We start from the raw sequence: 45,387 nt of genomic DNA on the forward strand, positions 1-45,387 counted from the left end.
CAAAGAAGAAAGCTAACAGGTTACGGCATAAAACCGCAAGGCAAAGTACAATGGGACTTTACTTATTTGTGGTTGTATGGTGCAGTAGAGCCACTAACAGGAGCCAGTTTTTTTTATGAGTTTACTCATTTAGATTAGCCTGTGCTTTGAGAAATTTTTAGAGCTGTTTGCTAGTGAGTACCCGGAAGATTTACATCTAATTCAAGTAGATAATGGGGGGTTTCATAACTCTTTAAATCTCAGTATACCAGAAAACGTTATTTTACTATTTCAACCCGCCTACAGTCCGGAAGTAAACCCAATAGAAAGACTGTGGGGATATGTAAAAGAACAATTGAAATGGTTGAAATTCGAGCGAATAGAAGAGTTGAGACCAGCGGTGCAAAAAGAGTTAAAAAATTTGACTAAAGAAGTCATTGCTTCTTTGACGGGATGGGAATTTATTTTGGCCGCTATATCTGTAGCAGAACTTTAGGAAATTGGTATAACATCTGATATAGCTGGCGCTAACTTGGGGTTTTTGACCAGGTTTTTCACCGCTAAATTCTCAAGTACAATCGTTTGGTTTTCACGAACTAATTGAGTCGTTAGCTTATGTAAATGGTCTTTTCTGCTATCGGTTATTTGAGCGTGAACCTTAGCTACCTTAATTCTTGCTTTTTCTCGATTTTTTGACCCTTTCTGTTTTAGAGAAATACTTTTTTAGACTTTACGCAATCTTCGGTAATGTTTCTTAAAGTGTTTAGAATTAGCGACTTTATCCCATCGCTAGTAATTATAAAGCTATTAATTCCTAAATCAATTCCTATCACTTGGTCGCTAACAGGTAAGGGTTTAATAGTGGGGTCATCAAATCTAATTGAGAGCTGCCAACGTCATGATAGATGTAATTTAACCGTTACCGTAATAGGTTCACAATATGAGGGTATTTGTCTTGACCATCGAATAGGTAAATGGTCTAAACATTTAGCTAAATAAATTTGTCCGTTTTTAACTTTAAAGGCAGACTTAGTAAATTCTACACTTCCTCCTTGATGTTTTTTCTTAAAGTTAGGATACCGAGCACGACCAGCAAATAAATTAGTAAAAGCAGTTGGTAAATGTCTCAAACCTTGCTGTAAAGGAACACAACTAACTTCATTTAAAAAATCTAACTCTTCTTGTTTTTTCCAAGACGTTAACATTGAGGAAGTTTGACTGTATCCTATTCTTTCTTGCCTTTGGTACCATGCTTGAGTTCTTTCGTGGAGAGCTTTATTGTAAACTAATCTTACACAGCCGGCAGTACGCCGCAATAGCGACTCTTGTTCTGGGGTTGGGTAAAATCGGTAACTGTAAGCTTTTTCCATACCTCACATTTTAGCATATCTAGCCTTTCGAGCTCTCATATGAGGTACTATAGGGCATAGGGCATAGGGCATAGGGCATACCTCACTTTGTTGAGAACCGCTGTATTTTGTGAAAGGTTAAAATTAAATAGTAAAGCCGTCCGCCGAAGAAGGGGTTTCAAACCCAAAATTTTCGATGAGAGAATTCCACCCGCCTGCAACCCGACAACCTTTAGAGATTGCCAGCGGGCGGGTGGATGACGAGGCGAATAAATTCCTTGCTTTCTGTGGATATGTTCGTTATCATAGCTTCCACATATGTGATACAGAAAGGTATCGTGTTGAAAGCAGTCAAAGTCAGAATCTATCCCAACATTGAACAACAAAGTCATTTAGTGCCAGCCTTTGGCTGCGCTCGTTGGGTGTGGAATCAGTCTCTAGCTACCATGTCACAGACTTACAAAGAGACTGGCAAGGGGCTTTCTGCTTTCACCATGAAAAAACTAGATTCCGGTATGGAAGGTTGAGCATGAGTGGTTGAAAGAATGCTATTCACAATGCCTCCAGTCTTCTGTTCTCAACTTATCACAAGCTTTTATCAACTTCTTTGATGGTCGGACTCAATACCCAACCTTCAAAAAGCGTCAAGGCAAGCAGTCTATTCAGTACCCTCAGAACGTCAAAATCTTGAGCGCTTCTGAAATTAAATTTCCGGCACATCTTGGGGCGATGAAAGTAAAAATTCATCGCGACACTATCGGAAAGTTGAGGACTGTCACTTTATCTAAAATGCCTGACGGTCGCTACTATGCTTAACTATTGATTGATGATGGTATCGAACAGCCAGAGTCATGTAATGAGGGCAAAGCCATCGGGATTGACTTAGGTTTGACTGATTTTGCAGTCACATCTGACGGCTCAAAACATCAAAATCCCAGACATCTCAAAAAACACTCTGGCAACCTCAAGCGTAAACAACGTAAGCTATGCCGTAAAAGGGACAAGACTACAAGTAAGCGTCGCTTTCGCTAAACTAGCTGTTGCCAAGGTGCATTCAAGAATCAGAAGAGTACGCGAAGATTTTCTACATAAACTGTCCCGTAAGACGGTCAAGGAAAACCAAGTTATTGTTGTGGAAAATCGGGCAGTAAAGAATATGGTGAAAAATCAAAACCTAGCTACATCAATCAGTGATGCTGGATGGGGGATGTTCTGTACTATGCTCAAATACAAAGCAGAATCAGAAGGGAAAATCTATCTAGAAGTAGGTCGATTTTTCCCATCGACACATTTACATCTGGGCTCAAATACCTTACTGCCAATCGCAAAGATGAATCTATCGGTTCGTGAGTTTGATTGTACGCACTGCGGGCAACGACACATCGCGATGTGAATGCTGGCATCAACATCAGAAATGAAGGATTACGGATTTTGGCGTTGGGCACCAGCGTTACTGCCCTTGGAGGCGATGTAAGACCAAAGCGGTATGGGTGCAAATCTACTACAGTAGAGGCTGTCGCGGTTGAATTGGGAAGCCCATATCAATGGTGACAGCTTGTGATTGATGTTGGGTAGTTCGCGCTAACCGGAACTGGCCGCTGGCCTTCTCGGTTTTCTGGGGCGATCGATGCTCCTCGATCGCCGTTCTTGTGTTAACATAAGTTAACATGAGAGTCAGCTTAATCTGTTAAGTGTTAAATGCCGTGTTCAGCTAGATCTTAAAAGATAAAGCTCAATACAGTTTGACATACCAACCTCGTGTAATGTTTTCATCAAAAGTAAGGTCGGCTCGGCCTACATTGATGTCTGTGGACTAGAACCCGCCGACGGGCTAGAGTAAAGCAAGGAGTAGAGACGCCTGCTGCGTCTCCTTTATGGATGCTTTGTATCTGGGCTGCGGCAACAGCAGCGCATCTCAAGCTATTATTAGCTGGGGTCGCCAGACGGAAACTGCAAATCCAACCCAAACTAACATCCAAAAAGAAAACCTTTCTTACTTAATAAGGTCAACGACCCAGGTCTAAAGACACGCTAGCTTCTAGCCTTTGACTTAAACCACAGTTGACCAGCCGTATACTTTAGAGGTCTACGTTTTTTGAGTTATGACACCAAGCGGAGGCGTGAGCTAATCTCTTGCTCTGTCGTTAACGGTTAAACATCTTTATTTGGGTTAAGGATGTGCCGTTAGCCCAAAAAGCTCACTAAACAAAGGCGCGTGCTAACATTACCTAGAAATAGGTCGGGGACAACCATATTCTCCTACACTTTCATACCAACAAGCTTTATGACAACAACACCCTCGGTCAACATCCAAGAAAAAATTGAAGAAGAACTAGAAAGCGCTCGTGCCGTCTGCGACCTCAAAGGCGCCACTTCCGGGGAATGCGCGGCGGCGTGGGACGCAGTTGAAGAACTGCAAGCAGAAGCTTCCCACCAAAAGCAAGTCAAACCTAAGAATTCTTTTGAACAATATTGCGACGACAATCCTGACGCTGCTGAGTGCCGCATCTACGACGAATAAACGAGCCATTTAGCTCTATGCCGAACCTCCCGCGCCGAAATCTAACTTTTGGCGCGGGAGAATTTTATTTTATGGGTTGAGCCTTTAGGTAAGGGCGAGATTTGCCCTCTATCCCAATACGGTTCAAATCAGCCAGCTTCCCCCTCGCCCCCCTTGGGAGACAAGAATTTGCTCTCTTCTCGCCCTTGGCTCGGGGGCTGCTGCCTCGGGAGTTCCGAGGAATAAACAGTTTTAACCCAAGGGTATTGCCGTCTATCGTTTCTCAAGTACCTTTCAAAGCGCGCCAAGTACCTTAGAAAAGGTAGCAGTAACAAAACCTTAAGACCGTGTTCAGGTTACTGATTTTTTAGCATTTTTGTAGTAGAATTTGTCACAAATAAGTGAGTATATTTTCCCAAAGATGTTCAGTCTTTTATTGGCAGCCACCGGGCCTTGGTTTCAACCGCTAGTCTGGATGGATTACCGGTTGTCTGTGTTATTAACAATTTCGATCCCGCTGGTAGTGCTGATTTGGGCTGTTGTTGCAAAAGCTGAGGCGATCGTCCGTTTGTCGATTATTTATTGGCGAGTGGCGAGTTTGCTGGCAATTACACTTTACCTGATGATGGCTGCGCTGCCAGTGAGCTTTGTGTCGTCGGTGATTGGGAGGGCTTTAATTCCTGCTTGTCTGTGGTTTTGGGAGGATTTAAACGAAGAAATTGCCGATCGACCGCAGTCGCCCCTGAAACTGGCTTTTACAGCTTGGCGGTGGGCGATTACTGTTTACAGCGGTTTGGGCGCTCTAGCTCAACTTCCCTTCTTAAGCTGTGCCTTTAAATCTCAAATTCAGGTAATTGACGAACCTTTTTGCCGCGTTTGGTTAGACCCGCCTTGGCTGTACAAACAAATGTTTCACCCTACGGCAAACCCTCAATTTTTGGGATTGTTAGGTCTGATAGGTTTAGCAATCTATGTAATTTACTTGTCATACTTTGTGCTAATTAGACTGGGAAAACAGGGGAGGTCAGCTACCGGAAATTAAGTGGATCTTAAGTAAGTATTTGCCTCCTAAAGACCCGCAAAAGTATTAAACAAAAAAGTCAAAAATTCCAAATCAAAAAAGCCGGGGCGCATCTACAAAAGAATCAAAGTAACAGCAGGGTGGCTGAGGTCACCCCGCTCAAAAACGGCTACAAGCCCCCGACTCCTGTCGTGGAGATATAAAAATTTTAGATTTTTGTTCAAGCTTCCAGATTCATCTGTGGAGTACATCTAAAATCTAAAATCTAAAATCTAAAATCGACTGACAGTAATGTTATTGGGAAAGACTGTGATGGATAGCAAACAAGCCTACTTACAGTGCTTAGAAAAGCTAATTTGGGCCCTCGATCGCCTGGAAGCAAAAGTCGAACCAAGTGAACTCGCTCGGATTGCCGAACTGATTGTTCAGCCGATGATGGGGCCCTGGCGGTTTTTTCACACTCCCGAACATATTTTTGATGTGGGGGGAAATGAAGACGCGATCGAGGTTTTGGCAGCTTTATTTCACGATACCGTCTACGTGCAAGTCGATCGCAGCATTAACTTTAACGTCAGCTACTACATCACTCCTGTTGCAAAAGAGGTTAACAAACAGCTACAAATTCGGGATAAATCTGAACTGTCTGCGGATGCTACCTTCGAGATGGTAATGCTGGTATTCAATTTTGAACCGGGCGAAGTCCTCAATCCCTTCTCCGGACAAAACGAATTTCTCAGCGCTTTGGTAGCAGCAAAAGCTCTAGAACCATTTCTCAAACGCGAGCAATTGCTTCAAATTGCAGGCTGCATAGAAGCAACAATTCCGTTTCGCACCGCCGAGTCAGGAGTAACGGTAAGCCAGCGCCTTTATGACCGCTTGCAAGCAATAAATAGCCTGTTTAACCTCAGTTTGACTGACGAGCAAATGCGGGAAACGGTGAAAAAATCTGTGCGAATTTCTAACCGGGATGTGAGGAGTTTTGCTCACCCGAGTTCAGCCCATTTTTTGGCAAATACCTGGAATTTACTGCCGGAAACCAATCATAATCTCATCTGCTGCGGTTTTTACACGATTCGCGACTACCGAGTTGCTTTGCTGAAGATGGAAGGTTTTCTGAATTATCTCAAGCCAGAGATGATTTTCCGGCAGTTTGAGGGATATCCAGACGATCGCACGTATCAGCGCTGGGAAACTACGGCTAAGTCCAATCTCGAAATTGCGAAGCTTTATTTGGGGTGCAAACTGCCTGCTCTAGCCCTGCTAGAAGCTCTTTCTTCGGATTTGGGGATTGAGGTTTCTCTGGCGATGATGATGGGAGGAATTCCGGATAAAACTGCTAACTGCGTGCGCCTAGAAAGCTTTTTTCCAGAAATAGAAAAACCTTACCAACCAAAAATTAGTTTAGAAGCGGAAGTATTGAATTTATTAGAAAATGGGCGGGCTAAAAGCACTTCTAATACCGATTTGGAGATTTCGCCACTGACAACGTTTGTGGTAAAAATTGTGGGTTTTGACGAAATGCGCTATCAGTGCGATCGAGCTAAGGAATTTTTTAGACAAAATCTAAACGCCGACGACTTTATTTCCGGCTTTAATCCAATAGTTACAGAAATTGTCATTGATTCAATTCTCAAGTTGTTTGACAGCCGCAAATCTACTATCTGTCGATACTACGATATCACTTCTAAGTTAAAGTCCCAACCCCAGACCAATTTTCCCGATCGCCCTTTTCGCTCAAATGCTTGACTCGCTTTAAATACAGTATTGTTGCCTCCTATTAGAGAAAAGACCGTTACTCAGCTTAGACAAGAGTGAATCGATCCATTACACCGCGGCAAGATTGATTAACTCGCTTTCTCTACGTCAATCCGCCTATCCATCCCGTCACCCTGGGGGGGTGACAACCAGCCCCAAACCCAGAGGTGGTGAGGATTGAGCCAATGTGTGCTAAAAAAAGATAGGCAGCATAATTGTTACACGCTTGCCTATCCAAAAAATAATGATACCAACATTTTACCAGACTCATTTAAAAAAACAACTGACATCAGCTCAGTTTCTTGTAATGACAACTTTGCCCATTGTGATGCAATCAGAAAAACAAGTGAGATTAGAACGACTGGCACGGGTATTTCCTTACCCAATTACAACGGAAAGTCGGCGTAGAAAACTACAAAGATTTCTGGATTTACAAAACTTAACTATCTCATTAATTTGGTTCCCCTTAATTACTTATTGGTTGACCACTTATTGCCGCATTGGTACTCGTTTATCAATTGCAATCGACCGCAGTCAATGGGGGTGCATTAATCTCTTTATGGTTAGCCCGATCAGTCCGCGAAGAGCAATTCCATTATACTGGGGTCTGTTGCCAAAATTAGGAAATAGTAACTTTGAGTCACAAATTACCAATTTAGAGCAAGTTTTACCATTATTTTCAGAATATAAAGTCATCGTTTTAGGAGACCGTGAATTTTGTGATGTTGATTTGGGAAACTGGATTAAGGAAAAGGGTGTGTCTTTTTGCTTAAGACTGAAAAAGAATCTTTGTATCGAAACAGAACATTTAGTTGGGCAACGGTTGGATGAATTAGGAATAGTACCCGGAACTTCTTTGTATGTTCAAGGGAAAAAAGTGAGAAAAACTCTACCTACTACCGGATTTGAGCTTGCTTGTAAGTGGAAAAGGAACTATGGGAAATATCAAGTTAAAGAAGCCTGGTTTATTCTCACGGACTTAGGCTCATTGCGAGAAGCGCTCAATACTTATAAGCAGCGGATGGGCATTGAAGAAATGTTCCGAGACTGTAAAACAGTCGGCTACAATCTTGAAGGAACAAGCCTCAAAGGGAACCGACTTATTAACATGATTTTGCTCATGACACTTGCGTACAGTTCCGCAATATTTCAAGGTAATGAACTGAAGAAAAAGCAGGTACAAGAATATGTATCTCGTCGCACAGAACCAAATAAAAAATATCGCAGACGGAGTACATTTGGTGTTGGATTAGATGGAGAAAAGTGGCTTAATTATCTAGAACAATATTCTTTAGAGGTGGAACAGTTAATGAAGTTAACTCCTTCTAAACGCCGCTTTTATCAACAAGGTATGCGGGCTGCAACCCTTATACAGTCTATCTCGTAGACCTCTTTGTCACCCCCCCAGCACGTCACCAACAGCCCTACAGGTATCGTGTGGGGCTTCCGGCAAAGATGCTAAAACTTGATACAGCAGATTTCAACTGAGTGAAGTAGATTCACCCCACGCGCCCTCTCGGGCACCCTCCCCGAAGTTCGGGGAGGGTGCCAGGGGGGTGTACTGCATTTAGATGCAAAGCGCTGTAAACACAGGTTTTAGCTGCCTTAAATTCGTGACGGCGATCGTGTTCTAAACGCAGTTTAAAATCCGGCTGATTTTCTAACTTCAATTCCCTGACTAACTCTGTTTCGGCAGCCACTCAGTTTTGTAAAAAGCGTTTTTTAGGAGCGTAAAAGCAAAAGTGAAATGCTCCCTCTGTTTCGGGGTCGAGAACTTCATCAATCGAAATCGGCTGCTGTTTGCCTTTGACAATTACTCTGTCTACAAAACGGATTTGATAGCGAGATGTCACTCATCTGCGCTATCCCAGATAAATTTCACTATAAAATGCGACTGTTAAAGCACTCCCCCCCACAGCTACAACTGGGGAATAGCAAGTTAAAACAACTTACCAACCACTAATCCCCACTCAAACCATGCAAACCACAAACGCCCTTCGCCTGTTCATTACCTTCGGGCCGTTATTTTCTCCTACTGAAACGCAACGGTGCGGTTTCCCAAAATGAGGATGTCCGCGACATCCAGCGACTGTTAAATGCCAACGGAGCTTCCCTAAATACTGATGGAGCCTTCGGCGCGAAAACCCAACAAGCAGTCATCAACTTTCAAAAGCAACCACAAATCGTTGCTGATGGCATTGTCGGTTCTAAAACTTGGAATAAATTCGGCGTTCGTACAATTATATGTTAAAGTGTGTGCAATCATATTTAAAAAAAAGTAGGCAGATCGAGTGCGCGCCCTATTTCTCCGTCGAAATTTCCACCCCAGACCATCCATCCGGCGCTCCGTACATTCGATACTTGCGAGAGCGTTTGAAATACAGCATTGCTACCCGATCGTCAGGATTGATTTGTAAAATATTCTGAAATACTTTTTGGGCTGCCACAAATTTTTGCTGGTAGTAAAAATTGAGAGCTTCTTGAAAAACCTCCGCAGTTTGTTGCTTGAGTACAATGCTCTGCTCTGTTTCTGTATCGTAAACTTCAAACACCGACACAGCATTTCTCTTTCCTTTCACGGTTACTCGATCGACAAATCTATAATTATATTTTTTTGGATCGTCGAGGCGCTCAATAATTGCACCGCTAACTATAATTCCCGCCCCGTAAACCTTAGTCAATCCTTCCAAACGAGACGCAAGATTCACAGCATCAGCAATCACCGTACTTTCCATCCGTTCTCGCTCACCAATGGTACCCAACATCAAATTGCCCGCGTGCAAACCAATACCGATCGCGATCGGAAACAAACCATTTTTTTGTCGCTGCTGGTTGTAGATCTTCACTTCTTTTTGCATATCAATTGCTGCTCGCACGCCATCAGATGAAGATCTAGGAAACAGTGCCATGACTGCATCCCCAATATATTTATCAATAAACCCGTTATTTCTTCTGATTGCTGGGCTTATTTTCCCCAAGTAAGTATTAATAAATGCGAAATTTTCAGGCGGGGTCATATTTTCTGAAAGCGCCGTAAACGAGCGAATATCAGCAAACAGCACTGTCATATCTCTTTCCTGATTTTCGCCTAATTTAACTTCAATAATACTCGGCTTTTCCAGCAATGTTAGAAAATCGTGCGGCACAAACCTGGCGTAGGCTGCACTCAGTTTTGCCAGGCGAATTTGCGTGTTAATTCTCGCTAACAATTCCTTTTTTATAAAAGGTTTAGTTACGTAATCATTTGCTTCTAAGTTAAAAGCTTCTACCAAGTCGGTAGTTTGATTTTTTGCCGTCAGCATCAGAATCGGCATTTCTAAAGGCGAGTATTTTTTGCGGACTTCTAGACAGACTTCATAACCAGTCATCTGCGGCATCATTACGTCGAGTAAAATTAAGTCTGGCTTAAATCCTGATTCGATCAGATTTAAAGCTTCTAAGCCGTTGCTCGCTTGAGTGATCTCGTATTTTTCTATAGAAAGACTGTTGATGATGACATGAATATTAATCGGCTCATCATCAACTACCAAAATTTTTAATCTTTCACTTTCTCGACACTCGCTCTTGGCTAATACCTGAGAATGTGTTATAGATGGTTCGGGGGGGAATTCAGGAGTGATTAAAATGCGCTCTCCCTCGGTTAAACGCGGCTGTCTGCTGCTAAATTCCGGCTGAATTTCAGATACGGGCAAAGTAAAGGTGAATTGGGAACCGACGCCTACAGTTGAAGATACCCAAATTTTACCTCCGTGCAATTCCACTAATTGCTGGGCAACAGTTAACCCTAAACCCGTGCCGCCATATTCTCTAGCAGTAGAACCGTCAGCTTGTTCAAAGGATTCAAAAATTCGCTCTAATTTATCTTCGGGGATGCCAATACCGGTGTCAGATACAGTAATGGCTAATTGGGAATTAGGCGGTGATTGTGCGTTGCCCGTTACCAATTCTGCGGAAATTTCAACTGTGCCGCTTTCGGTAAATTTAATCGCATTGCCAATTAAGTTGTAAAGTATTTGCTGCAAGCGATTCTCATCGGCTGCTATTGTCGGCAATTCAGGAGAGACTGAGTTAATCAACTCCAACTTTTTTTTACCTACTAATGGGTGAGACAAAGTGAGAATTACAGAGACTATTTCTCGCATACCGATCGGCTTAATTTGCAGTACAATCGTTTTGTGCTTGAGCTGAGAAAAGTCCAGAATATCGTTAATTAAAGAAGACAATCTTTTTCCAGACGATGAAATCAAAGCTAAGTTAAAAATTGTGGTTTCTGGCAGTTGTCCGGTAGCACCGTCTATTAAAGATTCTGCAATCCCAATAATGCCGTTGAGGGGAGTCCGGAGTTCGTGGGAAGTATTGGCTAAGAAGTCGTCTTTTAGTTTGTCCAGTCGCTGCAATTCGGTATTTTTAGTTTCTAAGGCAGTAAAAGATGCTTGCAGTTGTGCTGCCATGCTGTTAAAAGCAGCGGCAAGTACGCCCAACTCGTCGGAGCGAGAGAGCTTTACAGTTTTGTCAAATTGTCCTTCTGACAAAGCGATTGCTGCATCTTTTAATTTTAAAATAGGTTTTATCATCCACCGAGAAGTGAAAATTCCTAGCACAGTTGCCATGGCTAAAGCTGCCAGACATAGCAACATTGTAGTTCGGTTGCTGGCATGGATTTGTTCCATAAAGTCGGCTTCGGGAACGACGACAACAATCAGCCAATCTAAACCTTTACCGTCTTGGAATGGCAGGATTTTTAAAAATTTATGCTGACCGTTTATCTCAACATTTATTTGCTGCGCTTTTGTAATTTGGTGCAAGTTTTGAAAGTGATTTTCTAAATATTTAGCTGTAGTTTGCGTTACTGCATCGCTGCTTTCTGTAACTTTAAACAGTTCTTTTTTACCGTTTTGGGTGCGGAAAGGTTTTTCGGGTGTGGAAGTTGCCAGCAGCGTGCCATTTCTTTCGATAATAAAAGTTTGACCAGATTTGCCTATTTTGAGGCTGTTTAAAAATTGACCGATACTGTCGAGACGCAAGGCAGCAATTAATACTCCTTCTAGCTGTTTCTGGCTGTTGTAAACTGGTTGCAGCGCGCTGAGGATCAAGGTTGGTTCTAGGAAGGATACATAAACTGAACTCCAAGTTGGTTTGGCTTCTAGAGCGGCATAGGCATAGGAAGGGTGCTGTCGGATGTCGAAGTTTTTGACCAAGGCTGCTACTGTCGTGCGATCGCCCCGATCATCAGTATTGTAAGAATAAAAATCAAAACCTGTAGATGGGCCCGATGCGTTAATCAATAAAGTGCCGTTCGACATCTTTTCGCCGGTGCGATATTCTCCATCTCGATTAGCGATCGACGTAAAATTGATATAAGGATATAATTGCACTTGCCGCCACAGAAACTTTTCCCAAGCTGACAAATCTTTCATGTTCACAAAACCGAGTTTCACTGCATCCAGCTTGCTTTGATTTATTTGGTGCGGAGTTTGCAGATAAGTTCTCAAATTTTGCTCGATGCGATTGCTCACCTCCCCCATCAACTGATCGGCAAGGTCATTCACTGCTCTTTGAGAGTTCCTAAATGATAAATATCCCACAATACCCACCGCTGCAAATACTTGCAAGACAAACGGAACTATGAGTATAGTTTGGAGCGTCGCTTTTCCTGAAAGTTTGGCCACCAAGCGCTTGAGAGAAAGAGTGGACATAACATTAATTTAGCTTGAAAGACACAGTTAATACTCGGAGCGAAGATTTACCGCTGGTAAGCATTCTAAACGATTTTGTACTTAAACAAAACTTACGCAAGAAAAGCCTGATTCTTGGTTTCTTCGTGAATCGCTGTCTAACCTGAGATTTCTCAGATCAACTGAGTTTATTTCTCGCATACCTTTCCGCAGTATATTCGAGTTTGAAGTCAAAAGCAGCGCACTCGACGGCGTATCTTTCAGGAAAACTCCAAATTTTGGGGCCGAATGCTTCAGCCTGAATGTATTATGACTGAGGCCAGGTACAAAAAAACGGATAAACACATAAAAATTTATGCCGTCAGCTTAAGGCTACTATTACTACTTTTCATCTAAATCTTCTATTCCCGACCATCCTTCTGGCACTCCATACATTCGATTCTTCAGAGAGCGCTTGCCGTAAATTTCTGCTAACTTATCTTGAGGATTTCTTTCGACAATCTTATTGAATATTCTTTGCGCTTTGGTAAAGTTCTGCTCAAAATAAAGCTCCAGACCTCGTTGAAATTCAGTAGCAGTTTCCTGTTTTAGTTCAATGCTTTGTTCTGTGTCTGCATCATAAATTTCAAACACTGACAAGGCAGATTTTTTGCCTTTTACTATGACTCGATCTACAAATCGGCACATATATTTTTCTCGCTCACCCAAACGCTCTAAAATTGAGTCACTAACTAGAATTCCCGCGCCGTAAACCTTAGTCAATCCTTCCAAACGAGACGCGAGATTCACCGCATCAGCAATAACTGTACTTTCCATCCGTTCTTGCTCCCCAATCGTACCCAACATTAAAGTACCCGCGTGCAAACCGATGCCGATCGTAATCGGTGGGTAATTATTTAATTGTCGGTGCTGGTTGTAAATAATAACTTGTTTTTGCATTTCCACCGCCGCGCGAACAGCATCATCTGCCGACTCAGGAAATAGTGCCATAATCGCATCGCCAATATATTTATCGATGAAACCTTGGTGAGCGCGAATTACCGGACTCACTCGGCTGAGGTAGCTGTTGATAAAATTAAAATTTTCTTGGGGAGTCATCGCTTCTGAGATAGTCGTAAAGGAGCGAATGTCAGAAAATAAAACTGTCATTTCTTTCTGAATTTGATCGCCTAGTCGGACATCAACAATACTTTCGTGTCCCAAAAATCGCAGAAAGTCGTGGGGGACAAATCTTCCGTAAGCTGCATTAATTTTTGCAAGACGGATGTGAGTTTTGATTCTAGCTAGCAATTCATTTTTGACAAACGGTTTAGTTAAAAAATCATTGGCTCCTGCATTGAAACCTTGCACTAAGTCAGATACTTGATTTTTGGCGGTTAGCATCACAATTGGCACTTCTATAGCCGTGAATTTTTCCCTGATTTTCTCGCAGACTTCGTAACCAGTCATCCGCGGCATCATCAGATCGAGTAAGATTAGATCTGGCTTGTAGCCTGTCTCTAGAAGAGCTAAAGCTTCTCTACCGCTGCTAGCTTTGGCGAGGGCATAGTTTTCGAGAAGTAAATTGTTACCCAATACCTGAATATTCACAGGTTCGTCATCTACAATCAATATTTTAACCCGACTATTTTCTTGGTCTTCTTGATCGTCGAGCAAACTGTTATTATTAAAACTTTGTGCGAACAATGTATTAGTTATTAACTGGCGATCGTTGGTTCTTGAAACTAAAGACTGCCGCACCGTTGCTGACAACTGCTTGCGCTCGACATGCTGATTCTGAGAGATGGGCAAACTAAAGGTAAACTGCGAACCAATACCTACTTTTGAAGATACCTGAATTTCGCCACCGTGCAGCTCGACTAACTTCTTTGTAACTGCCAAACCTAAACCTGTTCCTCCGTATTCTCTAGCAGTAGAACCGTCTGCTTGTTCAAAAGATTTAAAAATTAGTTCTAATTTATCTTCAGCAATGCCAATACCAGTATCCGATACCGTAATTTGCAGTTTTGACCTGAGAATTAAAGATTGAAGCTGGCTTGTTACTGAACTTTCTTTGTCATCAGCCAACTCCGGCGATTCCAAGCTGATCGCATTCGCCGAAATTTCAACTGTGCCGCTTTCGGTAAATTTAATCGCATTTCCTATTAAGTTATAAAGAATTTGTTGCACCCGATTTTCATCGGCATCTACGAGGGGAAGGTCGGAACTGACTGAATTAATCAACTGCAAATTTTTTGTACCAATTAATGGTTGACAAAGAGTCACTACGATATCGACAATTTCTCGGATGCCAACAGGCTTGATTTGTAGTTCAATATTTTGGTGTCTCAGCTTTGAAAAATCGAGAATGTCGTTGATAAGGTTGGACAGTCTTCTGCCGCTAAATGCAATAATTTCCAGATTGGAAATGGTCGGTTCTGGCAATTGTCCTGTAGCACCGTCGATTAAAGATTCAGTTAAACCAATAATGCCGTTGAGCGGGGTGCGGAGTTCGTGAGAAGTGTTGGCTAAAAATTCGTCTTTTAGTTTGTCTAGTCGCTGCAATTGGGCATTTTGATGCTCTAATTGTGTGAAAGATACTTCCAATTGACTGGCCATGCTGTTGAAAGCATTAGCTAATTTTCCGAGTTCGTTAGAGGCCGCAATATTTACCCGAGTTTCAAACATTCCGCTACTCATTTTAGTAGCTGCAGATGTTAGGGATTTTAAAGGATTTGTAATCGATCGAGCAAAAGCCACCCCCAAGCCCGCGGCCACGAGGGCGCTGGCGAGGGTAACTGCACCCATGACGTATATGAGCTTACGCACCGGAGCGTAAGCTTCCGCCGTAGGTAGCTCTACAACCACCATCCACTGAACCCTCCGCACGATCGCACCCGTGCCCATTACTTCTTCCCCGCGCAAGCCTCGATAAACAATCGGAGATTGCATCCCCGAAGCTAAAGCTAATTTGGATAACTCTTGCACAAAGGAGCGCCCTCTCAAATCTTGCAGTAAATACGGATTAATCTTGCTTCCAGTTTCTGAAATCACCACCGAGCGATGGTCGAGAACGTAGCTGTATCCAGTTTTTCCAACTTTCGTGCGGGCGGCAATTTGACTTAAAAAATTGAGACTAACTCTGGCAAATAATACTCCGGCAATTTGATTTTTATTGTTGCGAACAGGCACTGCTAAATTAACAACATTAACCGCTGTTTTCAGGTCTACATCTACTGGACTAACATAATTTTGAGCTTGCCCAAAAGTTTCCCAAAATACAGGTGTTTCTGCCGAAATACCTGCTAAATTTAAGCTAGAGATAGAGAAGGATTCGTAAGGCGACATCGCCTGTACGATTTGACCTTTACTGTTAAAAATGCCGACCACTTCGTAGGCGCTGTTGCTGTTGACCAATCCTTCGAGAATGCTGCGCTGAGTTTCAGCATTAAATTCTGTTAAACCGCGCAATTCTGACAAATAATTGAGTTGGCGCTGCAAGTTATCCAGCTCAGCGCTGATTTGGACAGCAGCAGCTTGCGATCTCTGGTACTGAAGCTGTTTTGTCTGTTCTATTTGTCCCCGAAAGCTGAGGTAAGCTAAGGTACTTCCCGCCATCAACACGCTTGCCACAACAATCGAGACAAAACCGTAACGCAGTTGATTGGCAATTGATGACATTTGATTCTGCCAGTTAACAGTTTTCACTCATTCTATAGGATACACCAAATTGCACATTTTTCATACTTGGGGAATCGCAACCGTTGATTTCTCGTTACATTTGCTTAAGTTCGGGTTTTATAAATCTAATTTTTGTTTCCAGATAACATCTTCAACCCAAATGCGCTCGGGAAGCAGTCCCAACCGAAAGAAAATTTCAGCAATCCGCTGCTGTTCTTCAACTGCCCTGTCTTGAATTGGCAGCAAATCGTAGCGGCGGCTTTTCGTTAACATGATAGCTGTGGTTATTTTCATTCCTGTTCGAGCGCTGATAAATTCCGCTGCTAGCTCGGGATTCTTAGCTATCCAAGTAGCCATCTGTCGCGTTTCTCCCATCACTATTTTAACAATATCGGGGAAGTCGCTAGCAAAAGAGCGACTTGCCAAATAGAAGTTTCTATCATTCATCAGCCCGTCGCTGTTAGCCAAGAAATGAACAGGCATAGTTTCCTGTAACTGAGCTATAAACGGCTGCCAAATCGCCCAAGCATCAACCTCGCCTCTCACAAATGCTTCCTGAGCTTTTGGTGGAGACAAATCGACGAATTGGGCATCTTTTAACTGCAAGCCGGCTTGAGTTAAGGCGCGAATTAACAAATAGTGACCTGCGGTTTTCTGAGTAGCTGCTATTTTCTTGCCTTTGAGATCCGCTAGAGTCCGAATTGGAGAATCTTGAGGAACTATGATGCCCATGCTTCCAGGTAAAGCTGAATCATTAGCAATATAAACAAAAGGTACGCCCTCTGATTGGGCAAAAATTGGCGGCGCAACTCCTGCATAACCCAGATCGATTTTTCCTTTTCCTATTGCTTCTAAAATTGGCGGCCCTGCGGTAAATTCCGTCCATTCTACAGACCACCCCATTTTTGCTAAACGCTTTTCCAAAGAGTTTTTAGCTTTTAGATAAAACAGCGATCCGAAACGCTGATGGCCGATTCTTACGACTCTTGTTAAGTTTGAGGGTGGATTTTGGGTTTTTGCTGTAGAGTTATTTATTAGTTGTGATTGGCAACTTGCCACAGTTAAACTCAAGCAAAAAACCAGCGTGAATAGCAGCGTATATCCCCAAGCAACACGCCGTTTAATAAAATTTTGACTGAAAAACGATAATTGGAACCTAGTCTTGATGTGGCTCATAAAATATCGGACAAGTAGGTTTTGCAGTCAGAAAATCTTCTTGATGTTTTTTACAGGACTTATATTATGTCCGCTTACTTCTTGCTGTTAAAAAAGTCAAATTTAAAATTAATTTTTAGCGGGCTATCCCTGCAATTAGCCGCAAAATTAAGCTATATTATAGCAGATTTCAGGAAAGTGAGATGTGCTATGGCTGACTCTATTGCTCGCCGCTTGGAACAATACACGGTAAAACGATCGCACGAAGTTTTAATCGTCAAAGCCCAAATTGACGGCGAATTCGATGAAATTGCTATTTTTAAAGGCTTTTCTAGCTCCCTGACGCGATCGACCGCCAGCGATCCAGAGGTTCCTGTTTTGCCTCGGTCAGCAAAAATTGTCAGTGTCGATCGGCTTCAGAGTCCCTACAATCCCAATAACCCCCGCTATCTTCAGCAGGGGTTATCTTGGGAAACAATGCAATCTCTATTGTCCGAGGCGGGAGTTTAGCAAAAGAGTAGGGACAGGGCATTTCCCTTCTTCGTGTCAACAATCGTTTAAAACCCTTGATAAATATCGCTTTTACCTGAGTCTAGATCCCCCTCGCATCCCCCTTGTTAAGGGAGACGAAAGAGAAGACTCTTCCCCCTCTTAAGAAGGGGGTTTAGGGGGGAGCGAGACTTGGATACAAACCACAGATACAAAAGCCGTGTTCCTACTCAAAGAGCTAGAGCGTGCCGCCTGCGGCTTGGAAACGAGCTCTCGCGCGTTTGATTGCTTGCTTGGCTTGAATTTGCTCTTGCAAAGTGCCGCTAGTAGCCTTTTCCAAACGAGCTTCTGCTTCGGTGTAAGCAGTACGAGCAGCTTCTTTATCAATGGTTTCGCCTTTTTCAGCGCCGTTGACAAGAATAGTAACTTTGTTTTCTTGGATTTCTGCAAAGCCGCCCATCAGAGCAATAGACACCCATTCCTTGCCGGGACGGACGCGCATCACTCCGGTATCCAAAGCTGTCAACATTGGAGCGTGACCGCTCAAGATACCCAATTGGCCTGTGGTGCTCGGCAGAATGACTTCTTCAGCATTAGAATCCCAAACAGTTTTGTCGGGGGCAACTACGCGCACAGTTAATGTCATAAATTGTCAGTTGTCAGTTGTCAGTTGTCAGTTGTCAGTTGTCAGTTGTCAGTTGTCAGTTGTCAGTTGTCAGTTGCCAGTTGTTACCAATAACCAATAACTAATAACAAATAACTAATAACTACTGACTACTGACTACTGACTAAGGACTAAAATTACTTAGCGTCAGCCTTCATTTTTTCAGCTTTGGCGATCGCCTCGTTGATATCGCCCACCAAATAGAAAGCTTGTTCCGGTAATTCGTCAAGTTCGCCAGCCAAAATCATCTGGAAGCCCTTAATGGTATCTGCCAGCTTGACGTACTTGCCTGGGGAACCGGTGAACACTTCCGCCACAAAGAACGGTTGGGACAAGAACCGTTCAATTTTGCGAGCGCGAGAAACCGTCAAGCGGTCATCTTCCGACAACTCATCCAAGCCCAAAATCGCAATAATGTCTTGCAATTCCTTATAGCGTTGCAGAGTAGACTGCACCTGACGAGCCACACCATAGTGCTCTTCGCCGACAACGCTAACTTGCAACATTGTAGACGTAGAATCCAGCGGGTCAACAGCCGGATAAATCCCCTTCGCAGCCAAACCGCGAGACAACACAGTTGTAGCGTCCAAGTGAGCAAAAGTCGTAGCCGGCGCGGGGTCAGTCAAGTCATCTGCAGGTACGTAGACAGCTTGAACCGAAGTAATCGAACCTTCGGTAGTCGAAGTAATCCGTTCTTGCAAGTCGCCCATATCCGTACCCAGAGTCGGCTGATATCCCACAGCCGAAGGCATCCGACCCAACAGAGCCGATACCTCAGAGCCCGCTTGCACGAACCGGAAGATATTGTCAATGAACAGCAGCACGTCTTGCTTGCTGACATCGCGGAAGTATTCGGCCATCGCCAGAGCCGACAGGCCCACGCGCATCCGAGCACCGGGCGGCTCGTTCATTTGACCGTAAACAAGAGCAATTTTTGACTTGCTGCGGTCTTCTTCGTCAATAACCCCCGACTCGATCATTTCTTTGTAGAGGTCATTACCTTCGCGGGTGCGCTCGCCCACACCACCGAACACGGATACGCCGCCGTGAGCCTTGGCGATGTTGTTCACCAGTTCCATCATAATCACGGTTTTGCCGACGCCTGCGCCGCCGAACAAACCGATTTTGCCGCCGCGACGGTACGGAGCCAGGAGGTCGATCACCTTGATCCCAGTTTCAAACACCGAAGGCTTGGTTTCCAGTTCGGTGAAAGCCGGCGGGTTGCGGTGGATGGGCATACTTTCGGAAGTATTAACCGGGCCGAGGTTGTCTACGGGTTGGCCGATGACGTTAAAAATGCGGCCGAGAGTTGGGGTTCCGACGGGAACTTGGATAGATTCTCCGGTATCTACTACTTCCATGCCGCGCACCAAGCCGTCGGTGGTACTCATGGAAACTGCACGCACTTGGCTGTCTCCGAGCAGTTGTTGAACTTCGCAGGTAACGGCAACGTCTTGACCTGCTTCGTTTTTGCCGGAAATTGTGAGAGCGTTATAGATTTGGGGCAGTTTGCCGCCTGGGAATTTTACGTCTACAACTGGTCCGATGATTTGGGTGATGTAGCCTACGTTCGTTTTTTCTGCGGTGGATACCATGAATAGTGCCTTTGTTAGGATGCTATTTTTCCCGTTATGGAAAAAGTCTTAACATTTAGAAATGCTATTTCTCAGAGTACCACTGAACAGACTCACTATTTAGATTTGTATGGGGCTGGTTAAGAGTCATTTTTCTCGTTGCTGCCCTCGCTTTTTTTTCCTGCGAACTCCTGCCAAAGCCCCGATCCCCAAGATAGTGCCGAACACTGTGACTGGTTCGGGGACTGCTTCGGGGACAGGTCCGGGGGGTAACTCACCAGGCGCGGTGGAGTGGTCGAATTGAATGACGTTTCCTGGGCGGTGGTCCCCGGAGGTTGGTCTGGGCTGAGCCTGTTGGGTCGTTGTTTCGGGGGCTAACTGGGCCGCCAGGGTGAAGTCTTGGAAGTCAACGTCGTTTCCTCCGGCATCGTCGAAGGAGATTTGTATGCCCGCAGCCAGTTGGGTCATTGTGACGGCTGAATATTGCTCTGGGCCATTACCCCCGTTTATGTTTGTAAATGAGTTGTTGGAGCTGTAGTCGAGTATAAAGTTGCCAAACACGGCTTGCTGACAGCCCGCCACCAGACACTCATCTCTCCGAAAGCCGCTGCTGGGGTCCCACCATTCGGGGCTATTCATGAAGGTACTCGACGAGACGTACTGCCCGAATGGTTGGCCGTTGCCGATGTCGCTCCACAGCAGCAGGGCATAAATTTGATCCCTCAAAAATGTGAAGGTTTGGGTGATGGAGCCGTTGTCGGAGGTGACACCCGTGCCGAAGCTTCCCTCCCAGTCATTGGTGCTGCCGTTATCTGAGGGTTGGATCTCGTAAAACAGTCGGGCGATGCTGCTGTAGCCATTGTTGTCTGGGTCAGCTTGGGCTACCCACAAGCTCGACTGGTAACCGCCGTGAGATGTTTGGAAGGTAAAGTTTATATTGGTATCTCGATCGAACTGGATGCCGCTGGTGCCAAACATGAAAGCTCGGACGGGCGTGCAGATGCTGAGCAAGATTGTGGTTGCCAAGCTGGCGACTTTAAAAGAAGTTTTTTTGACTAGCGTTAAGGTAGTCATAACCCTGATTCCTCCAGTATTGTTAGGTAGTAAGGCCCGAAATCCCATGTTGCGGTGACGCGAATAGACGATCGCCTGGGATGCGATATTTAGGACGATCGTCCCACCTACAGAATAGACTCCACACCCATGAATCTACAGACCCAGATCGCTATAAGTGTGTTTTTGAGTAAATGAGTGCTTCTTCCAAAAGTTTTCAGAGACACCAAATTGCCAGAGTTTCATCTGTAACAGGAAGCTTTTCATCCTGCCTAGAATTCTAACCTACTACATTTACTCCATTTCGGTAACGGTTTCAACTTGACTGCAAGACTTGCCAATATTGACTTTTTTCAAAAAAAAATAAAAAATTTAACTCCAGCTTTCTGAAGTTTGGGTAATTATCACCTAAAACTTATAAAGTTTATGATAGAAATTAGGCTGTTGGGCGAGTCGCTCCTCAAAGCGAGCTGCAAGCTGCTCGCGGCCGGTGCAGAAGACAGCAGCGGCAGCGAGTAGGGATTTGAGCGAGTTTTTTTTTCCACTGGAAGCAAGCGGGAAAACAGGCGAGCGATATTTACGTACTTTTTTTGACTAAAATTCCGAGTTTTTAAACCCCTAACCCTCGCGTTCCGCATCATATTTTCGCCAAAAGTCCCGGACGCATAAACCAGGTTTCTTAAGGTAATTGCCTCATGGAAGCAGTGAAAATTTATATAATCCCAAATTCAGACTCAATAGGAGTTCAAAAGTTATGCTCACCATAACCTGTGGCAATCTCAAGAACCAATAATTTACCTTTGACTCCCGCATAACTTCCATTATTGGTCGCGCCAAAGATTGTCATCCCACAATTCCCGATGACGAAAAACACCGCTGGATTTCCCGCTATCACTGCTTGCTAGATAAGCTGCAGAGCCTCTCAATTGAATACAGAGACGGGCAGGAGAGCCCGTCTCACAAAAATTGTAGAAAAATTGACTATCTAATTAGATGCACAGCAGCTTATCAATCCTCCTGATATCCGCATCCGCGATTTCGGCAGCAAAAGTGGCACTTTTGTTAATGGCAAAAAAATCGGTCAGCGAGAAGCCTATCATACTCCCGAATAGGCCGCTCAAATTCAATTACCAGAATACGACTTGCAAGGGGGAGATTAATTTAAGATCGGTGATACTTATTTTCGAGTTGGCATTGCCATTGACCCCGAAATGGTCAAAACTGCCGAATATCAAACACCCCCTGTCATTCCCTCAAATCAAGCGAATCTTTGGAAAATGCTCCAAGCTTTTCTGTTGAAAGCAGTGGCTAATGAAAGCCATATCGGAACTCTCGGCGATGACCTTTTGCTCAAAGAATTGGGTAGGGGGGATTTTAGTTTAGTTTATTTGGCGCGAGACAAGCGGACTAACAAACAAGTTGCGCTGAAAGTTATGCTGCCAAAGGTGGCGACGAAGCAGCGGGCTGTTAATTGGTTTATGCGGGAAGTTGAAAATATGAAATTTTAAAAATATCCCAATGTGGTAGGATTAAAAGAGTTTGGTTATGCTGATGAAACTTTCTTTTTCACGATGGAATACTGCGACGGTGGCAGTGTTGTGGATTTGATGGCAAAACCAGGTGTCAGCACTTTGCGGATTGGTGAGGGTGTGGTTATTATTTTCCAAGTTTTAGATAGTTTGACTTACACTCATAATGCGGAAATTCCCAAGGTCAGATTGGCTGATGGTAGTTTTGCAAAGGGACGGGGTTTGATTCACCGGGATTTGAAATCGGGGAATATTTTTGTGGCGAATGTGGGTGGGAAACAAGTTGCCAAAAGTGGGGATTATAAGTAATAAAAAGCTTTTGACTAAGCGGGTTTAAGCGACTAAATGCTGACGGTAATGCTGTGAGTACGCCGTGTTTTAGGCCGCGACAGCAAGTGATTATAAGTATGCGCAACCGGAGGTTGATGTTTGGGCGGCAGCGGCTTGTTTGTATTTGAGGATAACGGGATATTCCCCGCGCAATTTGCAGGGTCAAGACTCGTTTTTGGCTGTGTTGCAAACTGATGCTGTGCCTGTTTGCGATCGCACTTATGCGATTCCTCAACCGCTAGCCACAGTTATCGCTCGCGCTTTAATTGACCATCCTGAAATTTATTATAAAAGTGTAGCGGAATTTAAACAAGCCCTATTAAATAGTATATCATAATTGATTTCATATTGACACTGTAACTTCTATCTTGCAAGAGGTAGATTGAGATTTACAGTTGGGTGGGGCCGGGTTTATGAGATTATTGGTCTTAGGCTGAGATTTTGGGTAAAACCCGCCCCTACATCATGGTGTTATCATTGTGGATTAGATTCTCGCATTCGGCTCTAAAAGTCTTGGGTTAGTCTCAAAATCTATCGCCCGAATGCGAGAACCCCTACAATATTCATACAACTCAATCTGCCATCACAGATAACACATACTCTCCTTGATTTACTGACTGATTGGTCGAAACATCCAAAATGAAAACATCCGACTCAGCACAAACATCAACCAAACTGGGAAATTCCCCATTCTTATTAAAGCTGAGAATTTGATAAAGCCGATCGCCCTTTTTGACATAACTCCCCAATTGCACTCGATTTTGAATCATCCCGCCCGCCGGCGCGTAGTATTTGAACACTGAATTTTTGGGGGTAAAAATAACTTGATGATTCGCTGTTTCCGGGATAGGAAATCCATCTATTTTCAATAAACCCTTACTTGCTAAGTAATTTTTGATGCCCCGCAAGCCATTCGCCACCGACTCGGGATTCATTTCCATCCCCGAACCTAATTCTAAAGTCCAAGCTTCCACGTCAAATTTGAGCGCACTTCCCAACTGGGCCAAAATCTTCTCCAAAGCCAGCCAAGGCTTGAGAAACGCCTCGTCAAAAGCATCGCCGTCGTACTCGTCAAACAAGATTGCGCGATCGAGCAAAAAAGCTTTCGCACTCTCCTCGCGGGAATTAAAACAGTAAAGGTAATCTAAACTTTGATTCGTAGAACTGTGCAAGTCCAGCACATAGTCAGCATCCAAACACAAAGATTGTAGCTGATATCGGTAAAGTTCGCTGTAGGGGCGACAACTAGGAGCGTTAATTTTTGCCAACTCTTTGGCAAAACTCAAAGCAATCGCTTTTCTGTAATTAACTTTGACAGTATCGGCATCGAGATGAATGTGAGAATTAGCAAAACCGAGAATATCTTCCCCTTGTTTTTCAAAATCCCAGAAAATTCGGTTCCAATTTACCCCATCATAAAGATTGTACCGACCAGGGGAAAAATGGTGCGCTCGCTGACTGACACCCACAGGATTACAAACAGGAACTAGCAAAATTTCCCCGTTTAACTGACTGCTGTCCAAAGACCTTAAAAACTCAATTAATTGGTAAACAACAGCGTTACCGCTAATCTCAGCGCCGTGCAGGTTAGATTGGAGATAAGCTTTTTTGCCGGGAATCGCACCTTGAAACTGATAGACTTGCAATGAAAGCCGATCGCCAGAAGCAAGCTGCACCACAGGAATACTCGAAATAAATGGAATCATAGAGAAGGAAGAAGTTTGAGGGAAGAAGGAAGAAGGAAGAAGGAAGAAGGAAGAAGGAAGAAGGAAGAAAGAAGAAGGAAGAAGGAAGACGGAAGACGGAAAATGGAAAATGGAAGACGGAAAATGGAAAACGGAAAACGGAAAATGGAAAATGGAAAACGGAAAATGGAAAACGGAAGATGGAAAACGGAAGATGGAAAATGGAAAATGGAAAATGGAAGAAGTCAAGCGTGAAGAAGGCAAAAAAATTTTTCTTTCTTCTGCCAACAGCCAACAGCCAACAGCCAACAGCCAACAGACTTATTCCTTCATAGCCGATTTGCTGACGAAGGTCTAAAATCAATACAGTCCTCTGCTGACTTGCTTTCTTCAGCAAGATTTAAGCATACTTACCCTGAAACCTTATAATAATCCTTGTGCCAGACACTGCCCAGAACCGCCCAGAGCTGGATCTGAAGACCATATTTCCCTTCGAGCTAGATAACTTTCAGAGAGAGGCGATCGCCGCCCTCGATGCAGGTAAATCCGTTGTCGTGTGCGCTCCCACAGGCTCTGGGAAAACGTTAATCGGGGAATACGCCATCCATCAAGCACTTTCCAGGGGGCGACGCGTCTTCTACACCACTCCCCTCAAAGCTCTGTCTAACCAAAAGCTGCGCGACTTCCGCAGTCAATTTGGAGACGAAAACGTAGGTTTGCTCACCGGCGACATCTCCGTCAATCGAGATGCGCCGATTTTGGTGATGACTACCGAAATATTTCGGAATATGCTCTACGGTACGCCGATCGGAGAAGTCGGTACTTCCCTCACCGGAGTAGAAACCGTGGTGCTCGACGAGTGTCACTACATGAACGATCGCCAGCGCGGTACCGTCTGGGAAGAATCCATCATCTACTGTTCGAGCGAAATTCAACTGCTCGCCCTCTCAGCAACCGTTGCCAATAGCGACCAACTCACAGACTGGATTAACAAAGTCCACGGGCCCACAGAGCTCGTCTACTCAGACTTTCGGCCAGTGCCGCTGCAATTCCACTTCGCCAACCAAAAAGGGATATTTCCCCTGCTAGACGAGACCGGCAAAAGAGTTAATGTCCGGTTAGTCCCCAAAAAGAAGCAGCAAAAAGTAGAAAGAGGCAGCATCCCCACTCCGAGTTTGACCGATGTTTTGGCCCGGTTGGACGATCGAGATATGCTACCAGCAATTTACTTCATCTTCAGCCGTCGCGGGTGCGACCAAGCAGTCGCAGAAGTCGGCAATTTCTCCCTGGTTAACGAAGCCGAAACAGCCGAACTCAAACGCATCATTGACGATTTTTTAAAGCGAAACCCAGAAGCAGAACGCTTCGGTCAAAAAGAAGCACTTTTAAAAGGCATCGCCGCCCACCACGCAGGCATTTTGCCCGCTTGGAAAGGTTTAGTAGAAGAACTCTTTGGCAGAGGTTTGATTAAAGTCGTATTTGCCACCGAAACCCTAGCAGCCGGGATTAATATGCCCGCCCGCACCACAGTCATTTCCACCCTGTCCAAGCGCACCGACAAGGGACACCGACTGCTAAACGCTTCAGAATTCCTGCAAATGGCCGGTCGGGCGGGTCGGCGGGGGATGGACGAGCTCGGGCACGTAGTCGCAGTTCAGACGCGCTTTGAAGGCGCAAAAGAAGCCTCTTATTTGGCAACAGCCAAAGCCGACCCCCTCGCCAGTCAGTTTACTCCCAGCTACGGCATGGTGCTGAATTTGCTGCAAACTCACACTCTCGACGAAGCTCAAGAGTTGGTAGAGCGGAGTTTTGGTCAATACCTGTCTACCTTGTACTTGCAGCCGCAGCAAGCAGAATTAGACCGATTGCAAACAGAATTAGCGGTGCTCGAAGAGTCCCTGGCGGCCGGAGGAAATGTCTCCACCCTGGAAAAAGAACTCGCCCATTACGAAAAATTGCAGGGAAGACTCAAAGAAGAGAAACGTTTGCTGAAAACTTTATTGCAGCAAGCTGAAGAAGCGCGATTTAAGGAAATGTCCGTAGCTGTGGCTTTTGCAGTGCTCGGCACGGTTCTGAGTCTCAAAGGTAAGCACGTTCCGACAGCCAAACGATCGCACACAACTCCTGTACCCGCCGTATTGGTTGCCAAAATCGCAGGTTCCGGCCAAGCTCCTAATTTGGTGTGCTTGGGCAAAGATAACCGCTGGTATGTCGTCGCCATTAGCGATGTCGCTACCCTGCACGCCGAATTACCCCGCTTGAGTGTTGCAGATACCTTGAACCCCCCCTCGGAAATGCCCCTGAGACTCGGCCAGTGCCGCCTGGGAACTGAAGAAACTGCTTCAATTGTTGGATCGATCCCACAATTGCCGGCACCGGAACCGAGCCCAGAGGCTCAGGGGCAACAGCAGAAAATCGCAGCCCTAGAAGCTCAGCTAGAAATTCACCCGGTTCTAGAATGGGGCAATCCCGGTACTTTGCTCAAACGCCAGCGCCGCCGGGAAGAATTGAAAAAAGAAATCCGCAAAAGCGAACAAGACTTAGAAAAGCAGCGATCTCGCTACTGGGAGCAATTTCTCAACTTAATCGACATCTTGCTGAATTTCGGCTGCTTGGAAAGAGTAGTTTCGGCAAATGGAAACCGAAATGACTCCTCCGACAGGTTGGTACCCACAATCTTGGGCCAAGCTTGCGCCGCCATTCGCGGCGATAATGAACTGTGGCTGGGTTTGTCGCTGATGTCTGCGGAGTTTGACGAACTCGACCCCCACCACCTCGCTGCAGCTTGCGCGGCCTTAGTTACAGAAGTTTCCAGGCCCGACAGTTGGACTCACTACTCGCTGTCGCCGGAAGTTTTGGCACCTTTGGACAATCTGCAAAAAGGCTTGCGCCGCCGATTGTTTCAAGTTCAGTACCGTCATGAAGCTGCAATCCCGATTTGGCTGGAACGGGAATTAGTGACTTTGGTCGAGCAGTGGGCTCTGGGTGTTGAATGGCTGGAACTGATTAGCCATACGAGTTTGGATGAAGGGGATGTGGTGCGGATTTTGCGCCGGACTTTGGATTTCTTGTCTCAGATTCCTCATGTTCCTCATGTTTCGGATTCTTTGCGCAGGAATGCTTGTCGGGCGATGCAGTTAATCGATCGATTCCCGGTAAATGAAGCTGCAACTTAGAAAAATGTTGACAGTTGGCTGTTGGCTGTTGACCGTTGGCTGTTGACAGTGGGCTGTAAGCTGTCGGGCATCTAAATTGTATTTGGGGTTTTTCAACCCAAATGCACCCAGGTTTTAATCTAAAATCGTTTCCGGTTGCATCGGTATAGTTCCCATGTCCAAATGTCCAAACAGTCAACAGTCAACAGTGAACTGCACAGTCAACTGTCAACTGTCAACTGCCATAAGGACTACACCCAGATTTAAATCTAAAATCCCAAATCTAAAATCCCAAATCTAAAATCTAAAATCGATCGATCGCACATTTTCCTGATTCAGGTTGCAGGACAGGATAAAAAATTGTATGGTGCGGATCGATCGCTCTTAATTGTGATTGAATTTTTCTCAAGCGGTGTGGTGAGTAATATCAAGGACGGCCCCGAAGGCCGGAATGATATCAAATCCTTGCTTCAAGAGTCGGGCGTAAAGTCGAATCAAGCGACCCACAAATAATTCGCGCAATTTTCATTTTTTTGACCAGCCCGTCAACAGTCAACAGTCATTAGTCATTATAGCAATCCTAAATGATTCTACTCGTTACCAGGAAGAGCCTGGTAACGCATATCCGGAGGAAGAGCCTCCATAGTCTGGGCCGAGGCAGAGCCTCGCTTACATCGGTTCCCAGGCAGAGCCTGGAAGTTAAGTTAACCAGTTATTGAAATTGATGCGAGGATTGCTATAGTCATTAGTCAACAGTCATTAGTCATTAGTCATTAGTCATTAGTTATTATTAGTCAACAGTCAACAGTCAACAGTCAACAGTCAACAGTCAACAATGATTCCGGTGCAGCCGGAATCGATATAATTCTCATATTTATGCAACAAATCAAAAACCATTATCAAATGACTGATGCCTGCTCCCAGGCTAAAAAAATTCGCTTTTTCACTTTCTTGCAAAGAGTCTTAATTGGAACTCTAGCGAGTACATTAGTCAATCTATTCATCATATTTCCCTCTCCGAGTTTCGCAGAAGTAGTTCTGGGCGTTGTTCGCAGTTCCGAGAATTCTCCCGATTGGGTGAAGATTACCACGCGCCTCTGGGAAAGCGGCATTGCTTACAAACCAATCAATCTCGAAGAAATCAAAAGTACGGCGGATTTAGCAGGCGTTAACGTGCTGTTTTTGCCCAACCTTGAAACTTTGAGTCCGGCGCAAATTAAAGTTTTAGAAGCTTGGACCTCACAGGGCGGCCGCTTGATTGCTTCGGGTCCCGTCGGCCGCAGTTCCCCGGCCTTAGTGCGCCAATCTTTGCGATCGCTCCTCGGGGCCTATTGGGCTTTTCCCTTAACCCAGCCGGCGACCCCCCAACCCCGCACGCGCTGCCGCGATCTTGCTTGCACTACTTCTAACAATTGGATGCCACCAGAACAAAAAAAGGGCTCAGTCCAAGGCGGTGTCTTAATTCCGGCTGATGCGAACAGTCAAACAATTGCTATTTGGAAAGATAGTTCCGGTTCCTCCGCAGCCATCGCCACCGATCGGGCTACCTATCTCGGCTGGCGCTGGGGTAGCGACGGTTCGGAAAATGTAGATAAAGCTTGGCTGCAAGCTTCGATCGCCCGCTGGGGAGGCAGAATCGCTCCGCAGCCCACCGCGCCGCCCACGGCTGCCGCCACCCCACTACCAACTCCCCCCGGACGAGTCACTAGAAACAGCCCTAATTCGCCGCGCAGCAACCCGCTGAGCCGACTTTCTCCCTCTGGCTCCCTTCCCGATCCAGTACCTGCAACTTTTACAGACCCTTCCGATCAGTCGGCGCCGCCGGGTTTGGACGTGCAGGCAAATTCCAATAAGCCGATCGTCAGCATTGAAGCGTACTTGATGCGCCAAGAACTCACCAACCTCCTCGGCAGGTTTGAAAGCGCCCTGACAGCAGCTAATTCAGCTAATACGCCTGTTAATCTCAATGCTGCTACCCTCCCTCAACTGGTGGCGACAAGCAACAGTGCCGGCGGCCCTGCAGCCAGCCGCCCGCCTGTTCTGCAAGGGGCAACGGCGCGGGCGATCGCCTCTGCGCGGCAGGTTTTGCAAACTTTCGACCAACTTCTGGAAGAGCAAAAGTACGCCCAGGCCAGACAGCAGTGGGTGCAGGCCCGGCAGTTGCTGTGGCAAAATTACCCCCAGGAAGGGCAGCGCGTTGGGGCGGAAATTCGCGCGGTTTGGCTCGATCGCGGTACGATCGTCGCAGCGCGATCGGAACGAGGTTTGGCGGCAGTGTTCGATCGGCTCGCCGCCGCCGGTATCAATACCGTTTTCTTTGAAACATTGAATGCCGGATATACAATTTATCCCAGTCAAGTTGCACTGCAACAAAACCCCCTGACTGTGGGCTGGGACCCCCTGGAATCTGCGGTTAAATTAGCCCATGAGCGAGGCATGGAACTGCACGCTTGGGTTTGGACTTTTGCCGTAGGAAATAAGCGCCACAATACTTTAATTGGCAAGCCTAGTTCTTATCCTGGGCCGGTGCTTTCCGCTTATCCAGATTGGGCAAATATTGACAATAAAGGACGCACACAACATCCCAACGATGGTAAATTTTATCTCGATCCTGCGAACCCGGAAGCGCGCAATTATTTGCTGCGAATTGTTAGCGAAATTGCCAATAACTACAAAGTAGATGGAGTGCAATTAGACTATATTCGCTATCCTTTTCAAGATGACAATGCGGGTTTTACTTACGGTTACGGTATGGCGGCGAGGCAGCAATTCAAGCAGTTGACTGGTGCAGATCCGGTGAATATTTCGCCGAGTTCCGGCAGTTTGTGGCGAGAGTGGGTAGAGTTTAAAACTAATCAAATTAATACTTTTGTAGCTGAAGTTTCTCAACTTTTACGCCAGAATTATCCGCGCACTATTCTGTCGGTGGCGGTGTTTCCTCACCCGGAAAGTCAGCGAATTTACAAAATTCAGCAAAATTGGGAAGTTTGGGCTCGTCAAGGCATTGTAGATTTGATTGTGCCGATGACTTATGCTTTGGATACGAACCGACTTCAACGCATCACCGAACCGTTGGTAAAGGAACAAATGCTCGGTTCGGCTTTGATTTCTCCGTCGGTTAAGTTGTTGACACTCCCCGAAGTTGTGGCGATCGACCAAATTCAAGCTTTGCGCGATTTGCCCGCTGGGGGCTATGCTATTTTTGCGGCGGAAAGTATCAGCAGCGGGATGCAGGGGTTTTTTAACCGCACTCAAGGCCGGCCAGTGCGTTCCACTTCAGCAGCGCAGCCGATTCCTTACCGACAGCCGTTTGCAGCGGCGGCTTCGCGCTATACTGCTCTCAAGCAGGAATGGAGTTTTTTGTTGGCTAACAATCAGTTGCGGATGTCGGAATCTGAACTAAAAGTTTTGCAAAGTCGATCGGATGAATTGGCGCAAGCTTTGAGCAAATTGGCTGCCAATCCTTCTCGGGAAAGTTTAGCAACTACTAAAAGATTGTTAAGCAGTTTTCAATCTCAATTTCCATCTTTGATGCGCTTGCATTCTGCCGAAAATAGCTATCAAGTTCAAACTTGGCAAAATCGTTTGGAGAGTTTGGATATGCTGTTACGTTACGGGGAAAGGATGGAGTGGAATCGCAGGTAAATGCAGGTTCTTGGGGTGCACGCGGCTGTGGATAGGGCGATTCCCTACGGGATAGCTTCGCTTCACGTATTCTCCCTTTCCGCAGAAATACGCTATAGTAATTTAAATTCATACCTGTACAGTGGTCAGAAATATCATTTCCGGTTACACCGGAATGATGTTGACAGTTGACAGTTGACAGTTGACTGTTCACTGTCAACTGTCAACTGTCAACTCGAATTTACTATTCCGACGCTAACGGATTTGATATAAGGTACAATCCCAACCCTGCACTCATCGTAATCTCCATTGCCTGCAACAAGTAGGCCGTGTACATAATAAAGCACTTTTCAGGTAAGCGCTTTATCCGGCGCGAACAACCACAATAGACTTGAATTGCAGGCATTCGCTCTCAAGACTTGAAATGCATCTGCGTTGCATCTGCTCTTTATCTATAAATCAAAAATTCATGCAATAAGTCTAATAAAATTGGGCGATAAAGCCAGTTTATACGAAAAAATTGGGGTTAACTAACGAGAAATCCGGAAAGACACCGGGTTTCTGAGGTCACGCACTCCAAACAAAGAAACCCGGATTTTCAAAAGTTATCAAGTATTAATTACTAATTAGCCATTACCAATTACTAATTACCAACTACCAACCTGTACCTCACTTGATAATTGCCGCTAGATGAATATGTTTCCTAAACCGCTCAAGCGCTTTGCTACCAAAATTGTCGGCAAAGCTCAATTACAAACAGTGATCGTAGTTCCTTTTTTAGTGCAAATTGTCTCCATCGTAGGAGTTGTGGGTTGGCTGTCGTTCCAAAACGGTCAGCGGGCGGTCAACGATGTTGCCGCTCAATTGCGGGGAGAAATTAGCGATCGCATCAAAGACCGCATTGAAAATTATATGTCAATTCCCCACATAGTCAATCACCTGAACGTTCAAACCATAAAATTGGGACATTTGAAACTAGAAGACAAGCAAAAACTAGAACAGAATTTCCTTGAACAAATTCAATATTTTGATGCGATAAGCATCATTTACACAGGCACAGAAAAGGGAGAACACTCGGGAGCAATCCGCACAAAAGATCGGACTTTGATATCTGCTGCTGACAGATCTACTGGCAATAAATTAGCTCGATATACTGCTGACTCTCAGGGAAACCGCCTTCAATTAGTGCAAATTTCGCCCAATATTTACGACCCGCGAATTCGCCCTTGGTACATAGCTGCCGCTGCCGCAAAAAAACCAATTTGGACTCCAATCTATACAGATTTTTTGACTAGGGAACTGGCAATTACTGCTGCTATGCCTATCTACGATGACGCTGGCAAGCTGTTAGGAGTAGCTGGTAGCGATGTGCTGTTTTCCCGCATCAAAGAATTTCTCGTCAGCCTTAAAATTGGCAAGTCGGGGCAAACTTTTGTGATGGAGCGATCGGGAATGTTAATTGCCACTTCAACGGCGACTCAAGAATTCGTGAGGGAAGGTCAAGAAACAAGACGCATCAAAGCTTCGGAAAGCGACAATCCGGTAATTCGCCAAACCGCACAGCATTTAGAGAAATCCTACGACAGCTTAGCTAAAATCAATAATTCTCAACAGCTTACTTTTGATATTGATGGCAAGCGAAATTTTATTCAGGTAGCTCCTTTTAAAGACGATAGAGGGTTGGATTGGCTGATTGTAGTAGTGGTACCAGAGTCCGACTTTATGGAGCAAATTAACGTCAACACGCGCACAACTTTTTTGTTGTCGGTTGCAGCTTTGCTCGGGGCGACAATTCTGGGGATTCTTACTGCTAAATGGGTGGTGCGACCGATTTTCAAATTGAATGCGGCAGCCAAAGCTTTGGCGCGGAATGAATGGGAGACAAAGCTCACTCTCAATCGCGAAGATGAACTCGGAGAACTTGCCGCTTCTTTTAACAGCATGGCAGAGCAATTGCAGCAATCATTTACTTCCCTATCGGAGAACGAAAGCCGAGTCAAACAATTTCTCGATGCAGTACCGCTAGGCATTTTTATTGTAGAACCAAACGGTCAACCTCACTACATTAATCCTATAGGAGAGCAGCTTTTAGGTCAAGGACTTGTGGAAGCAGATGCCGAAAATTTGCGCCAATCCTACCGAGTTTATTTAGCGGGAACTCAGGAAATTTATCCGGCGGAACGCGATCCAATTTTAAATGCTTTGCAGGGCAAAAGTGTAACTGTTGATGACATTGAAATCTCCTCGGCTGGCAAAACTGTTCCCATGCAAATTTCCGGAACTTCTATTTACGACGCCCAAGGAAATATTATCTACGGAATGTGCGTTTTTCAAGATATTACGGAACGCAAACTAGCGGAGAAAGTATTAAGGGAATACAACCAAAATTTAGCAGTGCAAGTTGCCGAACGCACCGCAGAACTTGCTAAGGCAAATGAAAAGTTTTCTAAAGCTTTTCGTTCGAGTCCGAATGCGATTACTATCACGAGAATCAGTGATGGCTGTCACCTAGAAGTTAATGATAGTTTTTGCCGGATGATGGGCTACAGTCAGGAAGAAATTATCGGTAAAACAGCGGTGCAGCTCAATTTTTGGGCGAATTTGGGAGAGCGTGACCGCATGATTCAAATGTTAAAAAATAAGACCGCAATACACAATTACGATCTCAGGTTTCGCAATAAAAATGGTACAGAAAGAACGGCACTGCTGTCTATAGAAACCATCGATATTGACGGAGAAGCTTGTTTTTTGTCGATTTCTAGCGATATTACCGATCGCCAAAAAGCAGAAACTGCCCTCCGGGAAGCAGAAGAAAAGTACCGCAACATTTATGAAAATGCTTTGAATGGAATTTTTCAAACTGCTGCTGACGGGAAATACATCAGCGCTAACCCCGCTTTAGCTAAGCTATACGGTTACGAATCGCCCGCAGAATTAATAGCAGCACAGCCAAATTTCAAGAACCAGCTTTACGTGAACCCCAACCGCCGCGACGAATTTACAGCACTGATAAGCGAGTACGGGATACTATCAAACTTTGAATCGGAAGTTTACCGCAAAGATGGCAGCATAATCTGGATTTCCGAAACTTGTCGCGCTGTCTGCGATGAAGCAGGAAATCTACTTTACTACGAAGGTTTTATCAAAGATATTACTGATAAGAAACAAGCGGAAATAAAGCTGCAGCAGGCGAAAGAAGCGGCCGAAGCAGCAAACAAAGCTAAGAGTGCCTTTCTCGCCAATATGAGCCACGAATTGCGCTCGCCCCTGAACGCGGTCATCGGTTTTGCTCAAGTCATGCTGCGCAGTCAAACTCTGTCTCCTGAAAATCAAGAAGATGTCGCAATTATCCTGCGCAGCGGCGAACATTTGCTCGCTTTAATAAACCAAGTTTTAGACTTAGCCAAAATCGAAGCGGGACGCACTACCGTCAATGAAAAAAGCTTCGATTTGTACCAGATGCTCGACGATTTAGAAGATATGTTTGCTCTCAAAGCAGAGCAAAAAGGCTTGCAATTAATCTTCGATCGGGACGCGGAAGTACCCCATTACATTTGTACTGATGAAGTGAAATTGCGCCAAGTCTTAATTAATTTGCTCAACAATGCAATTAAATTTACTTCGGAAGGGGGAGTGTCCGTGCAAGTCAAAGGAGGAAGGCGGAAGGTACACAAAAATAGCCCTGACAAATTGCCCGGCCGCTACTCGCTGCATTTTGAAGTTCAAGATACCGGTGCAGGCATTGCTGCGGAGGAAATCCATCAGTTGTTTGAAGCATTCGTCCAGACAAAAACAGGTAAAGATTCTCAGGAAGGAACGGGTTTAGGTTTATCGATTAGCCGCCAGTTCGTGCAATTAATGGGAGGTGAAATTACTGTTAGCAGCGAGATCGGAAAAGGTGCACTATTTCAGTTTGACATCCAAGTTCATCTGGTTGAAGCTAGTGATATTGAAAGCAAAAAAACTCAACGTCGAGTGGTTGCCCTCGAGCCGAATCAGCCGAGTTATCGCTTGCTAATTGTGGACGACAAACCTTTGAACCGCCAACTGTTGGTAAAACTTCTCAGTCCCCTCGGATTTGAGTTGAGAGAAGCTAATAACGGTAAAGAAGCGGTGGATATTTTTAGGGAGTGGGAACCGCATCTGATTTGGATGGACATGAGAATGCCCGTGATGGACGGCTACGAGGCAACGAAACAGATTAAAACTACAACTGGCGGGCAAGCAACGGCGATTGTGGCCCTGACTGCTAGCGTTTTGGAGGAAGAACGGGCGGTGATTCTTTCGGCGGGTTGCGATGATTTTATGCGGAAACCGTTCCGAGAAGAGGATATCTTCGTGGCAATGGGAAAACATTTAGGAGTACGCTATATTTATGAAGATCCAACAGCAGTCAGCGCGGCAGGTGTAGGGGAGTCAAGTCAGGAGGTGCTGACACCGGAGGATCTCGCCTCTCTTTCTCCAGACTGGATGGCCCAATTCAAGCAAAATATTTTGAGTGTGGACATGGAGGCGATCGCCAGTTCGATCGCACAAATCTGCACTGTCAATCCCTCTCTTGCGGACAGGCTTCAAGATTGCATTAATAATTTTGAATATGACAGAATTTTGGACATAATCAAGATCAGCGAGAACCAGTAAATACCCGATGACTTCAACTTTACCTAAAACCAATCGAGCTAATATTTTAGTAGTGGACGACACGCCCGAAAACCTGCGGCTGCTGGCAGGAATTTTGAGCGAAAAAGGCTATCTAGTTCGCCCGGTTCCCAACGGCAAGCTAGCACTGTCTGCCTCTCAAAAAATGCCCCCGGATATAGTGCTGCTGGATATTATGATGCCGGAGATGGACGGCTATGAAGTTTGTCAGCGGCTCAAAGATTGTGAAGTAACAAAAGACGTTCCCGTGATTTTCATCAGTGCGATTAACGACGTGACGGATAAAGTTAAAGCTTTTGCAGTTGGGGGAGTGGACTTTATTACCAAACCGTTTCAGGTTGAAGAAGTTTTAGCCAGGATAGAAACTCATTTAAAAATTTGTTCGCTGCAACAAACTTTGCAAGAAAAGAATCAAGATTTAGCAACTGCGATCTACCAACTGCAAGCCACCCAAGAGCATTTGATTCAATCGGAAAAAATGGCAGCCCTGGGACAACTGATTGCTGGCATTGCCCACGAAATCAATACCCCCCTGGGCATTATAGGTTCTTCTATTAATAATATAGCTAATTTTTGGGACGACAATTTAGAAAAAATGCCTCAATTTTTTCAAGAACTTTCTGAAGAAAGCCAAGCTTATTTCTTGAGTTTACTGTACAGAGCTACCCATCAAGAAACTTCATTTACCAGCAGAGAGAAGCGGAAATTTAAGCAGAAGTTGACGGGGGAGTTGATGGCAGAATCTGTTGAAAATCCCGAGGAAATTGCCGATACTTTAGTTGACATGGAGATTTACGAAATAGAACCATTATTGCCACTTTTTAAATTGCCGGATTGGGAACTTGTTTTACATACTGCTTACCAGTTTGCGAGCTTTAAAAAAAGTATTAGCCTGATCCAAAGAGCAACAGCGAAGTCGGGAAAAGTAGTATTTGCCTTGAAAACCTACGCTCATTTCGATAGCAAACAAGAAAAAGTCCAGGCGAACTTGCACGACGGGATTGAAACGGTGTTAACCCTTTATCAAAATCAACTGAAACACGGTATAGAAGTAATTAAAAATTATGGAGATTTACCCAAAATTATGTGCTATCCAGATGACTTAAATCAAGTTTGGACGAATCTCGTTCACAATGCCCTGCAAGCAATGGATTATAAAGGTATTTTGACGATTGAAACTCAGCACCAAGATGCAAATATTTTCGTCAAATTTACTGATAACGGCAAAGGCATTCCCCCAGAAGTTATGCCCAAAATTTTTCAGCCATTTTTTACGACTAAATCTGCGGGCGAAGGTAGCGGTTTGGGATTGGATATTGTGAGAAAAATTGTTGAAAAACACGAAGGCACAATTGCTGTAGAGTCTATACCGGACCAGACAACTTTTACAGTCTCGCTGCCAATCTATTAAACAAAACTTACCCGCAGGAGGCTGATTTCCCGTGACACTCGTGGCAGTTTGGCAAATACAAGATTTATTGCGAGAAACCGCGTTTCTGTTCGGAAGTTCTATTAAGATAAGATAGGGGACAGATATTCTGCATCTTCACCCGAAATCAAAACGTAGAAGCAAGTGAAGTTAGTAAGCCCACTAAAACTAAAGCAGAGAGGAAAAGATGAATAAACCTGTAATTCTTTGCGTTGACGATGAACCCGATATATTGAATAATCTCAAGATACAGCTAAAGAATGAATTTAAAAATGATTACTTTTATGAATTAGCTGAAAGTGGTGATGAAGCTTTAGATTTACTTAAGGATTTTCAAGAAGAAGTTCAGGTTATTGTGGTTATTTCTGATTGGCTGATGCCGGGAATTAAAGGTGACGAACTTTTAATTAAAGTTCATCAAAAATATCCTAAAATTATTAAGGTGATGTTGACGGGACAAGCGGATGCAGCGGCACTTCAGCGGGCAGTACAAGAAGCAGATTTATACTGTTGTTTGTACAAACCGTGGCAGAGCAAAGAGTTAATAGAGACTATAAAATCTGGGCTGGCTAAGTTATGAAAAAACCTGTGATTGTTTGTATTGATGATGAACCTGATGTTTTGAACAGTTTAAAAATTGAACTGAAAAAGGCGATCGGCGATCGGTGTATTATTGAAACGGCGGAAGGGGGGGCTGATGCTTTAGAGTTACTGGCAGATTTGCAGGCCGATGAATACGAGATTGCTTTGGTGCTTTCCGATTATATCATGCCGGATATTAAAGGGGACGAACTGCTCAGACGAATTCACGAACGCTCGCCGGATACGCTGACTATTATGCTGACGGGGCAAGCAGATTTGGAAGCCCTGAGCAATGCTATCAAGTATGCTAAATTGTACCGTTATATCCCTAAACCTTGGCAAAATGAAGACTTAAAATTAACGGTAGTAGAAGCAATTCACAGTTACTTGCAAGACCAAAAGTTAACAGATGAAATCCTGAAGCGACAAGCAGTCAACGAAGAGTTGAAGCTAGCAAATGAGGCGCTGTCTGCGAGTGAAAGTCGCCTGAGTCAATTTTTAGAAGCTTTGCCAGTGGGGGTATCTGTTTATAATCCCGACGGATCGATCGCCTATTTCAACCAGACAGCGGGGGAATTGCTGGGTGCAGACACTATCTCGGAAAGCACTGCGGAACAATTAGCTGCAACTTATCAACTTTATGTTGCCAATACTGATGAGCTTTACCCGCCGGATAATCTGCCAATTTTGCGGGCACTGAAAGGAGAATTTGTCAAGGTTGACGATGTAGAAATCCGTCAAGATGGAAAAGTAATTGCGATCGAGATCAATACCACGCCGATTTTTGACGCTAACGGAAATATTGCTTATGCGATCGCAGCTTTTCAAGATATTAGCGATCGCAAACAAGCCGAAAAAATATTAGCCGATTACCAGCGCACCTTAGAAGCCCAAATTGACGAACGCACAGAACAACTGCAACAAGCAAAACAAGCTGCTGAAGCCGCAAATAAAGCTAAAAGCACGTTTCTTGCCAATATGAGCCACGAGTTGCGCACGCCTCTCAATTCCATACTCGGGTTTGCGCAAATCATGGAGCCCAGCCCGAATCTTACTGTCGAAAACCAAGAAAATATGAGAATTATTCGCCGTAGTGGCGAACACTTGCTCACCTTGATCAATGAAGTCTTAGACTTGTCAAAAATCGAAGCGGGGCGGATGACGATCGACCCGAAAAACTTCGACCTCTACCGCTTGCTTGACGATTTGCAAGATATGTTTCAACTGCGGGCACTAAGTCAAGATTTGCAGTTGCTTTTTCAGCGGGAGGATGGCGTTCCTCAGTACGTGCGCACTGATGATATTAAACTGCGGCAAGTGCTGATTAATCTTCTCAGCAATGCGATTAAATTTACGCAAGCAGGCGAAATAATCTTAAGAGTTAGAAAGTTAGAAACTTCGGGTTTTTGTGATTTATTAGACCGTCCAACAGCTTGCTTTGATACCACAACAAGTATTCGGGATTTTGCCCTAAATAGCACTGATTTTGCAATGGTTAAATTGAGGGAAGAGGCTGAGGATTTAACTGTTCCGGGTTTTTGGCTGCAGTTTGAAATAGAAGATACAGGAGTTGGGATGGCTCCGGAAGAATTGGGCAATATTTTTAAGGCATTTGTGCAAACAGCTTCCGGTCAAAAAAGTCAGAAAGGCACGGGTTTAGGATTGAATATAAGCAGTCAATTTGTCCGCCTGATGGGAGGAGAAATCGTCGTAGAAAGTCAACTGGAAGTCGGCACTACTTTTAAATTTGAAATTCCAGTCGGTGCGGTTTATGCTGCTGATATTCCCAGAGAGCAAATTAACCGCGAAGTTATTGGGTTGGAACCAAATCAACCGTGCTACCGCGTTTTAATTGTAGACGATCGCGAAGACAACCGCCAACTTTTAGTCAAAATGCTTTCTCCCTTGGGTTTCGAGCTCCAAGAAGCCACCAACGGTCGCGAAGCAATAGAAATGTGGGAAAATTGGCACCCGCACTTAATTTTGATGGATCTGCGAATGCCAGTGATGGACGGCTACGAAGCTACTAAAGAAATTAAGGCGGCTATACAGCAGAGAGAGCAAGAGCGACAAGAAAACAGGGAAATGAATATGAACGCTCCCGAATCCCCGATTCCGAAGATAATTGCTTTGACAGCTAGTACAATTGAAGGAAGGCGATCGTTTGCTTTATTGGTCGGCTGCGACGATTTTATTAGCAAGCCTTTCCGTAAAACAGAGATATTTGATACCCTCAGCAAACATTTGGGGGTGAAGTATGTCTACTCTAACTCAACGGAGTTTATCTCCACAGGCGATCGAAATAATCTATCTGCTTCCCCCTCTAATGCTGTACTTGCTTGTTTGCCCAAACTTCCTGAAGAATGGATAAACAACATTAAGCAGGTAATCCGCAGTGCTGATTTTGACTTAATTTCCAGGACAATCGAGGAAATAAGGGACGCTCATCCTGAATTTGCCACAATCCTCCAGGGTCATCTCGATAATTTTGATTACCAGAAAATTTTCAATTTAATTGCCGAGGCGGAGGAATTAGATAATGCAGATCAATTCGGAAAAAAGTGAAAACTATCAAGCAGATATTTTAGTAGTTGACGATACGCCCGATAATCTGCGTTTGTTAATTAGAATTTTGCAAAAAAACGGCTATAAAGTTAGACCTGTTACTAATGGTTTTTCTGCCATAGATGCGATTCAATCTAGCGCACCAGATTTGATTTTACTCGATATTATGATGCCGGATCTAGACGGCTACGAACTGTGTCAAAAACTGAAATCAAAACCGGAATTTAGGGAAATTCCCATCATTTTTCTCAGCGCGCTAGAAGAAGGAATAAATAAGGCAAAAGCTTTTGAAGTGGGCGGAGCAGATTATATCACAAAACCTTTTCAGGTGAAAGAAGTATTGGCGCGAGTGAGCAATCAACTTACTGTGCGTTCATTGCAAATGCAATTGCAAGAAAAAAATCAAAAGTTGACCCGTCAAAACGTCCAGTTGCACCAGGAAATCGCGGAACGCCGCCAGGTTGAAATGGCAACGACGTTGCTGCTGAAGGCAACTCAAGCTATTAGCAAATCTGAGGATTTTGACTCTGCTATAGATGTGATTTTAGGTTTAATTTGCAAAACTATTGAATGGAATCTGGGCGAAGCTTGGATTCCTTGCAGTGAGGGCGTTTTAAAATGCGCTACAGGCAGGTACGTCAGCGACTTGAGTTTTGCCCAATTCCGACAAACAAGTTGGCAGTTAACTTTTGCTCCCGGTGTGGGACTCCCGGGGAGGATTTGGCAGTCGCAGCAGTCTGAATGGATCGAGGATGTTTCTACTGCACCGGATCAAGTTTTTTTGCGATCGGAAATTGCGGCGGTTGTGGGATTGAAAGCGGCTTTTGGGGTGCCAATATTGGCGGACAACCAAGTGTTAGCTATTTTGATTTTTTATCGCGAGAAAGCTCTTCCATGTCAGCCGCGCTTGTTGGAATTAGTGAGCGCTGTTGCTACGCAGCTCGGTTCGCTTATTCAGCGCAAACAAGCTGAGGCTGCCCTGAAATTGCAGCAAGAGCAAACAGAGAAATTGCTGCTGAATATTTTACCGAAACCTATTGCCGAACGCTTGCAAAAAGAGCAAAAGTTGATAGCGGACCATTTTGATGATGTCAGCGTATTGTTTGCTGATTTGGTGGGTTTTACAGAGTTTTCTGCTCAAAAAACTCCGACGCAGTTGGTAGAAATTTTGAACGGAATTTTCTCGGAGTTTGATAGGTTGTCTGAGTTGCACGGGTTGGAAAAAATTAAGACTATTGGGGATGCTTACATGGTGGTTGGGGGTTTGCCAACGCCGCGGGAGGATCACTCTGAGGCGATCGCACTTTTAGCTTTGGATATGCAGGCAGCTTTGAGAAGGTTTAATTTCACAATTGGAGAAAATTTTCAACTGCGGATCGGGGTTCACAGCGGTTCGGTGGTGGCGGGAATTATTGGGATTAGCAAATTTAGCTATGATTTGTGGGGGGATACTGTTAATGTTGCTTCCCGGATGGAGTCCAACGGATTGCCTGGTAAAATTCAAGTGACGGCGGCGACTTACGAGCGTTTGAAAGACCAGTTTGTTTTTGAAGAACGGGGTGAGATCCCGATTAAAGGTAAAGGAAATATGCTGACTTACTGGTTGATTGAAGCACAAAGTAAATATTTTTGAGTTTTCGCGGTCAATTTCAATTAATCTTAAAATAAGATGTAATTTGCACGAGTCATGAGGGCTAATCCTTTGCAAACAGTTGAACCAAAATCGCCGACAGCATTGAAAAGAGTCCTAGTTATTTTGATGTCATTGCTAGCAGTAGCAATACTGTCGATCGCAATTTTTATCGCTATACCTGGAGAAAAAACAGTGTTTGCTGGAAAAAGACCTGCCAATATCGGCATTGTGTCAGGAAAACTCGCAGCGTGCCCGAGTTCCCCCAACTGCGTCAGCAGCTTCAGTCAAGATGCCGAACATAAAATAGAGCCTTTGGCATACACTTCGTCCCAGAGTGAAGCGATGGCAAAGCTCAAAGCGGCGATCGAGTCTTTGGCAAAAACTAAGATTATCACGGCAACTGATAATTACCTCTATGCGGAGTTCACCAGTGCTTTGATGGGGTTTGTTGATGATGTTGAATTTTTGGTAGATGATGGAGCAAAAGTTATCCATGTGCGATCGGCTTCCCGTCTGGGAGAGTCAGATTTAGGAGTTAACCGCAAAAGGATAGAGTATTTCGCGCAACTCCAACCGTTCTAGCCCTTCTACCTAGCATTTCTAGGATAACCCATCTTGCAAGGTGTTCAAGGTCACTTGTTACCCTACGACTAATCAGCTTAATTGAATGCCTGCTAGGAATATTAGACCTCTTGCAAAAATGCACCAGACCCCTCCCCAACCCTCCCCGAACTCGCGGTTCGGGAGCCTAATTTTTCCGGCTTCCCCCCAAGGCTTGGGGGGACCGGTGGGGGGTGAGTTTTTGACTTTTGCAAGAGGTCTAATTTTCCCGTAAAATCAAAACAGTCTACCCACAACCAACACGCTACCTGTGGCAAAGTCAACTGAACCCAACAATCCAGAGAGGCCGAGCGAACTTGCCCGATCGCCTCTGTACGACCTATCCTTAGAACTCAAAGCCCGAATGGTGCCCTTTTCCGGGTGGGAGATGGCGGTGCAGTATGCAGGCATCAGCAGCGAACACCAAGCAGTACGCCAGCAAGCAGGAATGTTCGACATTTCCCACATGGGAAAATTTAGCTTGAGAGGGAAACAATTAATAGAAAAATTTCAACCCTTAGTACCCTCAGACTTGAGCCGCTTGCAACCCGGTCAAGCTCAATATACAGTCTTGCTAAATGCCAAAGGCTGCATCTTAGACGACATTATTTTCTACTGCCAAGAACCCGACGCTATCACTAGGGAAGAACGGGCAGTAATTATTGTCAATGCCGCCACTCGCATCCCAGACAAAGCATGGCTCACCACTCACTTAGAATTGAGCGGACTCTGTTTTACCGACATCTCCGAAGATAAAGTTTTAATCGCAATTCAAGGACCGGAATCTCTCAAATATCTCCAGCCTTTTGTAGAAGACAACCTCGCACCAATTAAGGCCTTCGGTCACTTAGAAACAAATCTGTTGGGACAGCCGATTTTTATCGCCAGAACAGGTTACACCGGCGAAGATGGGTTTGAAATCATGGTGGATGCCGAAGTAGGAAAAGAACTGTGGCGAAAATTGTTAGCTGCTGGCGTTGTACCCTGCGGTTTGGGTGCCAGAGATACCTTGCGTTTAGAAGCAGCAATGGCTCTTTACGGTCAAGATATCGACGACAATATCACGCCTTTAGAGGCTGGATTGGGTTGGGTAGTTCACTTCGACACCAAAGGCGATTTTATTGGTCGCGAGGTTTTGGAACAGCAGAAAGCGAATGGAGTATCAAAGCGGTTGGTAGGGTTAGAAATGCAGGGGCGGCACATTGCACGCCACGGCTATCCGGTAATATTTGAAGGCGAAACAGTAGGAGAAGTTACTAGCGGTACATTATCGCCGACATTGAATCGACCAGTAGCCCTCGCCCTTGTTCCGGCAAAATTAGCGAAAATCGGTCAGGAATTAGAAATCGAAATTCGCGGTAAAAACTATCCGGCTAGTGTGGTGAAAAAACCATTTTATCGATCGCCAAACCGACCTAGTTAAATTAAGTAGGCGAGCATTAATTCAGGGGCGTTGCTCAGAGCAACGGCTCACAAGAAAGTGTAAGTGTATTTGTTGTGGAACGGGCTTCTAGCCCGTTGCTCATAATTGTGGTCAAAAAGACTGATCTACTAGCTTAGCAAATTTTCGCAAAGTTGCAGCATAGCGATCGCCCGCCACATCCATCAAATCATTATGACCAAAAATTTCAAAGGTGGTACCCGCCACGTGATTTATCCGTGGAATCAATCCCAAATCGATTTTCGAAAATCCTCAAGAAAGAGCATTTATCTCGCGCAAGTCAATCTAAAATCTAAAATCTAAAATCTAAAATCGATTGAGCGGCTCCATCAACCCAAAAATTTAATTTTGGCTGCTTCGCCGCTGCAAACAACTGCTCTCCATGCCAAAAAAGCACCACGTCATCAGCCTTACCGTGAATCACCAAAACAGGCGATCCAACGAAAGCCAATATTATCAATATTCACAAACTTATCAAAGGGTAAAATCGGAATCCGCGTCAACACCCGAAAAGCCGAGACAAAGGAACTTTCAACCACCAAACCGCCGACTTTTTGGCGCGAAGCCAAATCAATTGTCGGCCCACCGCCCACAGAACGGCCGTAAAGAATAATTTGCTTTGCAGGTACTCCCAACTGTTGGGTTAAATAATTGTAAACAGCATCAATATCACGATAAGTATTATACTCAGAAGGATTTCCCTGGCTCGTGCCGTAACCTTGATAATCATAGGCAAACACAGCAAACCCGCTATCTCGAATCTCTCTGAGCAGCCACAAAATGCCGTCCAAGTTTTCTGCATTGCCGTGACTGTAAAGTATGGTATATTTAGCTTGCGGGTTAGGAAAATGACCAGTAGAAATTTTCACGCCATTAGCTGAGCCAACTTTGATAACTTCCCTGCTCTCACTCTGACTAGATGGGGGAGGTTGAAAAATTAGCCGTTCTGAAAAAAAGAAAGCGTAAAAACACAGAAATGCCTAAACAAAGATTAGAGATTTCATAAGTCGTTTGATAGAAAATTCTCCGAAAAGCAAGCGTTTAATATTTTTTTTGTTCCAGTTAGCCATCACTAAATGCCCATAGTTCACTAAGATTTATCGGAAAATTGGGTAAAAGCCCCTTCTTAATAGGACGGCTTTAATTGATTGCCGACTTGTGTTTTAATCGTTTAGTGGCGTCAATATCTATTTTTCAAATTTCCTTGCATTCTATTTAAAATAGAATACAATGATACTATACCACAGGTAGAATAACCGCCGATACAAATGAGACACCAAG

38 protein-coding genes and 1 pseudogene are annotated in these 45,387 nt (G+C 44.7%); 27 read left to right on the plus strand and 12 right to left on the minus strand.

Features of this window, described 5'->3' with window-relative positions:
• Positions 1-139 precede the first annotated feature (139 nt).
• On the plus strand, positions 140-475 hold the full coding sequence (locus QUB56_RS26020) for a transposase (RefSeq protein ID WP_332959147.1): 336 nt from the start codon (positions 140-142) through the stop codon (positions 473-475).
• 14 nt (positions 476-489) lie between these two features.
• On the opposite strand, the pseudogene QUB56_RS26025 reads toward QUB56_RS26020, so the two are convergent.
• Positions 490-1,349 (minus strand): annotated as a pseudogene (locus tag QUB56_RS26025) (RNA-guided endonuclease InsQ/TnpB family protein); the annotation flags it as partial.
• 299 nt (positions 1,350-1,648) lie between these two features.
• On the opposite strand from QUB56_RS26025, the gene QUB56_RS26030 reads away from it, so the two are divergent.
• The 4 genes from QUB56_RS26030 to QUB56_RS26045 all read left to right on the plus strand — a co-directional run bounded on the left by QUB56_RS26030 (position 1,649) and on the right by QUB56_RS26045 (position 2,721).
• Positions 1,649-1,855 carry a helix-turn-helix domain-containing protein gene (locus tag QUB56_RS26030; RefSeq protein WP_332959113.1) on the plus strand — a complete coding sequence of 69 codons (207 nt, stop codon included), beginning with the start codon at positions 1,649-1,651 and terminating at the stop codon, positions 1,853-1,855.
• Positions 1,856-1,865: 10 nt separating this feature from the next.
• A complete protein-coding gene (locus QUB56_RS26035; RefSeq protein ID WP_332959114.1) occupies positions 1,866-2,144 on the plus strand; it encodes a hypothetical protein in 279 nt (92 codons plus the stop codon).
• A gap of 72 nt (positions 2,145-2,216) precedes the next feature.
• A complete protein-coding gene (locus tag QUB56_RS26040) occupies positions 2,217-2,360 on the plus strand; it encodes a hypothetical protein (RefSeq protein WP_332959148.1) in 144 nt (47 codons plus the stop codon).
• A gap of 16 nt (positions 2,361-2,376) precedes the next feature.
• Positions 2,377-2,721, plus strand: coding sequence for a transposase (locus QUB56_RS26045; protein WP_332959115.1), 345 nt, complete (start codon positions 2,377-2,379; stop codon positions 2,719-2,721).
• Positions 2,722-2,829: 108 nt separating this feature from the next.
• On the opposite strand, the gene QUB56_RS26050 is transcribed toward QUB56_RS26045, so the two are convergent.
• Positions 2,830-2,997 carry a hypothetical protein gene (locus QUB56_RS26050; RefSeq protein ID WP_332959116.1) on the minus strand — a complete coding sequence of 56 codons (168 nt, stop codon included), beginning with the start codon at positions 2,995-2,997 and terminating at the stop codon, positions 2,830-2,832.
• A gap of 615 nt (positions 2,998-3,612) precedes the next feature.
• Between QUB56_RS26050 and QUB56_RS26055 the strand changes: the two genes are divergently transcribed.
• The 4 genes from QUB56_RS26055 to QUB56_RS26070 all read left to right on the plus strand — a co-directional run bounded on the left by QUB56_RS26055 (position 3,613) and on the right by QUB56_RS26070 (position 7,991).
• Positions 3,613-3,849, plus strand: coding sequence for a Calvin cycle protein CP12 (locus QUB56_RS26055; RefSeq protein WP_332959117.1), 237 nt, complete (start codon positions 3,613-3,615; stop codon positions 3,847-3,849).
• 400 nt (positions 3,850-4,249) lie between these two features.
• Positions 4,250-4,870, plus strand: a complete 621-nt coding sequence (locus QUB56_RS26060; RefSeq protein ID WP_332959118.1) for a DUF3177 family protein — start codon at positions 4,250-4,252, stop codon at positions 4,868-4,870.
• Between the two features lie 270 nt (positions 4,871-5,140).
• Positions 5,141-6,595 (plus strand): hypothetical protein, encoded by a 1,455-nt coding sequence (locus QUB56_RS26065; RefSeq protein ID WP_445243395.1) that lies wholly within the window; start codon positions 5,141-5,143, stop codon positions 6,593-6,595.
• Between the two features lie 253 nt (positions 6,596-6,848).
• Complete coding sequence (locus tag QUB56_RS26070; RefSeq protein WP_332959120.1) at positions 6,849-7,991, plus strand: IS4 family transposase; 1,143 nt, start codon at positions 6,849-6,851, stop codon at positions 7,989-7,991.
• Between the two features lie 112 nt (positions 7,992-8,103).
• On the opposite strand, the gene QUB56_RS26075 is transcribed toward QUB56_RS26070, so the two are convergent.
• Together QUB56_RS26075 and QUB56_RS26080 are read right to left on the minus strand one after the other, a co-directional pair.
• Positions 8,104-8,304, minus strand: coding sequence for a hypothetical protein (locus tag QUB56_RS26075; protein WP_332959121.1), 201 nt, complete (start codon positions 8,302-8,304; stop codon positions 8,104-8,106).
• A complete protein-coding gene (locus tag QUB56_RS26080; RefSeq protein ID WP_332959122.1) occupies positions 8,305-8,457 on the minus strand; it encodes a hypothetical protein in 153 nt (50 codons plus the stop codon).
• A 236-nt stretch (positions 8,458-8,693) separates the two neighbouring features.
• Here QUB56_RS26080 and QUB56_RS26085 point away from each other — a divergent pair, with 236 nt between their 5' ends.
• On the plus strand, positions 8,694-8,855 hold the full coding sequence (locus QUB56_RS26085) for a peptidoglycan-binding domain-containing protein (protein ID WP_332959149.1): 162 nt from the start codon (positions 8,694-8,696) through the stop codon (positions 8,853-8,855).
• Positions 8,856-8,904: 49 nt separating this feature from the next.
• Here QUB56_RS26085 and QUB56_RS26090 read toward each other — a convergent pair whose 3' ends face one another.
• The 3 genes from QUB56_RS26090 to QUB56_RS26100 form a co-directional block, all read right to left on the minus strand.
• Entirely contained in the window at positions 8,905-12,300 is a 3,396-nt protein-coding gene (locus QUB56_RS26090; RefSeq protein ID WP_332959123.1) for an ATP-binding protein, read from the minus strand.
• Positions 12,301-12,660: 360 nt separating this feature from the next.
• Positions 12,661-15,939: a response regulator gene (locus QUB56_RS26095; RefSeq protein ID WP_332959124.1), complete on the minus strand. Its 3,279-nt coding sequence runs from the start codon at positions 15,937-15,939 to the stop codon at positions 12,661-12,663.
• A 117-nt stretch (positions 15,940-16,056) separates the two neighbouring features.
• Positions 16,057-17,115, minus strand: coding sequence for a sulfonate ABC transporter substrate-binding protein (locus QUB56_RS26100; protein WP_445243396.1), 1,059 nt, complete (start codon positions 17,113-17,115; stop codon positions 16,057-16,059).
• A gap of 189 nt (positions 17,116-17,304) precedes the next feature.
• On the opposite strand from QUB56_RS26100, the gene QUB56_RS26105 reads away from it, so the two are divergent.
• Positions 17,305-17,604 (plus strand): DUF7734 family protein, encoded by a 300-nt coding sequence (locus tag QUB56_RS26105; RefSeq protein ID WP_332959126.1) that lies wholly within the window; start codon positions 17,305-17,307, stop codon positions 17,602-17,604.
• 217 nt (positions 17,605-17,821) lie between these two features.
• Here the strand turns inward: QUB56_RS26105 and atpC are convergent, their stop codons facing one another.
• From atpC to QUB56_RS26120, 3 genes are all read right to left on the minus strand, one after another.
• Positions 17,822-18,229 (minus strand): ATP synthase F1 subunit epsilon, encoded by a 408-nt coding sequence (atpC, locus tag QUB56_RS26110; RefSeq protein ID WP_006635885.1) that lies wholly within the window; start codon positions 18,227-18,229, stop codon positions 17,822-17,824.
• A 155-nt stretch (positions 18,230-18,384) separates the two neighbouring features.
• Positions 18,385-19,842: a F0F1 ATP synthase subunit beta gene (gene atpD, locus QUB56_RS26115; RefSeq protein ID WP_332959127.1), complete on the minus strand. Its 1,458-nt coding sequence runs from the start codon at positions 19,840-19,842 to the stop codon at positions 18,385-18,387.
• A gap of 126 nt (positions 19,843-19,968) precedes the next feature.
• Positions 19,969-20,895, minus strand: coding sequence for a PEP-CTERM sorting domain-containing protein (locus tag QUB56_RS26120; protein ID WP_332959128.1), 927 nt, complete (start codon positions 20,893-20,895; stop codon positions 19,969-19,971).
• 832 nt (positions 20,896-21,727) lie between these two features.
• Here QUB56_RS26120 and QUB56_RS26125 point away from each other — a divergent pair.
• The 5 genes from QUB56_RS26125 (at position 21,728) to QUB56_RS26145 (ending at position 23,070) form a co-directional block, all read left to right on the plus strand.
• Positions 21,728-21,895, plus strand: coding sequence for a hypothetical protein (locus QUB56_RS26125; protein WP_332959151.1), 168 nt, complete (start codon positions 21,728-21,730; stop codon positions 21,893-21,895).
• Between the two features lie 7 nt (positions 21,896-21,902).
• Positions 21,903-21,986 carry an FHA domain-containing protein gene (locus QUB56_RS26130; RefSeq protein ID WP_332959152.1) on the plus strand — a complete coding sequence of 28 codons (84 nt, stop codon included), beginning with the start codon at positions 21,903-21,905 and terminating at the stop codon, positions 21,984-21,986.
• Positions 21,987-22,085: 99 nt separating this feature from the next.
• Positions 22,086-22,382: a hypothetical protein gene (locus tag QUB56_RS26135; protein WP_332959129.1), complete on the plus strand. Its 297-nt coding sequence runs from the start codon at positions 22,086-22,088 to the stop codon at positions 22,380-22,382.
• A 12-nt stretch (positions 22,383-22,394) separates the two neighbouring features.
• On the plus strand, positions 22,395-22,712 hold the full coding sequence (locus tag QUB56_RS26140) for a hypothetical protein (protein ID WP_332959130.1): 318 nt from the start codon (positions 22,395-22,397) through the stop codon (positions 22,710-22,712).
• Positions 22,713-22,887: 175 nt separating this feature from the next.
• On the plus strand, positions 22,888-23,070 hold the full coding sequence (locus QUB56_RS26145; RefSeq protein ID WP_332959131.1) for a hypothetical protein: 183 nt from the start codon (positions 22,888-22,890) through the stop codon (positions 23,068-23,070).
• A 235-nt stretch (positions 23,071-23,305) separates the two neighbouring features.
• Here the strand turns inward: QUB56_RS26145 and QUB56_RS26150 are convergent, their stop codons facing one another.
• On the minus strand, positions 23,306-24,439 hold the full coding sequence (locus QUB56_RS26150) for a succinylglutamate desuccinylase/aspartoacylase family protein (RefSeq protein WP_332959132.1): 1,134 nt from the start codon (positions 24,437-24,439) through the stop codon (positions 23,306-23,308).
• Positions 24,440-24,454: 15 nt separating this feature from the next.
• On the opposite strand from QUB56_RS26150, the gene QUB56_RS26155 reads away from it, so the two are divergent.
• From QUB56_RS26155 to gcvT, 11 genes are all read left to right on the plus strand, one after another.
• Complete coding sequence (locus tag QUB56_RS26155; protein ID WP_332959133.1) at positions 24,455-24,673, plus strand: hypothetical protein; 219 nt, start codon at positions 24,455-24,457, stop codon at positions 24,671-24,673.
• Positions 24,654-24,776 (plus strand): hypothetical protein, encoded by a 123-nt coding sequence (locus QUB56_RS26160; RefSeq protein WP_332959134.1) that lies wholly within the window; start codon positions 24,654-24,656, stop codon positions 24,774-24,776. The genes QUB56_RS26155 and QUB56_RS26160 overlap by 20 nt, the downstream gene beginning before the upstream one ends.
• A 79-nt stretch (positions 24,777-24,855) precedes the next feature.
• Entirely contained in the window at positions 24,856-27,594 is a 2,739-nt protein-coding gene (locus QUB56_RS26165; RefSeq protein WP_332959135.1) for a DEAD/DEAH box helicase, read from the plus strand.
• An 882-nt stretch (positions 27,595-28,476) separates the two neighbouring features.
• Positions 28,477-31,218 (plus strand): family 10 glycosylhydrolase, encoded by a 2,742-nt coding sequence (locus tag QUB56_RS26170; protein ID WP_445243397.1) that lies wholly within the window; start codon positions 28,477-28,479, stop codon positions 31,216-31,218.
• A 675-nt stretch (positions 31,219-31,893) separates the two neighbouring features.
• Positions 31,894-35,838 carry a PAS domain S-box protein gene (locus QUB56_RS26175; RefSeq protein WP_332959137.1) on the plus strand — a complete coding sequence of 1,315 codons (3,945 nt, stop codon included), beginning with the start codon at positions 31,894-31,896 and terminating at the stop codon, positions 35,836-35,838.
• A gap of 7 nt (positions 35,839-35,845) precedes the next feature.
• On the plus strand, positions 35,846-37,267 hold the full coding sequence (locus QUB56_RS26180) for a response regulator (protein WP_332959139.1): 1,422 nt from the start codon (positions 35,846-35,848) through the stop codon (positions 37,265-37,267).
• Positions 37,268-37,472: 205 nt separating this feature from the next.
• Positions 37,473-37,865 (plus strand): response regulator, encoded by a 393-nt coding sequence (locus QUB56_RS26185; protein ID WP_332959140.1) that lies wholly within the window; start codon positions 37,473-37,475, stop codon positions 37,863-37,865.
• The gene (locus tag QUB56_RS26190) at positions 37,862-40,432 is read left to right on the plus strand and encodes a response regulator (RefSeq protein WP_332959141.1); all 2,571 of its coding nucleotides are present in this window, start codon (positions 37,862-37,864) and stop codon (positions 40,430-40,432) included. Before QUB56_RS26185 ends, QUB56_RS26190 begins: the two co-directional genes overlap by 4 nt.
• Positions 40,407-42,065 (plus strand): adenylate/guanylate cyclase domain-containing protein, encoded by a 1,659-nt coding sequence (locus QUB56_RS26195; protein ID WP_332959142.1) that lies wholly within the window; start codon positions 40,407-40,409, stop codon positions 42,063-42,065. Before QUB56_RS26190 ends, QUB56_RS26195 begins: the two co-directional genes overlap by 26 nt.
• Positions 42,066-42,134: 69 nt before the next feature.
• Positions 42,135-42,647, plus strand: a complete 513-nt coding sequence (locus QUB56_RS26200) for a DUF1499 domain-containing protein (RefSeq protein ID WP_332959143.1) — start codon at positions 42,135-42,137, stop codon at positions 42,645-42,647.
• Between the two features lie 289 nt (positions 42,648-42,936).
• Positions 42,937-44,088 (plus strand): glycine cleavage system aminomethyltransferase GcvT, encoded by a 1,152-nt coding sequence (gene gcvT, locus QUB56_RS26205; protein WP_332959145.1) that lies wholly within the window; start codon positions 42,937-42,939, stop codon positions 44,086-44,088.
• A gap of 428 nt (positions 44,089-44,516) precedes the next feature.
• On the opposite strand, the gene QUB56_RS26210 is transcribed toward gcvT, so the two are convergent.
• Positions 44,517-44,975 (minus strand): alpha/beta hydrolase, encoded by a 459-nt coding sequence (locus QUB56_RS26210; RefSeq protein ID WP_332959146.1) that lies wholly within the window; start codon positions 44,973-44,975, stop codon positions 44,517-44,519.
• Between the last annotated feature and the right edge of the window lie 412 nt (positions 44,976-45,387).

The sequence above is a fragment of the Microcoleus sp. AR_TQ3_B6 genome (genome assembly GCF_036702785.1).
Lineage (GTDB): Bacteria > Cyanobacteriota > Cyanobacteriia > Cyanobacteriales > Microcoleaceae > Microcoleus.

Coding starts and splice junctions, on each gene's coding strand:
- QUB56_RS26060 (WP_332959118.1), top strand. CDS start 4,250: ATGTTCAGTCTTTTATTGGCAGCCACCGGGCCTTGGTTTCAACCGCTA.
- QUB56_RS26070 (WP_332959120.1), top strand. CDS start 6,849: ATGATACCAACATTTTACCAGACTCATTTAAAAAAACAACTGACATCA.
- QUB56_RS26120 (WP_332959128.1), bottom strand. CDS start 20,895: ATGACTACCTTAACGCTAGTCAAAAAAACTTCTTTTAAAGTCGCCAGC.
- atpD (WP_332959127.1), bottom strand. CDS start 19,842: ATGGTATCCACCGCAGAAAAAACGAACGTAGGCTACATCACCCAAATC.
- QUB56_RS26095 (WP_332959124.1), bottom strand. CDS start 15,939: ATGTCATCAATTGCCAATCAACTGCGTTACGGTTTTGTCTCGATTGTT.
- QUB56_RS26185 (WP_332959140.1), top strand. CDS start 37,473: ATGAATAAACCTGTAATTCTTTGCGTTGACGATGAACCCGATATATTG.
- QUB56_RS26135 (WP_332959129.1), top strand. CDS start 22,086: ATGGTCAAAACTGCCGAATATCAAACACCCCCTGTCATTCCCTCAAAT.
- QUB56_RS26050 (WP_332959116.1), bottom strand. CDS start 2,997: ATGTTAACTTATGTTAACACAAGAACGGCGATCGAGGAGCATCGATCG.
- QUB56_RS26170 (WP_445243397.1), top strand. CDS start 28,477: ATGACTGATGCCTGCTCCCAGGCTAAAAAAATTCGCTTTTTCACTTTC.
- QUB56_RS26175 (WP_332959137.1), top strand. CDS start 31,894: ATGTTTCCTAAACCGCTCAAGCGCTTTGCTACCAAAATTGTCGGCAAA.
- QUB56_RS26180 (WP_332959139.1), top strand. CDS start 35,846: ATGACTTCAACTTTACCTAAAACCAATCGAGCTAATATTTTAGTAGTG.
- QUB56_RS26195 (WP_332959142.1), top strand. CDS start 40,407: ATGCAGATCAATTCGGAAAAAAGTGAAAACTATCAAGCAGATATTTTA.
- QUB56_RS26100 (WP_445243396.1), bottom strand. CDS start 17,115: ATGAGCCACATCAAGACTAGGTTCCAATTATCGTTTTTCAGTCAAAAT.
- atpC (WP_006635885.1), bottom strand. CDS start 18,229: ATGACATTAACTGTGCGCGTAGTTGCCCCCGACAAAACTGTTTGGGAT.
- QUB56_RS26150 (WP_332959132.1), bottom strand. CDS start 24,439: ATGATTCCATTTATTTCGAGTATTCCTGTGGTGCAGCTTGCTTCTGGC.
- QUB56_RS26190 (WP_332959141.1), top strand. CDS start 37,862: ATGAAAAAACCTGTGATTGTTTGTATTGATGATGAACCTGATGTTTTG.
- QUB56_RS26065 (WP_445243395.1), top strand. CDS start 5,141: ATGTTATTGGGAAAGACTGTGATGGATAGCAAACAAGCCTACTTACAG.
- QUB56_RS26105 (WP_332959126.1), top strand. CDS start 17,305: ATGGCTGACTCTATTGCTCGCCGCTTGGAACAATACACGGTAAAACGA.
- QUB56_RS26160 (WP_332959134.1), top strand. CDS start 24,654: ATGGAAGAAGTCAAGCGTGAAGAAGGCAAAAAAATTTTTCTTTCTTCT.
- QUB56_RS26090 (WP_332959123.1), bottom strand. CDS start 12,300: ATGTCCACTCTTTCTCTCAAGCGCTTGGTGGCCAAACTTTCAGGAAAA.
- QUB56_RS26055 (WP_332959117.1), top strand. CDS start 3,613: ATGACAACAACACCCTCGGTCAACATCCAAGAAAAAATTGAAGAAGAA.